Raw genomic sequence first — 57671 nt, 5'->3', positions numbered from 1 at the left:
GGAGATGCAAATACAGATGGTTATCAGGATATTGGATGGTTAGTAGAAATTGATCCGGTTACACGTAAAATCATGGATTATGACAATAATGGAACACCAGATAAAATATGGAAAGCCGGTAGAATGTCACATGAAAATGCTGTGGTAGCAGCAGATTTAAAAACTTTATATGAAGGAAATGATGAAAATCCTGGTTATGTTTTTAAATACATCGCAAGTACAGCAAGAAATCTTAGCGATGGAGAGTTGTTTGTTTTAAAACTAAATGGGGCTCTTGGAAGCTCAACTTCAGGCACCTGGATACAAGTTCCAAATAGTACACCTACAGAATGTAACAACGTAAAAGACTTTGCTGCATCTGTTGGTGCAACCAATTTTGACTCGGTAGAAGATGTAGAAATAGGTACCATTGATAGCATGATTTATTTTACTTCTAAAGCTAGCAGTAGAGTGTACAGATTTAGTGATGATGGTACAACCGTAAGTAATTTCAGTGTTTTTGTAGGTAACTCAAGCACACAGTATGCTATTACCCATAGTGGTGGTACTGTTAATGAAAGTTGGGGATCAGGAAACGATAATTTAACCTTTGACCAGGAAGGTAATTTATATGTGATTCAGGATGGTAGCAGAAATCATATCTGGATGGTTCGTCCTTGCCATACACAACAAAGTCCGAAAGTAGAGCTATTTGCGGTTACACCTGCGGGTTCTGAACCAACCGGGATGACTTTCTCTCCAGATAATAAGTTTATGTTTCTTTCTATACAGCACCCAAGCGGCTCAAATAGTACAATTATGAAAGACGCTGCCGGAAACAACGTAAGATTTAACAGAGAATCTGCTATTGTTATAGCAAGAAAAGAATTTTTAGGTATACCCGGTACTTTACCTATAACTTTTACATCCTTTGAAGTTTCCAAATCAGGACTAAGGGCTGCGCAGTTAAAATGGCAATTTACAACAGACCAAGAAAACGTAAATTTTGAAGTTGAAAGAATGACAGATGGTAACACTTTCAAAACTTTAAAATCAATCAACAATGAGAAAGCTACAAAAGGCTTAAACGATTATGTTTATGTAGATGAATTTCCTGCTTTGGGAAAAAACTATTACCGTATAAAATCTACAGATAATAACGGTAAAATAGAATATACTCCTGTTAAAGTTATTGATGTAGACTTAAATAATAAAGAACTTCTAGTTGTTTATCCAAATCCAGTTGCTGATGTTCTTCATTTAAAATTAAACAGTACAGAAGAAGAGAAAGTTGTATTAGAAATCATCAACCAAAATGGACAGGTTTTGCTTAAAAGCAACGAATCTGTTAAAAAAGGAGAAAACCAACTTGATGTTAATGTAAGCCAGCTTAGCAGTGGAGTTTATATCATCAATCTTTATGGTTCATCAGAAAGAAAAAGCAAAACATTTATTAAAAATTAATGCCAAACTTTAGTTTAATGCTAACAATTACCCTAATTATTTGGGGTAATTGTTTTTTTGCTTTAGGCCAATGCAAAAATGATAGCTTTTATGATATCGAGGAAGCTGTTAAGCAAGCCCAATGCGCTAAAACTTTATCTTATCGGTACAAAGCTTGTGAAAAGCTTATTCCAGAAATAGGTCAATTAACCCAACTAGAATTGCTTGATCTTAAACAAAATTATTTACGCACCTTACCAACAGAAATTTCTGCACTAAAAAATCTAAAAACATTAATATTAACAGAAAATAATTTTATACGATTTCAGGTAGACTTTAGCAATTTTAAGCAATTAAACACGCTGCATCTAAATAATAACCATTTAATTGCATTACCTAAAGGAGTAGAAGCTTTAAACGCTCTGGTTTTTTTAGATATTTCGTGGAATGATTTTAATGCTCTTTCAGAAAATTTTTGTAGCCTAGAAAAATTAAAAGTAGCAGATCTTAGCCATAATCACCTTTTAACACTACCAGACCATATTGGTGAACTTCAAACAATTGAAGAATTAGCTTTGGATTATAACAGATTAAGCTATTTGCCAGCTTCTTTTACAAAATTGAAAAAGCTAAAAACATTAAAAGTATCCCATAATCAATTAACAGCATTACCTAGGCAATTGAATCACATGAAGGCACTTACTTTGCTTTCATTATCTCATAATCAACTTAACCAATTACCCTCAGCTATTACAAAGCTAAAAAATCTCGAAATGCTTTTGTTAAGCCATAATCAGCTTGAAGCTTTACCCTCAGAAATAAGCAGATTAAAAAAATTAAAAACACTGGTACTTTTAAATAATCCGCTTACAGAAAGCTATGTGCAAAAACTTAGAACGCTAATGCCTCAAACTCAAATAATTTTTTAAACATGTTGAAATATTTTAAAATTTGGTGTTTTTTATCAATTTTATTAGGCTTTATGGTTATGGGCTTTAGACCTGAAAATAAAGCACTTGCGCTATCAGAAACCTATAAAGAAAATCTAACTAAATTTCAAAAAACCGCAAATCTCTTACAGCAGACAGCAAAAAAAGGTAGCAGCCACGAGATTAAAAATTTATTTATCAATCTAAGAACTGATTATAAAACGCTTGAATGTATAGTTGAATATTATTATCCTAAAACTGCAGCAAAATTAAACGGGCCACCTTTACCAGAAAGCGAGCCATCAGAGCCAGAAGTTATTATTTATCCAACAGGTTTGCAAGTTTTAGAAGCTTATGTTTATGATGATTTAACCGATGATAACAGAGAACTAATATTGACAGAAATAAGCAACATAAAAACAGCTATTGAATATTTGATATTAAATGCGGAAAGCTTAAAGTTTAAAGATGAGGAGGTTTTTGAAGCCCTAAAGCTTCAATTATTTAGAATAGCAACAAAAGGTTTAGCCGGTTTTGATAGTCCGTTAGCCAATACAGCAATTTCTGAAATTAGAACCAACCTTGAGGCTATTCATTCATTAATGTTAAATTATCCCTATAACGATGAAGTAACAGTAAAAATAAAAGCAGCCATCGGCTTTATAAACACCACCACATTAGATTTTAATGAGTTTAACAGAGCCGTTTTTTTAACAGTTTATCTTAATCCTTTAGCAGAAACTTTTGAAGCTTACCAAAAGCAAAATCATATAGCTGATGTTACAGAACAGCGCTTAACAGATTATCGTAAGTGGAACCTGTTTGCAAAAAATATTTTTCAGGCTGATTATCTTGCACCAGAGGACAATAAAAATGCAGATACTTTACAAATTGCTTTAGGTAAAATGTTATTTTATGAAACAGCTTTATCTTCCAATGGGAAAAGGAGTTGTGCATCCTGTCATCATCCTGATAAAGCTTTTACAGATGCTTTAGCGCTAAATCAATCTTTAGATGGTGAAACAGTTTTAGCCAGAAACACACCAACATTGCTTCATGCAGGTTTAAATCCTGTACAATTTTATGATAGCAGGGTTGCTTTCCTTGAAGACCAGATACATGATGTAGTTTCTAATCGTACCGAAATGGATGGAAATTTAGAAACCATTTCTTTAAGGCTTAAAGAAAAGAACCATTATTTAAGTGCTTTTAAAAAAGCTTATGGGGCAAAGCCATCTCCTTCTTTTATTAAAAAAGCATTAGCAAGTTATGTAAGGTCTTTGGTTTTTCTTAACAGCAGTTTTGACCATTATATGCAGGGAGAAAAAGAGGCATTAAACACCCAAGAATTAGCTGGTTTTAACCTTTTTATGGGGAAAGGTAAATGTGGCAGCTGTCATTTTCTTCCTTTATTTAGTGGCACTGTACCACCTTTATTTGAAAAAATGGAAAGCGAGGTTTTAGGTGTTCCGGCCAATACAGATACCATAAATGCCAAAATAGATGCAGATTTAGGCAAATACAATCTGTACAAAATTCCACATCAGAAACATGCTTTTAAAACGCCATCATTAAGAAATATTGCGCTTACCGCACCTTACATGCACAATGGAGTTTACCAAACATTAGATGAAGTGGTAGATTTTTATAATAAAGGTGGAGGAGCAGGCTTAGGGATTATTTTAGAAAATCAAACCCTATCACCAGATAAACTTCAACTCTCTGAAACAGAAAAAAAACAGCTCATAGCTTTTCTAAATGCTTTAACAGATAAAGCAGTTTATTAGCATACAAACTTATATAACACCTTCGTATTAAGATGATGTTAAAAATGAGCTTAAATACTGTTAATATTTTACATTATTCATAAAATTTATCTTAAAAATGGCGATATGTATGTTTTAAATTATATTTGGTGAAATGTGCCCATAAATTTTTAGGCTAAATATAAGAATGACGATTATTTCAGAAGCTATTTTAAATAAATACGAGGCAGTAATAGGCCTTGAGGTTCACGTTCAGTTATCTACAAAGTCTAAGGCTTTTTGTTCAGATTCAGCAAGTTTTGGAAACGAACCAAATACCAATATCAGTCCGGTTTCTTTAGGTTTGCCAGGTGCTTTACCTTATACCAATGAGGCCATGATAAAAAGTGCGGTAAAACTTGGCTTGGCCATACAGTCAGAAATTAATCGTTTTAACTATTTTGACAGAAAAAACTACTTCTATGCCGATTTACCAAAAGGCTTTCAAACAACTCAGGATAATCAGCCTATTTGTAAAGGCGGTAAGCTAAAGATTATCCTGTCAGATGGCAGCTCTAAAGATATTTTACTAAACCGTATCCACATGGAAGAAGATGCGGGTAAAAGTATTCATGATTTAGATCCAAAATATTCTTACATAGATTTAAACCGAGCCGGTGTACCGCTACTAGAAGTGGTAAGCGAGCCTATGATTTCTTCTGGTGAAGAAGCCGCCGCTTATTTAACAGAGCTAAGAAAACTAGTCCGTTACCTGGATATTTGCGATGGTAATATGGAAGAAGGCTCTATGCGTTGCGATGCCAATATTTCTGTACGTCTAAAAGGCGAAACAGCTTTAGGTAAACGTTGCGAAGTTAAAAATCTAAATTCTATCAAAAACGTTCAAAAAGCTATAGAATATGAAATCACACGTCAGATTGAACTGATAGAAGAAGGGATTGTTATAGAGCAAAATACCTTAAATTTTGATGCCAATACAGGTATCACAACACCTTTACGCTCTAAAGAAATGGCTAATGATTACCGCTATTTCCCCGAGCCAGATTTACTACCCATATCATTAAGCGAGGCTTATATTCAAGAAATAGAAGCGGCAATGCCAGCTTTACCAGAGCAATTGGTTGTTAAGTTTACCCAGGAGATGAATTTACCTGAGTATGATGCCCGTGTAATTACAGCAGAAAAAGCTATGGCCGATTATTATTTAGCCATAACAGATAGCTGCGAAAATTGTAAAGCCGCCTCTAATTGGGTAATGGGCCCAGTAAAATCATATTTAAATGATAAAGGCTTAAGCTTTTCTGATTTTAATGTTGCCGCTGATAAAATTGCAGCTATCATAAATCTGGTTGAAGCCGGTAAACTAAATAACAATCAAGCAAAAGATGTACTTTTCCCAGCGGTTATTCATCATGCTGATAAAGATGTAGAGGATTTAGCAGAAGAACTAAATTTAATCATCAATGATAATCAAGATGAATTAGAAGGCTTTATTGATGCCACATTAGCTAAATTTCCTGATAAAGTAAAAGAATACCATAACGGTAAAAAAGGCGTTCTAGGATTATTTATGGGCGAAATAATGAAAATTTCAAAAGGTAAAATAGACCCTAAGAAGGCAAATCAATTATTAATCAGTAAAATAGAAAGTTTAAGATAATGGGTAAAGGAATTATAGTTTTTTTGTGTTTGGCCATTGGTTTTATTTCATGTAAAAATAAAACCGAATTTGTGATAAACGGTGCAGTTAAAAATAAAGGAGAGGAACAAAAAATCTATCTATACGCAAGCAATAATATGGGTCAAATGAGCCCTGTAGATTCTACTTTTTTTGATGAAAACCAAGAGTTTAAATTGAAATATAAATCAGAAAATCCAGATTTTTTTCAGTTAGTGATAGGTAATAAATCTTACATGCTAATAGCTTCAAATGGTGATGAAATAGATTTTAAAACCGATTTAAGAGACAATTCTGGTGCATATCAGGTAGAAGGTTCTGAAGAAGCAGAAAAAATTACAGCTTACAATAAAATAACCACCACATTTACCAGTAAAACTGGTAAGATGGCAGAGCAGTACAGCAAGATGATTGCTAGTAACCCCAATAAAAAAGATTCTCTGATAGCAGAATATACAGTAAAATCTCAAGAAATAGCAAAACCTTTCCTTAAAGATTCACATAATTTTATTGAAACTCATAAAAAGTCTTTAACTGCTTTTTTTGCAGCCAATGTAATGATGGGAGTTAACCCAACAGCTTATGAATCACAATTAATAGCTTATAGTAAAGAAGCAAAAGCAAATTTTCCTAACCACCCAGCTGTACAAGCTTTTGCACAACAAATGGATATGGCTAGTAAAACTGCTATAGGACAGCAAGCACCAGAAGTTAGTGCAGAAACTCCAGATGGAAAAATTATCAAACTATCTGATTTTAAAGGCCAATATGTATTGCTGGATTTTTGGGCAAGTTGGTGTGGCCCTTGCAGGCAAGAGAATCCTAATATCGTAAAAGTTTACCAACAGTTTAAAAGTAAAAACTTTACAGTTCTTGGTTTTTCTTTAGATGATGATAAAAATAAATGGCAACAAGCCATTAAAGCTGATAAGCTCAATTGGACACATATCTCCGAAATGAAACAGTGGGATTCTGAAAATGCCCGTTTATATAATGTTAACGCAATACCAGCTTCTTTTCTAATCAATCCCGAAGGAAAAATTATTGCCAAAAATTTAAGAGGAGAAGAACTAGAGGCGTTTTTGCAGAAAACCTTATAATAAATATTTAGTTTTAAGTTTGATTTCTAACAAATTGTTGTTAAAATAGTATGAACTTTAACAATTTGTTAATATTGGCTTAACTAAAAAATTCACTTAAGCTCATAAATTAGCTACAAATAAAAAAGCATGAACGTTAACAAGCAAAAAATTTTAATTGTAGATGATGAACCGGATATTCTGGAGCTTATAGAATATAATTTACGTAAAGAAGGATACCATGTAATTACGGCTAGTAACGGACAAGAAGCAGTAGCAGAGGCTCGTAAACATTTGCCAGATTTAATCATTTTGGACATCATGATGCCTAAGATGGATGGTATAGAAGCTTGCAGAATTATGCGCTCTATGCCCGAGTTTAAGAATACTTTTATGGTTTTTTTAACCGCCAGAAGCGAGGAGTATTCTGAAATTGCAGGCTTTAATGTTGGTGCAGATGATTATATCGCCAAACCTATCAAGCCCAGAGCCCTTATCAGTAGAATCAATGCTATTTTAAGAAGAAATGTGCAAAACGATGAGGTTGTAGAAAATAAGGTAGAAATTGGAGATTTAGTAATCGATAGAGAGTCTTTTTTAGTTTACCAAAATGGAAATAAGGTAGTTCTGGCGAAAAAGGAATTTGAACTTTTATATCTTTTAGCGTCAAAGCCTGGGAAAGTATATACCCGTGAAGTAATATTAAAAAACATTTGGGAAGATTCTGTTGTAGTAACCAATAGAACTATTGATGTACACATCAGAAAGTTAAGAGAAAAATTAGGAGATAATTACGTGAGTACTGTTAAAGGCGTAGGATATAAATTTGAATCTTAAGTTTTTAATTAAAATATTAGTATTATAAAAAACTTCTTACAGTACAAAAATCTATAAAATAGATTCTAACACAAATAAAAAAGCCTCTATTGATAAACAATAGGGGCTTTCTCAAAATAGTGATTTTTAGCTTATTATGCTAATACCTCAGAAACTAAATCAGCAGCTTCTTTTAGTAATATAGCAGAGAAAACTTTTAATCCTGATTCATCAATAAGTTTTTTAGCTTCTTCTGCATTAGTACCTTGTAAACGTACAATAATTGGAACGCGGATATCGCCAATTTCTTTATAAGCATCAATTACACCTTGTGCAACTCTATCACAACGTACAATACCACCAAAAATATTAATTAATATAGCTTTAACGTTAGGGTCTTTCAAAATGATGTTAAAAGCAGCTTTAACTGTAGTAGCATTTGCGGTACCACCAACATCTAAGAAGTTTGCAGGCTCGCCACCAGCAATCTTAATGATATCCATAGTAGCCATAGCTAAACCCGCACCGTTAACCATACAACCTACGTTACCATCTAGTTTAACGTAGTTTAAGTTAGACTCAGAAGCTTCAACTTCAGTTGGATCTTCTTCTGTAGTATCACGCATAGCCGCATAATCTGGATGGCGGAATAAACCATTATCATCCAAGTTCACTTTAGCATCAACAGCTAAAATTTTATCATCAGATGTTTTTAAAACCGGGTTAATTTCAAACATAGAAGAATCTGTAGCTTCATAAGCTTTATACAAAGCAGCAATGAATTTTGTCATCTCTTTAAAAGCATTTCCAGATAAACCTAAGTTGAAAGCAATTTTTCTAGTTTGGAAACCTTGTAAGCCAACTTTAGGGTCTATTTCTTCTTTAAATATTAAATGAGGTGTGTGTTCTGCCACTTCCTCAATGTCCATACCACCTTCTGTAGAATACATAATGATATTACGACCTCTAGAACGATCTAATAATACAGAAACATAAAACTCTTTAGTTTCAGACTCTCCAGGGTAATAAACATCCTGAGCAATCAATACTTTATTAACTTTTTTTCCTTCTGCACCGGTTTGAGGAGTAATCAACTGCATTCCAATAATATCAGAAGCTCTTTGCTTAACCTCGTCTAAATTTTTAGCTAGTTTTACACCTCCGCCTTTACCACGTCCGCCTGCATGAATTTGTGCTTTTACCACAACCCAATCAGAACCAAAATCTTCTTTTAACTTTTTGGCTGCTTCAACAGCTTGTTCAGGTGTATCTGCTACTATACCTTCTTGGATACGTACGCCAAAACTTTTAAGTATTTGTTTGCCTTGATATTCGTGAATGTTCATCTCATAAAAATTTGCCGTGAAAATACAAATACAAAGCTATAAATGAAACCTAAATAGAAAAATAATTGGATAATTATGGTTTTTTTTAACTTATAAATGAGATTTAAGCTCTACACTTTTCTTTTTATTAAGTTATGATGATAATATTTGGCATAAAGCATGTCAGAATTTTTGATCACACTAGGCATCTGCCTAAAAAGTTATAGTTTTGTATATGCTTAAAGCGCAATCCATCAAAAGAAAATTTGGCGAATTATCAATCCTTAAAGGAGTAGATATACAAGTAGCTAAAGGAGAAATTGTAAGTATAGTAGGGGCTTCCGGAGCAGGAAAAAGTACTTTATTACACATCATAGGAACTTTAGATAAAGCCGATGAAGGTTCTGTAGAAATAGACGGTATAGCCATAAACCAATTAAATGCCAAAGCCTTAAGTAGCTTTAGGAATAAAAATATTGGATTTATTTTTCAGTTCCACCATCTTTTACCCGAGTTTACAGCTTTAGAAAATGTTTGTATACCTGCTTTTATTGCTAAAACCAGTAAAGCTGAGGCCGAGAAAAGAGCTTTAGAGCTGCTAGCTATTTTAGGATTGGAAGATAGGGCGAACCACAAACCAGCAGCACTTTCTGGAGGCGAGCAGCAAAGGGTAGCTGTTGCTAGAGCTTTAATTAATAAACCGGCTTTGATTTTAGCTGATGAACCTTCTGGAAATTTAGACTCGGCTAATGCTAAAGAATTGCATCAACTCTTTTTTAGTTTGAGAGACCAATTTAACCACACTTTTATTATTGTAACCCATAACGATGAATTAGCCGAAATGTCTGATAGAAAAATCACGATGAAAGATGGCTATATATTTTCTTAATTTTGAAAAAAACACTCATAACAGCAGCATCTGATGCTATAGCTTACCAGTTGGCTTACCATTTACCACATCATGAAATCTTATTTACTGATACTAAAGACCAAAATATCATTATTCCAGACGGAAATAAATCATCATTTGCGCATGAGCTATTAAGTTTATGTCTTGATTTAGATATAACTCTTGTTTTTCCTTTAAAATTAAGCGAGCAAAAAGCTTTAGCAGAGGCTAAAGTGTTATTTGAAGAATATGGGATAATCTTGGCTTTGCCAGATTTAATACAAGCTCAAAACATGAAGCAATTAGCGTATTTGTTTGCAGAAAAAGTAGTGGCTTACCAAACTGTAGCAGATTATGCTTCATTTTCTAAGGCTGTTTTAGGTTTAGGTTATCCTGAAAAGCAGATTGCAATTGGACATGTTGAAGAAGTAGGAGATTTAATCATCATCAATGATCATACAAAAAACAATATTTTTAGTGGTTTAAAATTCATGCCTTTTACTTTAGCTGCTAAAGTTTTAAACCAAAATCCTTTTACAAAAATTCATGTTTATCCGTTGCATGGAAATATGCAAGTGGTGCGGTTTATAAAATTAGCAGAAAACTTTGTTTGTTTAAATCTTATTTCTGATGAGATTAAAGAGCTTATACAAAGTTTAACAACTAATTTGTCACTTTTTGGTTTTTATGAGTTGTTTTACTGCGAGGATAAAATCATAAGATTAAATTTAGTAACTGTTTTATGATAAATTATAATGAGTTAGATGCCCATAAAAAGGCTTTTATATTTGAGTTAGATGATGTTTTAATTCCAGAAAAGGATTACGATTTACAGGTTTATTATCTCTTTGCCAATTTTGTAGAATACCTGGAAACTTTTCCGCCAGCACAAGACATGGTTGATTTTGCCAAAAAGCGTTACGAAATCCATGGTAAAGATGGAATGTTTAAGGCTATACAAGAAACTTTTGGCATTGCATTAAAGTACGAGGAAAATTTAAATTTACTTTTTACCAATGCCCGTTTACCTTTAAAATTATTGTTATACAAAGAGGCTTTAGAATTGTTACAAGAAATTGTTGTTAACAGGAAAGAACTTTACATTTTAACATCAGGAAACCCTGTTACACAACTAAATAAAATTACCCAAACCGAGTGGAACGGTTTAGAAAAATATCTGAAAGTTTATTTTGTAGATGAGTTTGAGATAAAACCCTCATCTGCAAGTCTTCATTTTTTATTGGAAGAAAACAAGTTAGCAAAAACAGACGTTATCTACTTTGGTAAAAATGCTTTAGACCAGCAGTTTGCTTCACATGCAGGCGTTGCTTATCAAGCTTTAGTACCATGAATTTTTTATGGCTAAAAGCCAATAATAAAAACTCTGTTTATGAGTTTTTTCGTAAGTTTATATAAATCTATTTGGTATGTTTAAAAGAGTTTATGCAATAGCATTTTTGATAGTAATAAGTTTTGCTTCTTGCAAAAAAGATAAAGCTACATCTGGTAATGATACACCTACGCCAACTACAAATAGGGCCGAGCTTACTAAAGACTCTATATTTTTATACGCCAAGCAAGTTTATTTATGGAATGATGCTATTCCTGAATATAGTGTAGTTAAGCCAAGAAATTTTAACTCATCAAGCAATCAATTAGATAATTTTAATACCTTACTTTTTAGATTAACACAATACAAAATTAACCCCACTACAGGTAGGGCTTATGAGTTTTATGACTTTAACGATGATGGAAGGGCAGACGAGCCAAAGTTTTCCTACATAGAAGATTTAGTTGCCAGTGGGCAAATTGCTATCGCAAATCCTAAAAAATCATCAGTTGACTTAAATGGTGAGGGTAATGATACTGGTTTAAATATTGGTTTTTACAGTAATCAAACAACTTCTATTAGTAGAGATTATTTCTTGATAATCAGATATGTAAACGAAAATTCATCTGCTGCATTAAATAAATTAAACAGAGGTGATACCATTTTAACTATTAATGGTAAAACTTATGGTGCTAACTTTGACCAAGAAGCAGAAGAAGTTGTAGGTTTATTAGATTTAAATACCATAACAGTTACCGGCAAAAAAAGAGGAACAGGTATTTCATTTAATTATACACTTAATAAGACTAATTATAATAGTTCTCCTATTTTAAAAGACACTGTTTTTACTGAAACAGGAGGTAAGAAAGTAGGATATGTAGCTTATGCTCGTTTCTCTTCTCAAAATAATTCTATACCAGCTTTAAATGGTATTTTTACTAAATTTAGTAATGATGGAGTAACAGATTTAATTGTTGATTTGCGTTACAATGGAGGTGGTTTCGTTTCTACTGCTGAACATTTGGTAAATTTAATTATACCTTCTCAACACAATGGAAAAAAAATGTTTTCAGAATTTTTTAATGCCACAATGCGAGAAGGAAAAGCAACAATTCTTAAAAATCAACCTATAAGAGACCAAGAAGGAAATTCAATCGGAAGAAATTATTTTCAGGAAAATTTTTCTGTTTCGCAAAATACTTACAATATTCAAAAAAATGGTGGTTTGACCAATGTAAATAGAGTAGTGTTTATAACGGGACCAGGTACTGCCTCTTCTAGTGAATTGGTTATTAATTCTTTAAAACCCTATTTAGGTGCAAATTTAAAAATTGTGGGTGAACCCACTTATGGCAAACCAGTTGGTTTTTTCCCTATCAGGATAGATAAATATGATGTTTACTTTTCTATGTTTGAAACTCAGAATTCATTAGAACAGGGGGCTTATTATGATGGTTTTGTGCCAGATTTTAACATTGGATTTGATGATATTAGATGGGCATTTGGTGATAAAGGGGATATTGCTGTTGCGCAATCTTTAAATTTTATTAAAAACGGAAGTTTTAGCTCTTCAAATATAGCTAGTACAAAAGGTGCATCTGTAAGTAGCAGCTCTTTAAATAGCATGAAATCTTTAGATACTAAAGACGTTTTCTCAAGAGAATTTAAAGGAATGATTGATTATCCCGGTAGGAGATAACTAACATTTTCAAATATATTTTTTACAAAGATTAGAACACATAGTTGCTATATTGAGCGTTGTAAGATTAATTATAAACTCTAAAAATTAAATTATGGTAACCGGACTAATTGCGAAAGAAGATATCTTAAATTACAAAATTGTTCATGCAGTAGATCATCATAATGAAGAACTACAAGAAAAGCTTGTGAATGCTGTGCGGTTAGGAAATACTTTTAAAACTAAAGTAACTATTACTTTTATGACTGCTGATGGTCCTAAAAAGGTAGAAACAACTGTTTGGAATGCTACAAAAGAATATATCGAATTAAAAGGAGGCATTTTGATAGCTACCAAAAGCTTGTTAGATATTACTTATTAAAGACTTACGAATTCTGTAGTATTAGGCAATACTTAAATCCTTAATTTTAGAAAACCACCAAAATCAAAAAAAGCTTCAGATAATCTCTGAAGCCTTTTTTTAGGGTGGTCGCATTTGGATTCGAACCAAAGACCTACTGCTTAGAAGGCAGGCTAAAGAGCGTGTATATGCTCATTTTAAAGCGCTATTCTTGATTTTAAAACATATTGCAGGCAATTAAACACCAGGTTAATATTTGATTGAACTCTTATAATTAAATTAAATCTTCTTCAGCAAAACTGTAGTATCCTTCACTCGATAAAATCAAATGATCTACAATATCAATATCCAGTAGCATTCCTGCATCTTTCATTCTTTTAGTTATTGCTATGTCAGCACCACTTGGTTTCAGATTACCTGATGGATGGTTATGAGAAAGAACTAAACTCGTTGTACCTCCTTTTAATGTTATAGCAAACACAACTTTCAAATCCATAACTGTACCCGATAATCCACGTTGATATGAGAGACACCCCTAAAACTTTATTAGCTCTGTTCAGAAGCATTATTTTAAACTGTTCGACAATATCTATGCTATCCATATCCCATGAATCTAAAAGCATCTTATAGACATCTGATGCTTGACCAACTTTGAGTCTTTGAGAAGGTCTGATCACTGGCTTATAAACCAATTGAATTTCACTTACCTGTAATAAGGCATTACTTTGTTCCATAATGTTTAATGATTAAAATGTTAGAATTAATTATGGAAGCGTAATCAGCTTTGGGCTGAATCTAAGTAAAGAAGCAACGGAATAAATGGATTGTGCGGTTGCTATAGGTGGGTTTATGCCGGAATTTCTTTAAACGTGTTCAGACCACAAGCTTAAATTAGATGGAGTGATTAATCTACTAACAATTATTATATTCGTTTACTAAAAAGTAAGTCATGGATCTAACATTATTAATTCTTAAAGTTCTTCTAATTCTCGTTGTAATGGTATTTGCTGGTTCAACAGCGATAGGTTTTGTAGTAAGATATATTACTTATAAGAGACCCGACATACCTAAATATCTTGAAGAAGATGTTGTGCAATCTGGTATGGTTTTAGCCAAATCCAAATTAAGATTTTTACAAATCGTACATATCATTGCACTAGGTTTGCTAGTTTTTATGTTTTATTACTTTTTAGGATGGCCCATAGCTTTGGCTTTGATTATACTAATGATTAATAGAATACCTGACTTGTTAAGAGAAATACGAGGTCAGCAAAGAGATGATAAAAATATATTGATAAGCCTAATTTCTATAGCGCCATATTTAATTGTTCTTTGGTTTTACTTTATCAAATAGGTTTTGCATCGCTGACGATAACTTGCACATCGTTAGTGTTAACAATGGAATGATTAGTGGTTTCTTTGTTTTGATATCCAGTACTTGTTCTTAGCTTTCCAATGCTGCCGATGTTGAAAGTTAAATATGACTATCTTTATGCGATGAATATCAAAACCAAACATATATAAGGAAACTGATTCTTATATATCATTAAAAGCATTGTTCGATCAGTTTAAAGATTGTTTTGATATTAGAAATGACGTTGTTCATAAATTTACAATAGGTACAGAACTATATTGGGAGAGAAATGGTGCATATGGAGATACGAAACGAGAAGGAGAGGTAATGGATAAAATGAAGTTATATCAAGATGCAATAACTGAAAGCTTACCAAGTTGCATTAAAGCTTTAAAGCTCACACTAAAGTTTATATCAGAGACAAACCACACTAGAGAAGTCTACAGTAGTCTAATGATGTCAAAGTAACCTTCCTCAAAAGTTCAGTTTTTGACAACACCTATATAATGACAATAATTAATAAAAATGAGGAAGTCTAATCACGTAAGTATTAGATGGTGTTACCTTATAAAAGAACTAACATCCTCATGCTTTAAACGGTAAAACCAGTGAAGGATTAGTTTACTCTTTATTTTACTTTCGCTTAGTGTCGTTTATTTTGATTGGGTCTTGACGAGTATCAAAGACATCGGTAATCAAAACTCCTTCTTCAACTCTTTTATAAACCACCTTGTAGTTCCCACTTACTACATACCTATGTCCTTCGTTTAGTTGTTCAAGAAAGGGCTCTACCTGACCAGAATCAGGGTGGTTCTTAAGTTGTTTTGTGGCTTTAAATAGCTCTGTCTTTATCTTAAATGCAATATTCTTTCCAGCTACTTTAGTGTAGTATTCAGAGATATGTTTAAGATTTTCAATTGCAAAGCTGGTCCAGATTACTTTCATTAACTTACCAGTTTTCTGATTCAATCTCTAGCTCTTCTTGTGTTTTAACGTTGCCAGCAAGATAATCGTCATTAGCTTGTTTAGCTCTGCTCAACAGCTCTTCCTGTGTAAAAGGCTTCATCTTTTTGTCACCAACCTTATCCTTAATGATTGTTTCAATCTTATTGAACAACTTCTCATCTTTAAGCTCAATCAGGTATTGGATGATGTTTAGTTTTCTGGTCTGTAGATCCATGTGCTTAACTTTATATTCAAAATTACAAAATAATTTCAGCAATATGAGCATATCAAGTACTCATAAAGCAATGCCAATCCTATATCAACCTCGGAGCAAACGACGAGACACATACGAGTTGAGAAAGGTCGTTGAAGTAAAACAGGTCTTAATTTGATTTAACAAGTGTTTTTATTAATAAATTAGCAAAAATTATCTTAAACGGCCTGTTTTATAAATATTCTCGCTTCACAGATAATGCAGTACAGAATAACCAGATTATGGTATCTGGTGGTAAAGTTTATGATAAATATATATCAGGCGTATGGCAAAATCCCTATCAAACAGAAACAGCCTTTGCTATAAGCCCTGCCGCTTATAATTTCAGGGGAACAAGTCAGCAAATTATGTTACCTGCTTTTTTATGGCAAACTAATGATGCTGTAAGTATCAGCAGTATACAGGTAGATGCAGGAGATGGGCAGGGTTATAGGAATATTAGCTTTGGACAGGCTTTCAATGTAAATTATCCTGATACTGGATTGAAGGTATTATCTTATAAATTAAATTTAGCAAATAATACGGTATTGTACAGCCATTCGCAAATTCATATTGCACCATCCATTAATAGTACTATACCCGGGGTGGTAACTTACCCTATTACAGCTACAGAAATTTTTGAAGGCAGGTATGCTAAAGGTTTTATATCTATAAAATATAGTAATGCCTCATTAGGTTTAAGAAAGCCACTAATAGTTGCAGAAGGGTTTGATGCTGGTAAAATATTATCTCCTGAATTATTATTAGGTTTAGATGATATAGAAAGCTTAAATATTGATATAAGCGATAATAATACTCTTCAAAATATTTTAACAGACAACCCCCAATACGATATCGTTTATGTAGACTGGGAAGATGGTACAGATAATATTAAAAGAAATGCAAAATTATTAAAGGAGGTAATACGGCAGGTTAATTTATTAAAAGCCCAGGCAGGCAGTGCTGAGAAAAATATAGTTTTGGGGCAAAGCATGGGTGGTTTGGTAGCCCGCTGGGCTTTAAAAGAAATGGAAAATAATCAGGAAGATCATCAGGTTAAATTGTATATCAGCCATGATAGCCCGCACCAAGGCGCAAATGTTCCCTTAGGTTTTCAATATCTTGGTAGACACATCAAGGGTTTATATTTAAAAACTGCGGCAGCACCTTATATAGAAGCATTCAATTTTCTTACGGGCGGGTCCAGTCCTTTAGATAAATTAGGTCTTTCAGATCGTCCTGCTTCCAGGCAAATGCTTATTAATTATGTAGATAAAAATTATAATATAGATAATTCTGTGCATAACCAATGGCAAACAGAACTGAAAAACATGGGCTATCCTCAGGGTTTTCCCGGTAGTCCTTTAAGGTTAATTTCTATTAGTAATGGCTCGCAATGTGCTAATGGGCAAGAGTTTGAAGCAGGTGCAGAATTGTTAAAATACGAGGGTTCTGGCAATACAAGATTTTTAGGCGATTTGGCAGGTGTACTGGCAGCTCCTTTAGCGAGTGGTCTAACAGGGCAACCTGCTTTACTTTTAGGTATATTACCGGGTAAGAATAAAATACTTTTTGATTTTAATATACATGCTACTGGCCAAGGCGGAGGAAATAATGTTTACCATGGTAATATTACCTATAAGAAAACCATTTTATGGCTTATACCTATTTCTATAACCATTACCAATAAAGATTTTAATGCCCCTGCTGGCATGCTTCCTTATGACTCTTACCCAGGTGGTTATTACAATGTTCCTGTAAATCTTTCAGATAATAGCAATAAAACTGCTTTTATAAAATATAATATAAATGCTTCAAACAGAAAAACATTTAATTTTATACCAGTTACAAGTGCATTAGACGTAGGTTTGGGTAATGCAACTTTAGTAGAAGGAGATTATTTAATGAAATATGTTGCCAACAACCCGCCTGCGGCACCTAAAAATATTCCTTTTCAGAACTTTACAACAGGCTATAATAATTCAACCCTGAACGAGATTCATATTTCATTTAATTCAAATAATGGTGATTGGTTGGCCCAAGAATTACAAAATAATAATGCACAACCCGTAGACTGCACATTTCAATGCAGCACACCAATAATTACAGGTTCAGCAAATGTTTGTAATAGCTCTGAAACTTATTATATAGATAATTTATCTATTGGGGCAACGGTAACTTGGTTTGCAACGGGTAATACTACTTTTGCTGGTGGTATAAATACAGGTAGTAATATAACTATAAACAATAGTGCTCATGAGTATATTACACTTACTGCTGTTATTAATACAGGATGTGGTGACTTTCTTGTTACCAAAGATATAACTGTAGGTATACCCGAGTTTTACTCTACCATTGATACTTTTTGGGATGGCCCCGGTAGTTATGTAGTAGGTATTAATACACCTGTAATTGCAACCATAACCACACCTTATCCTAACGCTATTTATTATAACTGGGAAATATTCCCTTATCCGGATGAGAACATTTATATACAAAATGGTTGGCCTATACCTTCGGGTACAGTATCTGCTGGGGGTAACAATGCAGTTTTTGACTTTGATGTACCTGGCGATTATATGATAACAGTGAAGGCACAAACAGCATGTGGAGAAACTAATCCAATTTATGTTTTTTATTTTGCTGTAGATACCAGCACCTATGAAGGATCCTATCGGGTATATCCTAACCCTGCAAATTCAGAATTAACAATTTCTTATGAAAATATGCAAAAACATCAAGAATCTGTATTGAAATCACCTAAATCAAAAACTTTTTATGTAAAATTATTTAATGATAAAGGCGCAGTTATAAGAACTTTGCAGAGCGAGACTGATAAAAAGAATCTTAAACTAGATACTAGAGATGTTCCTAGTGGGAATTATTATCTCCATATTTATCACGAGGATAGTAAAAAAGTTATAAAGAAGCAGATTATTATTAGACATTAAAAGAATATTATATGATAGTTTAAGCTGAATCTGAAAAGATTCGGCTTTTTTTATGTGTATTTAACAATATTTATAAATCACTAAGCTGATACCTACATACATAAATTTCATACCGCAGTACATAAGCTTAGTTTTTAAATAGGTTAACATTGGTATAACCAATTATGCCAGCTAAGGCTGGTTATTATTCATTATAAACCAAAATTCTCATGAAAAAACTAAAACAGGCAAGCTATTTAGCTGCTGCAATCCTATTCAGTTTATCGGCTTGCGAAAAAAGCGAAAGCGTAGCGGTAAAAGAAGAAAAACTACCTAAAACCAAACCGGGGAATAACAATCAAGTATTATGGACAGATTTTATGAACGATGGCTTTGATACTGGCTGGACACAAGATGTAGAAAACGGTGGAAGCTGGTGGTTACAAACTTCAACAGGTATCAATTGGGCAATTGTACATAATACCACGCCTAATGTTAAGGGTAGGGCAGAAGTTTCCAGAAGGCTTACTTATTATACTGGCGTAGACAAAACAGTAATTGTTAAAGGTAAATTTAAGCTAGAAACTACAGCAGATGGCTTTACTAATACAGGTGGCTGGATATTACAAACCATGGCTTGGAGTTTTACAGCGCCTTCCGGAAAAAAAGAATATAAACCATTAGTAGTTGCCCGTATGCTTCCCAATGCACTAGAGTATCTCGTGTATGATTATGTTTGGGATGCAGGCGGTAATCCAGTTGTGAAATCAGGTTTTCCAATCGTTAGAACTGTGAGTGCTGCAAATATGTTAGGACAAACTGTAGAACTGGCTTTGACCATTAAATTTAGTAATACTTCTACAGGTTCTGTAAGAGCAAATTTAAATGGCACTAATGTTACAGCGGCTAATTATGATGGCATAACTTATCCAACTATTTTCCCAACAGCCAATCAACAAATACAATGGAAGGGTGGTAATTATCCATCTTATCCGGGTACGGCACATTCTAAAATTGGTGTTTTTTATTTATACACGGATCAAGCTCAATAAATATACTTCAGTTCAATTATCTGTTTCAAAAAGAAAAGATAATTGAACTTGTTTTCCATCTCCGTACTAAATCTAAAGTAACACTATAATAATTTACATTTTCACCAAAATATGCATATAAGTAGCATTTTTAAGTATTTCTATACTGCTGTACAGAACAATGATACTACAGTGCATAAGGTTGGGGGCTTATTGCGTGTAATATTGTATCAAATAAACAAACCAAATCTCTTTCAATAAAAAGAGACAAACCTAAAAATGTAATCCTCGGTAATAAGTCGACTGCATTTTTATAAACCAATTTAAATATTTATATGAAGAGAAATTTTACCTTAAGGAGTGTTTCCTTTGAAAAGGAATGTTGTCCTAAATGGTTGCTGAAATTTTTGAAGAGCACTTCATTAGCTCTCATTATGCTCAATTTACTCACGTTCAATGCCTTTGCACAAACCAGGCAAATTACCGGAACTGTAATTGATGATAATGGTGAACCTCTGATTGGAGTAAGTGTACAAGTTAAAAATTCATCAGTAGCTACCCAAACTAATGTAGATGGTAAGTTTAGCATTAGGGTGACAGAACCTAATGCCGTTTTAGTTTTTAGTTATATTGGTTATAATAGGAAAGAAGTTGCAGCAACAAGTAATGTCATGAATGTTACTTTATTAACCGATGTAAAAACTTTAGACGATGTTGTTGTAATTGGTTATGGTACACAATCTAAACCTACCATTACTGGTGCTATTTCTTCTATCAGTGGTAAAGAAATTTTAAGAGCACCGGTCTCTAACATTGCCAATGCTTTGGCAGGTAGGGCAACAGGTATTACCGCTACACAAAGGAGCGGAGAGCCGGGCAGGGATGTAGCCAACATTTTTGTTAGAGGTGTGGCTACAATAAATGCTGTTAATGCCAGACCCTTAATTTTAGTAGATGGGGTAGAGCGAGAATTATCTACCATAGACCCTTATACCATAGAATCTTTAAATATTTTAAAAGATGCTTCTGCTACTGCGGTATTTGGGGTAAGGGGCGCTAATGGTGTTATTATTATCACTACCAAAACAGGTAGTGTAGGTAAGCCACAGTTTACTTTCTCTAGCAATCTGGCCATGCAAAACCCTATCAGATTACCAGAAATGTTAAACTCTTATGATTTTGCTACACTAAGAAATGAGGCGGGTGTTAATGAAGGTTTGCCACCAATTTTTAGTGATTATGATTTGGAGCGTTACCAAAAAGGAGATGACCCTTATTTTCATCCTGATGTAGACTGGATGGATTACATGCTAAAAGATTACTCGCCACAGCAACAATATAACCTAAATGTAAGTGGTGGCTTTCAGGATGCTAAATACTTTGTGTCTTTGGGTTATTTAAACCAGGATGGTGCTTATGAGCTAGGCGATATTTTTAAAGAATTTAGCGCTAATCCAAATTATAAGAGATATAATATCAGAACCAATTTTGATTTTAATGTAACCAAGAAATTTTCTATCTCTATTAAAGCTGGTACAGATTTAACCAACTCTAATTATTCAAATAGCTCTACAGAATTAATTTTCGGGACTATTCTTTCTGCCAGCCCTGTTATGTCGCCTGTTTTATATGATGGTAAAGTAATAAGAGATGTGGAAGGGATAGCCAAAGCTTTCCAAGTGTCTAATACACCACTATATCAGATGCTAACTCAAGGCTTTAACACCAATTTTAGTAGTAATTTAAATACCAATATTGCTTTAAAATATAATCTTGATGATATTACAAAGGGTTTAAGTGTCAGAGCTATGGGCGCTTATGATAACTTTTATGCCCAGGCTGCATCAAGAAATAAACAAATTCCTTTGTGGGATTTAAATGTAAACCCTAATGCACAAAGTTTCGAAGAGTCTATCATTCCTATTCCAGTAGTTAATCAGTTTGAAGGACCCGTAACTTTTGGTGGAGAAACCTTTACCAAGTTTAGAAAAATGTACGGAGAACTGGCATTAGATTATAGTAGAAGTTTTGAGGGTGGCCATAATGTTACCGCTTTAGCTCTAGGCACTATAGAGCGCTCTTATAACGGTCGCAGAAGAGATTTGCCACAAACCTATATACAATTACCATTTAACTATATGGGAGTTGTAGGAAGGTTAACCTATAACTATAAAACCAAATATCTGGCAGATTTTAGTATAGGATATAACGGCTCTGAAAACTTTGCCAGAGGCAAGCAATTTGGTTTCTTCCCGGCAGGCTCTTTAGGTTACGTTTTATCTGAAGAATCATTTATCCCTAAAAATAATTATCTAACTTATGTAAAGTTAAGAGGTTCATTAGGTAAAGTAGGTAATGATAAGTTTGGAGAGCCTTGGGATAACCGTTTCTTATTTATCCCATCAGCTTTTGTAACAGGACCAACCTATTATTTTGGTCAAAATAAAAATGCTACCACTGGTTATCGCGAGGGTACTTTAGGTAATTCGGATGTAACATGGGAGACAGCTATTAAACTTAATTTAGGTGCTGATTTAAAATTCTTTAAAGATAAATTATCCCTAACCGGAGAATATTTTACAGAATCTAGAAGTGAAATTCTCTTGAGATTAAATAATATCCCGGTAACCTTTGGACCAACCGGTTTAGTGGCCCCACTTAATGTAGGACAAGTAGAAAACAAAGGTTTTGAGTTTGAGTTGGGTTACGAAAATAAAATAGGTAAGGATTTTACTTATTCTATTAATGGAAATTATTCTTTTGCTCGTAACAAGGTTCTTTACCAGGATGAAATACCTCAGCAATTTCCGAACTTGGTTTATACCGGTAGCAGATTATTCCAACTAAAAGGTTTACAAGCCAATGGTATTTACAATACTGCTGAAGAAATACAAAATGATGGATTGACTTCTACCTATGTTAACCAGTCGTTTGGTATAAGACCAGGAGATATCCGTTATGTAGACCAACCTACAGTAGATAGTGATGGAGATGGTATTTTTGATGCTGGAGATGGTATCATTGATTTTAACGATTTTGTAAACATCGGTAATCCCAACATCCCGGAGGTTACTTATGGTCTTAATATTGGGCTAAAATATAAAAATTTTGAGTTAAACACTTTATTCCAAGGCGCTGCTAACGTATCCACTTATTTAGTAGGTGAAGCGGTATGGCCGTTTATAGCGGGTACTAAAACAGCATTTGAAAATGCTAAAGAGAGGTGGACACCAGAGCGCTATGCAAATGGAGAAAAAATTACGCATCCTCGTTTATCAAGCAATCCAGGAGGAAACCAACACAATTATATTACTTCTTCATTTTGGATGCAGGATGCCAGTTATTTAAGATTAAAGAACGTAGAGCTTGCCTACACTTTTAATCCTCAATTCATTAAAAAAATAGGTTTAAAATATGCCAGAGTATTTGTAAACGGACAAAACTTGTTAACCTTCTCTAAAATGAAATATTTCGATCCAGAGATAGCCAATTCTAATGGAGCTGTATATCCTATGGTAAGAGTATTTAATCTTGGAACCAATATTCAATTTTAAATAAAAGATTATGAAAATTATAAGAAATACAATCATTGGTTTTGCAGGTGCTTTATTAGCATTTAGTACCTCCTGTCAAAAATATTTAGAACAACCTAGTGATAGTTTTATTACCGTAGATTCGGTTTTTAATAATCCGGATAATGCCATGCGTAGCTTATTTAATGTTTATGCTACTTGTGTTGTAGACGGTTTTATTACCGGAGAAGGTGGAAACAATAGATCAGATGCTGGAACCAATGATGGTTTATTACTTGCCGCATCAGACGAAGGAGACCAAATTGGTAACGCCAGTGTAGCCAATACTTTTACTCAAGGATCATGGGGGCCAACCAATCAAAATGAATTTAACTTGGGTAGAGTTACTTTAGGCATTAGAAACGCTTGCATTTTTTTAGATAATGTAGATAAAGTACCTTTTGTAAATGGTGCCCAGTTTAATTGGACACCACAATTAAAAGCTCAAACCATAGGTGAGGCAAAAGTTTTAAGAGCCATGATGCATTATGAAATGATGATTAGATATGGTGGTATTCCTATTACAGACCGTACCCCTCAGATTGTAATTATAGAAGAAGGTGGTGTTAAAAAAGCTGTTGTTTCTCCTGATGCTCGTCGCCGTCCTTTACAAGAGGTTATAGATTTTATTGTGAGAAGTTGTGATGAAGCTATACCAGATTTACCTAATACATATCCATCAGCAGATTTAGGTCGTATCAATAAAGGTGCAGCTTTGTCTCTAAAAGCAGTTACCTTATTGCATGCAGCAAGTCCTTTATACAGTTCTAATACCCCTCCGGTAGATTTTGGTGCTAATAATAACCTTTTGGTATTAGGCGGTAATCCTAATGATATAGAAAACAGATGGAGAGCCGCTGCAGATGCTAATAAAGCAGTTATTGATTGGGCTGCTGCAAATGGTAAAGAATTGTTAGATGATGCTTCTTTAGGAAAAAGAGAAAGTTATAACTATGCTACTGGTAAAGTTTTAGATCCTATCAATAAAGAAATTATCCATTTTGATTTTTCTAGATCTACACTTCCAGCAGGAAATAATTTGATCAGATGGGGATGTCCAATTTACTACTCATGGGGTGGTACTGTTATGGCTTTGCCTATGAATTTTATTACCAAAACCTATCGTGATGTGAATGGTAATGATATTGTTTTACCAACAGAAGGAAGCTTTACACAGTTTAAGAACATTATGAGAAGGGTAGAACCAAGGTTTCATGCAACAGCATGGGCACCTGGTTTTCAGTATACTTACACAGGTTTAATGAATACTCAAGGAGGGAACGACACCGCTAAGTTTTTAATTAGAAGAGGTAGCCCAACAGGGGCTTTTGAAGCTATGGGGGCTGGTCCGCAATTATTAGTTAACGGAGTTCCTAATGGTATTCATCATAAAAAGTTTATTAACTTGGTTAGCGGTATAAATGGTACTATAGATGCTTACTGGCCAATATTTAGATTAGCGGAGTTTTACTTGAATTACGCTGAGGCTTTAAATGAATTCCAGCCAACCAATCCAGATATCATCACTTACTTAAACCTTATCAGAAGAAGAGGAGGTTTGCCTGATTTAGCACCGGGTAACGCTACTTACGACCAAAATTTTGGTAATAAAGAAAGAATGCGTGAGGTGATTAGAAGAGAAAGAGCTATAGAGCTTTACGGAGAAGAGCATCGGTTTTTTGATGTAAGAAGATGGAAAATTGCAGAACAAGATGGTGTGATGAAGGGTGACTTTTTCTCTTTCTTCTTGTTTGAAAGGAATGCAAATGATAGATATGTAAACCCTAGTCCAACGATGACTCAAGCTCAAAGAATCGCAAATGATAACAGGCTTAACTACAGGATTGTAAGATATGAGACAAGGATTTTTGAGCCTAAGCATTATTTCTATCCTTTCCCAGTTGCCGAAGTTAATAAAGGGTTTTTAGTACAAAATCCAGGTTGGTAATTAATTTTTCTATATCTAAGAATTATCATAAAATGATTATAAATAAATTAAATAGCATACTGCTGGGAGGTATTTTAACGCTTACCCTCCCTGCTATTGCTCAAGATAATAAAGTGGTAACAGCTGCACAGTCAGATACCACCACCCAAGAAAAGAAACAAACTTTTTTAGAGTATGATGTAAATGTTTTGTTCGGCCCTAGCGTTAAAAGGTCTGCATTGTCATCAGCCATATCAACTGTTAAGGCAGAAGATACGAGAAGCTTTAATACGCCAAAATTTGGTAACACTTTACTAGGCCAACTAAGCGGTTTATATGTTTCTGCTGCTGCCGGTGCGCCTGGTGATAATGATAATCCAGGTTTTTCTATCAGAGGTAGACAAACTTTTAGCGATAACGGTTTAGTTATTTTGGTGGATGGTTTTGAAACCGATTATAATAACCTACTTGCTGATGAGATTGAAAGTGTATCCGTTTTAAAAGATGCCGGTTCTTTATCCATTTATGGTTTAGACGGGGCTAATGGTATTGTTTTAATTACTACAAAAAGAGGTAAAGTAGCAGACAAAAACCAAATTACTTTTAATGCCAGAGCAGGCTTACAACAAGCAACTGTATTACCTAATTTTTTAGGTAATGGCGATTTTGCAGAGCTATATAATATTGGTATAGTAAGTGATGGTAAGGCAATTAGTTCTGGTTTATTTCCTAGTCAGGCTATTGTAGATTATTATAAATCAGGCGAATATCCTTTTCTTTATCCAGATGTAAATTGGTATAACGAAGTTTTAAAGCCAAATACCAATAGTCAGGATTATAGCTTAACTTTTAGAGGAGGCAAAACTAATGCTAAATATTTTGTGGCTTTAGGTTTGGCAGATTATAACGGGCTTTATGCCAATACAGATAAAGATCGCCTAATTAATAGCAATTATAAATTTAGAAGGTATAATGTAAGAGCCAATTTTGATGTAGATATTACTGATTTTTTAAGTTCAGAGTTTAGTTTAAGAGGTACTACATTAGATAAAAAATACCCTAATGTTGCCGAAGCTGATATTTGGAGAACACTAGGAACTTTTAATCCTTACCCGGTACGTACACCAAGCGGAAGATTTGGTGGCGCACAAGGTTACAGGGCCAACCCGGTTGCCTCTATTTTACAAGGTGGTTTTGGTTCTTTAAATGATAGAACCGTTGATGCTAATGTTAAAGTAATAGGTAAACTCAATTTTATTACACCGGGTTTAAAAGCCTTTGCACAGCTAAACTTTAATAATTTCTTCTATTCTTTTTACAATAAAACCAGAGGTTTTGCTTATGAAGAAATTATTCCATTACCTAATCAAGCAATTCCAGGAGAACCTATTCCTTTTAATACTATTCTTAGAGGAGATAATAATCCTAATTTTGCATTTAACCAACCGCCGGGTACACAAATTAACCGTACTACATTTCTATCTGGTGCAGAGTATGAGAAGGTATTTGGCAATCATCAAGTTTATGCTTCTGCCATGTACCTGCAAGAGAAATTTGAGTTTGCAGCATCACAGGTTCCCTTTGCAAAGCAGAACATCATGGGGCGTTTATCCTATAACTATAAAAGTAAATATTTTGGTGAGTTTACTTACGCTTTTAGTGGTTCAGAAAGTTTTCCTAAAGGAAACCGGTTTGGATTTTTCCCAAGTATTGCCGGTGGTTGGATGTTGAGTGAAGAGAACTTTTTAAAAGACAATAAAACTATAGATTTCTTAAAATTAAGAGGTTCTGTTGGTTTAACAGGTAATGATAGGGCTGGTAATGCAGGACGTTTTATTTACAATCAATTTTACTTAAGATCAGATACCTACATACTAGGTAATAACCTAGGTAACGATGCTATAACTTTTGAAGAAGGTAATTTAGCAAACCCTGATGTTACATGGGAGAAAGCCCTTAAATACAATATTGGTTTTGATGCTAGCTTATACAAACGTTTAAATGTAGCTTTTGACTATTTCTATGAGTATAGAAAAGACATTTTTATCAATCCTGCAAACATTATTCCGGCTGTAATTGGTACAGATTTTTATAACCTCAACCGTGGTGAAACAGAAAATCGTGGTTTTGATTTGACCCTATCTTACAACGGTAAAGTAAAAAATATAGAATACTATTTTGGTGGTAATGCTTCTTATGCTAAAAATAACATCATCAACATAGAAGAACCTTTAAGAGAAGATGCTTACCTGTATGCTAAAGGAAATCCTATCAACCAACCTTATATTTTAGAAGCTATAGGCTTTTTTCAAGATGCAGCAGATATAGCTAACAGTCCACAACAATTGTTTGGTAGGGTTTTACCAGGTGATGTTAAGTATAAAGACCAAAATAGTGATGGTTTTATTGATGAAAATGATCGTATCCCAGTGGGTAATACTAATTATCCAAGTTTTTGGTATGGCTTTAACGGAGGTGTTAAATTAAAAGGATTTGATTTAAATGCCCTTTTTCAAGGTGTTGCAGGCAGAGATGTTTCTATACAAAGCGCTATAACCCCGATTTTGGGCAATATTCAACCTACACAATGGGTAAAAGATAATTATTGGACACCAGAAAGAGGAAATAGTGCACAATTCCCAAGGTTAACTACAGAAATTAATGACAATAATTATAGAGCTTCAACCTTGTGGCAGCGTTCTGGTAGCTTTTTAAGATTAAGAACCTTAGAACTGGGTTATACTTTTCCAAAACAGTTAACACGTAAAATCAATGTTAATAATTTACGCTTATACATCAGTGGTAATAACCTATATACTTGGGATAATATTGATGAAATAGATGTAGACCCAGAAATTTTAAATCCTTTAACTCACCCAACGCTTAAAAGCTATAATGTTGGATTATCTCTGCAATTATAATAAGCAAACATAAGGTCATGAAAATGAAAAAATATATATCAATTATTCTCTTGGCAGCAAGCACTTTTGTAGGCTGTCAGAAAGATTTTCTGGACACAGAAATACAGCAAAACTTTGATGAGGAGTTATTTTTCAAATCAGGGTTTGATAATCTAAAAGGATTTGGTATGGAGGCTTACAATTACCTACCACAATTTAATAGGTTTGGTAATACTATGCTAGCGACCGCTTGTGATGAGGCTGATTCTCCTGTTGCCTCTGGTTTACAACGTTTCAATACAGGTGCTTGGGGGCCTTTTAATAATCCGGATGATGTTTATGCTAACTATTACAGAGGTATAAGACATGTGAACCTCTTTCTTGAAAAAACAACCGATTATAGAAATCAAATTGTAAAAGATACGGTTGGTCCTGAAAAGGTAACTTATATCGATAATCTAGATGATTTTACCAAACTAAGAGCAGAAGTAAGAGTGCTAAGGGCATTTTTTTATCTAGAATTAATTAAGCGTTACGGCGGAGTACCTCTAGTGACTACTGTTTTAAATGAAGAACAAGCTAAACAGGTTACCCGAGCTTCCTTTGATGAAATAGTAAATTATATTGTAAGCGAGTGTGATGCCGCATATCCAATTTTAACAAATCACTATGTAAATTATGGCATCCCAACCGGAGAAACTGTAGGTAGAGGCGATGCACCAAATAGTACAGACGTTAGTAGAATCGGACGTATAGAAAAGCCAGTTGCATTAGCTCTGAAATTAAGAGCTTTACTTTATGCAGCCAGTCCTTTACATAACCCTAATAATGACGTTACTAAATGGCAAAAAGCTGTTGAGGCTGGGATGCAACTATTCTCAGACCCAAATAGTGCTCATGTAAGACACATTTATAATAATTTTAAAGATTTATTTCAGTCTCAAAATACAGCTAATACACTAACACCCAGAAAAGGTGCTAATACAGGTATCATTTTAACAAGACCTTTTGCCAGAAGCTCTAACGCTTTTGAAAGAGCTAACTATCCTGTTGGGATGACAAATGCCGGTTTGGCAGTAACAGCGCCTTCTCAAAATTTGGTTGATGCTTTTGAAATGCGTAACGGATTACCTATAACAGACCCAGCATCAGGCTATAACCCTAATAATCCTTACAACAACAGAGACCCACGTTTGGCATTTACCGTTGTACTTAATGGTTCTACCATTGGGCTGGTAGGTACAACTGCCAGAACCGTACAATCTTTTATTGGCGGGGTAGATGGTATAGGCGCAAAGCTTGGTGCTACAACAACAGGGTATTATTTAAGAAAAATGTTAGTAGAGAATTTTGACCCTGGTAGAACAGATGGCAGACCAAAATCTTGGGTGTTAATGCGTTACGAAGAAGTTTTATTAAACTTTGCCGAAGCAGCTAACGAAGCTTATGGTCCAGATGTTGTTCCGCCAGCTTCTAACGGCTTTAGTACAACTTTAACCGCAAGAGCGGCAGTGAACCTTATCAGGGCAAGACCAGGGATTGCCATGCCAGCCATACCAGCCGGCTTAAGCAAAGACCAAATGAGAGAGCGTATACGTAACGAGAGAAGGGTTGAACTTGCTTTTGAAGAACACCGTTTCTTTGATGTAAGAAGATGGAAAATAGCAGACGTAACAGAAAATGCAGATTTAAGAGGAATGCGTGTTATTAGTGATGCTAGCGTTAGCGGTGGTTTTAGATATGAGCCATTTGTTGTTGAGCGTAGAAGTTTTGATGCAACCAACAATAAAATGTATTTATACCCTATTCCGTTTCAGGAAATAGCTAAAAGCAACGGAAACCTTCTGCAAAATATGGGATGGTAACCCATTATCAAAGCCTTATAAGCCCCCTTTTACAAGTATCAGGGGGCTTTTAGTTTTAAATATAATCGTTAATATGTATGGTTTCAGGTTTATTGGTTTAATGATACTGTTATACATAACTCTGATACTGTGGTACAATTGTACCAAAGGTTCATTAATTACTTTTGATTAACCAAAATATAATCTAAATGAAAAAGATATATTATTTTATAGTATGCCTGTTGATTTTAAACTCCTGCAAAGAAAAAGAAATGCCTTTGGCAGGTGAAAACGATTTAATTATAACAAGCTTTTCTCCTGTATCCGGAAAAGAAGCTACTATAGTAACCGTAAATGGAGAGAATTTTAGTGCTGCGCCCAATTTAAACCTCATCACCATTGGTGGTACTAATGCAATACCTACTTCAGCATCAAAAACACAATTGGTATTTTCCATTCCATCAGGCTTGGCAAAAGGTAGTTATGATATTTCTGTAAAAGTTAATGGTAAAACAGTTACTTCTACGCAAAAGTTCGAAATTACAGAAAGCAGCACTAGTACAGGTGGCATCATCAGCACTGCCAAAATACCTGTTACAGAAAGTATTGTAAATAAAAGTTTTATAGACTGGGGCATGTCTGGTATACACCCGCGTCTACTGTTTACTGCAACAGAGATAGAAAGCCTTAAAAGCAGGGTTTTAACAGATAACTTTGCAAAACCTATTTATGATAACATCATTACACAGGCTAATAGTATCCTTAGTACACAACTGCTAGGCTGGGGTTTAGACGGGGCAAACCTACGTATCAATAATATTCATACTTTTTCTAATGAACAGGCGCCTTATTTGATATTAGCCTATCAGTTTACCAAAGATCCAAAATATGCTTTAAGATGCTGGCAACAATTAGATGCGATGACTACCTGGTCTGACTGGGGTGGTAGCCGTCATTTTCTGGATGCTGGCATAGCCTCTAAAGCTGTTGCTATGGCTTATGATGGTTTATACGATTACCTAACTGTAGAGCAGAGGGCAAAGCTGGTAACAGCTATTAAGAACTTTGTTTTTAAACCTTACTTGGATCTGAGAGATAGAGGTATTGGTCCTTTTAGGTGGCAGCTATCCAATGATAATTGGAATGGAATATGCCATGGCGGGATGATTATGGCAGCTTTAGCCATGTATGAAACTGACCCGGCCTATATGAGTAACATCATCACTACCTGTGCTAATGGATTGGAAAAATACATAGATTCATTTGATCCTGCTGGCGCCAGTGAAGAAGGAATGTCTTATTGGAGTTATGGCTTAAGTAATACATTTTTAGCATTAGAATCTATGAAAAGGGTGTTGAGCTCTGATTATGGTTTGACAAATAAACCCGGATTTAGAAAAACCGGTAAATTCCCTTATGAAATGTCTGGTCCTGTGGGTACTGCTACCATAGGAGATGATTATCTGTATGTAGGTAAAGCCAATAAATTTCTATCCTATTTCTGGTTTGCCAAGAATTTTAACGATGCAGCTATGGCAAAAACACATTATGATGCATGTATGGCCAGAAATTCTGCTAATACAATAAAAATGAATGGCTGGACAGATTTATTATTTTACGACCCACAACTAGTTAGCCAGGGAAGTGCAGCATCTTTTGCCCTTAATGGCTACCTGGACGGTGTAGACTATATGTACATCCATGAAAATTTAACTAGCGACCAGGCTTTATATATTGGTATGCATGGTGGTAACAACAATGCCAGTCACGGGCATTTAGATGCAGGTTCCTACTTTATACAAGCGCTAGGAGAAACCTGGGCCCAAGGTAACTTAGGTACAGAAAATCCATATCCCGGAAATTTCTTTTCTACAGCATCACCCGCATATACCGCAGCACCAACCAATGCTGTAGGTACTATAGGAAGATTCTCTTATTATAAGGTGAGAACAGAATCTAAAAACTGTTTAGTCTTTAATCCAGATGCTCGCCCTGAGCAAAACCCTACTGGTGTAGCAACATTAAGCAAACAGGGAAATGACGGAGGAGGAGCTTATTATGTATTAGATATGACATCTTGTTATAACCGTGATGTGAGTTCTTACAAACGCGGTATCAAGTTAAACAGAACTAATAGTATCATCACTATTCAGGATGAATTTACCCCGGTTAAATCTTCTACAGTATATTGGTTAATGCATAGTCCTGCAACTGATGGATTACAAATCAGTAGCGACGGCAAAACAGCAACCATGGTTAAAAACGGAAAAACCTATTATGCTGTAATCAAATCTCCGTCAAATGCAGCATTTACCAAAGTAGACCGCTCTACAACGTCAGTTTTATATTTGCCAGAAACGCAGCCTATTTTTTCAACAATTTTAAATGGCATTAATAAACCTGTTAACTGGTATGGCAAATTACAGATTAAACTTTCTGGTGTAACAAGTGCTACAAAAATCAGGGTAGATTTTGTGAAGTCTGCATCAGCAAATACTCCTGCTTTAGTAGATTTAGATACATGGACAAGTACTAACTAATACAAAAAAAGAAAACTTGTGTCTGCCATTTATTTCATGATGAAATAAATGGCAGACCTTTTTATTTTTATAATATGCTAAAACATCCATTTAAAATTACAGCTGTTTGGTTATTACTTTGCTGCAGTAGTTTGGTATTTGCGCAAAATGCCATCGTTCAACAAAAAAATGCTTCTTTAAAGTTAGAAAGTATTAAGGGGCAACAGCCTAAGAATATTGTTTTTATCTTAACTGATGATCATCGGTTTGATGCACTAGGATTTTTGAAATCTCAAACCTTTATTAAAACTCCAAACCTTGATTTTTTAGCTAAAAACGGTGCTTATTTGCCTAATGCTTTTGTCACTACTTCTTTGTGCTCACCATCAAGAGCCTCTATTTTAACAGGTTTATATGCGCATAAACATAAAGTGGTAGATAACCAAAATCCAGTATCTAAAGATTTGGTGTTTTATTCACAGTATTTACAAGCTAAAGGTTACCAAACAGCTTTAATAGGTAAGTGGCACATGGGCGGTGATTTTGATGATCCTCAGCGTGGTTTTGATTATTGGGTATCTTTTAAAGGACAAGGTTCTTACTTACCAGATGTACATGGCTTAAACGTAAATGGTAAACAAGTAAAGCAAAAAGGCTACATTACAGATGAGTTAACAGATTATGCCGTAGATTTTATCCAATCCAGAAAAAAGGATAAACCTTTTATGCTTTACCTTTCACATAAAGGTGTTCATGCCGATTTTATTCCGGCTGATAGAGATAAAGGGATGTCTGCAAATCATCAATTTAATCCGCCTAAAACCATGCTAACAGGAACACATCAAGGTGCGCCTATGTGGTTGCAAAACCAAAGAAACTCTTGGCATGGGGTAGAATTTCCTTACCATAGCAATTTAGATATTGGCGAGTATTATAAAAGATATGCAGAAACATTATATAGCGTTGATGCATCAGTAGGTAAAGTGATAGAGACTTTAAAACAACAAGGTTTGTTAGAATCAACCCTTATTGTTTATATGGGCGATAATGGTTTTCAATTTGGTGAGCATGGCATTATAGATAAGCGTACAGCTTATGAGGCATCTATGCGAGTACCCATGTTAGCCTATCATCCTGCATTAATTAAACCAGGAACTGTGGTAAAAGAGGCTGTAGCTAATATTGATATAGCACCAACATTATTAGAAGTAGCAGGTTTAAAAGCACCGGCTTATATGGACGGACAAAGCTTTCTGCCATTATTGGCTGGTAAAAAAATTAGTTGGAGATCAGGATTGATGTATGAATACTATTGGGAAAGAAACTATCCTCAAACACCAACTATTCATGCTTTACGTGGCGATAGGTATAAATACATTCATTATCATGGAATTTGGGATACCGATGAATTGTATGACTTACAAGAAGACCCTGAAGAAGCAGTTAATTTAATTCATAGCCCCAAACATCAAGAAATTGCCAAACGAATGAATAAAGAATTGTTTTCGCAATTGATACAATCATCAGGAATGTATATTCCGCTTTATCCAGATAGTGGAGGGCAAAGTATATTAAGATACGAATACGGCTCGCCAGTGGCAGAATTTCCATCAAACCTCAAGAGAAAAGAAACCGTAAATAATACAGAACATAAATAAAAAGTAAGCCCCGACTTGATAAGTATCGGGGCTTATTTATGATTAATAGGTTTGATTTGCATATCTATATGCATACCCCAACGGGTTCCAATTTTAATAAAAAAGGGATAAAACTATCATCTATATACCAACCCCAACGGGGTTCAATATTAATAACATAAACTCATTTTACTAATAATAACCCCAACGGGGTTTAATTTTAATAACAAGGGGATAATACCATCATCTATATACCAACCCCAACGGGGTTTAATTTTAATAAAAAAAAGGTGCCTTATCAGTTGATAAGGGCACCTCTTAACATAAACCAACTATTATATAAACTACTTTACAATTTTTTGGGAGTCAAGTACTTTTCCATTTAAAGAAATGCTAACCAAATAGACTCCTTTATTTAAACTACTGGTGTTCATAACCGATTGATTATCGCCACTAGTAGCATTTACTTTAGTTTGACTGATGGTTCTTCCTTGTAAATCTTGAAGAGAGATGATAGCCTCGCCCACAGTATGAGCATTAAAACGGATGTTTAACTGATCAGTAACTGGGTTAGGATAGCATTGAATTTTAACATCAGCACCAGCTAAATCAAATTGAACAGCTTGTATATCAGAATATTCGAAAGTACCGTCTTGATCAACCATTTTTAATCTGTAATAGTTATTACCATTTGCAGGATTGTTATGGGTATAGCTATAAGTATTTTTACCACCACTGACAAATGCACCATTAATAGCTTTAAAATCAGCATTATCTGTTCTATGCTCAACCTCAAAACCATTGAATTTTTCTTCAGAAGCAGTTTTCCAATTTAATACAACACTATTAGAGAAAGCTTTAACCACAAAGTCTGTTAAGGCAACAGGTAAGGTGGTTGAGGCATGGAAATAAACATTATCAACGTAATAATCAAATAAACCAGTTCCTTCAATTAAAATTTTCCAAACGTTACTTTTATTTGCAACAGAAGTAATCAGAAAATCATAGCTATTCCATGCCCCCTGAGTAAAGCTGGTAGGTGTTAAAACTACCTCTGAATTAGGTGCTGTACTAACACCATCAGGTCCGTAGTCTATAATCTTGAACTTAGGCATTCCTCCATTTGGAGTATAAATATCAATATGTAAATACCTATCAGAAGAGGCATTAATTGTAGTAGCCAGTAAGATTGGCGTGTAGTATCCGGTAGAATTGGTAAAAGTATATTTTAAAATTTGATTTCCAGCTATATTTAAATTAGGGTTTCCTGCTCCAGGATTTGGAATAGCTAAACCATTTAATTGTGCCCTACCTGTACTCTCGTTAAATTGTGAAACTGTTACTGCATTGGTATAAGTATCGCTAAAGATAGATTGAACTAAAGAACTTGCATAAGGTGGCGTTGGAGCATTAACAGTAGGATCCTGCGCTTGTACACTTAAAACAGTTGTCATCAAGCCCAAAAAGGTTAAGTAATTTTTTTTCATGTTTTATTAATTAAGGTTTAAAAATTATGTTCGAATAAATTTTGATTTTTATTCGTTGGTTAATTCAAAAGTATCTCAATTACTTTTTTTACTTATGTATACAGGTATTAGAGTTATGTACAGGATTCTCTTTTTGTCTTTACTAGCAATTTTTTTCTTTTCAGAAATTATGCTCATAAAATCAATGTCATCTTATAAAACCTACTTTTCAATAGGGAAATGAAGGTTTTTTACCTTTTCTATACTGCTGTACAGAATATAGATACTGTGGTATATAAGCGCTGTGTCTTAATCTGTTACTATTGTACAATCAAAATACTTTAAAAAAGAAGCTTTCGTAATGTTACTTTTTTAGTTGGAAATTTCTGATAAAGTAGATTGCTAACCAAACCTTATAACCTAAATAAAATACATGAAAAAACAATTAAACAGGGGGAAATCTCTTCACGTAATTAGAGATTTTAAAACTTTACCGCGTATGGTAAAATGCTTTTTTACTGCTTCTCTTTTAATTCTGGTTTCTTTTGCTGCGCAATCACAGTCTAAAGTTACCGGAACAGTAAAAGATGAATTGGGCGAACCACTTATAGGCGTAAGTGTGCAAATCCAGAACACTACATCTGGTACAACAACCAATGTGAACGGGCAGTTTAGTATAGATGTAGCTGCTAACAACCAAACATTGGTATTTTCTTATCTGGGATACACTACCCAGGAAGTTGCGATAAATAATCGTACCGTAGTAGATATCATTTTAAAGCCCAATGATAAATCTTTAGACGAGGTAGTGGTAATTGGATACGGAACTATCAAAAAAAGAGATGTTTCTACCTCTACCGTAACTATTTCTGCTAATGATTTAAAAGACCAGCCAGTGGCAGGCTTTGACCAGGCTATTGCAGGGAAGGCTGCCGGGGTTAGGGTATCGGCAGGTAATGCAGCTCCCGGGGCAGGCCAAAGCGTTATTATCCGTGGTATGGGTTCTATCAGTGCCAGTTCTGCACCTCTTTATGTAATAGATGGAATGCCTTTGCCAGATTCTTATGATAAGAATGAAAATCCGTTAAATGCCATTAACCCAAGTGATATAGAATCTATCCAGATATTAAAAGATGCATCTTCTTCTGCTATATATGGGGCCAGGGCATCTAACGGGGTTGTATTAATTACTACAAAACGTGGAAAAAGCGGAAAGCCAACTATTTCATTTAACGCAAACCAGGGTATTCAGGGAATCATCAATAATATAGAAGTTTTAGACAGATCAGAATTTCTTCAGTTTATAAGTGATTCCAGGTCTCAGGCTTATGTTATACAAGATCCTTTTTTATGGGATGACAAAAAACGATCTTATACCTGGGATACTCCTGATGCGCAAAGACTTGCCAATTTAAAAGCGCTTAACAGAGAAGGAATTAACAGCGACCCCAGAATTGAGCGCTGGTTTGTTTTAAGTGATAATATTAAAAATAATATGAATGATGTTAACTGGATGGATGAGATTACCCAGTTAGGCCGCGTTCAGGATTATCAGTTATCTGCTTCCGGAGGAAACGAAGGTACTACCTATAGAATATCAGGGAATTATTTTGATCAAAAAGGTTTAGTTAAAGCATCTGGCTATAAACGATACGGAGCAAGAGGGGTAGTTGATATAAAGCTAAATGATAATATTAAAGTAGGGTTAAACCTGGCACCTTCTTATGAAATATTTGACAAACTAGATAAAATGGAAGGTAACGATGGGCCAAACGGATTTTTTGGTACCGCTTTGGCTATGCCTCCAATTTTTGCACCTTTTGATGCAGCGGGCAAACCAGCATATTTGGGTAGCGTGGTAAACGGACCTTATGATTTTGATTTAGGTGGGCAAATTAATCCTTACAGCTTATTAGCTATTACCACAAACGGATACAATTTCAGAAATATAGGGTCAGTATATGGCGATGTTAAATTCCTGAAAGATTTTAATTTTAGAAGCGAGCTGAATACAGAAATTAGAAATCGTACGGGTGAATATTTTTCTCCAACTACGGTACCTACAACAAGTACCCCAAATTCGAGGTCTGTTGGTGTTTCAGAAGCACAAAATAGGATTTATCTAAACACACAAAACATTCTTTCTTATGTAAAACAACTTAAACAGCATGCTATTACAGCGGTAGTAGGGTTTCAGGCAGAAAAAACTACCTATAAAGACACTTATCTTAAAAAGCTTGATTTCTTTGTGGATGATATTACAGCCTTAGCAAACTCAAGCACTATAGATAATCCTTTAAATGATGTAAGAACAAATCCCAGGACATCAACCATGCTAGGTGTATTTACAAGATTATTATACAATTTTAACAGCAGATATTATTTAACTGCAAGTTTTAGAAGAGATGGATCTTCTAAATTTGGGCCAGATAATAAATACGGTAACTTTCCTTCTTTTTCTGCAGCCTGGAGAATTTCTGATGAACCTTTTATGAAAGGGATAAAAAAGGTAGTATCAGATTGGAAGATCAGAAGCGGCTGGGGTAAAGTAGGTAATAGCAGTATAGCAGATTACCTGGCACTAAACCGCTTGGCAACATCAGACTATACTTTTGGCGGTACAACAGCATCCTATTATATCGGTACTAATGATGTAGGCATTCCATACACCCAGCTAGGTTGGGAATCAACAGAAGATTTCAACATCGCTACGGATGTTACTTTATTAAACGGAAGAGTTGATTTTACATACGAATATTTCAATCGTAAAACAACAGATATGCTTTACAACGTTGCCCTGGTAGGTGCTACAGGCTTTAGCAGCCAAACACGTAATATTTCTGCTATGAGGAATAGAGGGATGGAATTTACCGTTAACAGCAAAAACCTGATAGGAACATTCAAATGGAATACTAATTTTAATATCTCTTATGTAAGAAATAAAGTTCTGGATTTGGGGCCACAAAAAAATCCATTAATAGGAACTGATACCCGTTCAGAAGAAGGCAAGCCATTATCTAACATTTTCGGATTTAGTTACTTACATCCATATCGTGATTGGGAAGAGGTAAAAACAACACCTATCATATACGGTGCAACTGTTATCACAAGAAGTGTACCCGGCGATGGCAGGTATGCAGATGTTAATATGGATGGTATAATAGATGTAAATGATTATACCGTTATAGGTAACCCACAGCCAGATTTTGTGTTTGGGATGAATAATGCTTTTGCTTACAAAAGATTTGATATGAACGTACAATTAAGTGGCGTTGTAGGTGGCGATATCAATCTGCGTTCATTCAGAAGAAACGTTTTTGGTGGAAACAGCGGTACTAATAATGTACCGCAATTTTTCTTTGATAATTACTGGAGACCTGATCGTCCGGATGCCAAGTATGAAGCTCCTAACAGAAAATCATATACAAAACAATTTACCACATCATCTCAAAACATTGAGAAAGGAACATTTCTAAATATTAATAACGTAACCTTGGGTTATACCATACCAACAAAAGTATTATCCAGATACAAGATTAGTAATTGCCGGCTTTACTTAAGCGTTCAAAATGCCTTTATGTTTACAGGATATCATGGTTTTAACCCAGAAGCTAACGTTGCTGGTATTGACGCCCGTACACAAGGTACAGATGAGACAAGTTATCCTTTGGCCCGTACGGCCAGTTTTGGTTTAAATTTAAGTTTCTAACCATCAAATCAGAATAATCATGAAAATTTTTAAAAATATAATAACCTTATTAACAGTATTTCTGTTTACAGCCTGTTCAAAAGATTTTTTAAACCGAGTACCAGAAGATCAATTATCTTCCGAAGCATATTATCAAAACCTTCCACAACTAGAAAAAGGTATCATAGGGTGTTACGTTCCGCTACAAAATTTTTATAACGGAGGTAATGTTGCCTGGACATTGGGATTAATTTCAGATGAATTTTCGCCCTGGAAAAACCAGTCTAATGTTGCAGTAGCATTTAATATTGATGCATTTACAAAAAATCTTACTTTTTCCCAGGCTGGTATCTGGAGCAATGCTTACGTAAATATTCAGCGTTGTAACAGGATGATACAGGTAATTGAAGCCGGAGATTTTACCGTGATACACGGAGAAGAGGCATTATTAAAATCTTATCTTGGCGAAGCAAAATTTATAAGAGCTTTAAACTATTTTATATTGGTACAACTTTATGGTGATGTACCCATGGTAACAAAAGCTTATGAAGACCCTAATGAAGCTGTGGGGATAGGACGCACTCCTGTAAGCAAAATTTATTCTGATATCATCATCCCTGACTTTAAATTTGCAGGAGAAAATTGCAGGTTAAGAAATCAATTAGCAGCTAATCAGCTAGGACGCATAACTTCAGGTGCGGGTTATACCATGTTAGGGAAAGTTTATTTAACCCTAAAAAATTATCCGGAAGCAGAAAGCGCATTAAAAAAAGTAATAGATTCACAACAGTATATTCTTTTGCCTCAACTGGCCTCCATCTTCGATGTCAAAAATGAAAATAACCAGGAATCTATTTTTGAAATTCAATATGATGAAACTCTTGAAGACGGCAGTACCTACCAAAGATGGGTGGGGTATGAAGCAGCACCATTAGTAGGCACACAAGGCAGTAATGAATCTATTTGGGTTTCTGATAAATTAATAGCACAATATAAAGCTACTAATGACCTAGTACGTTTAAATACCTGGATAGTAGAAAGTGTTATTAACCCGGCCAACAATCTTCCAATAAAAGACCCGTTTCCAAAAAAGTTAATCACATTAAATACGGGCTTATTAAACCAGAATAATAATTTTATTGTTACCCGCTATGCAGATGTTGTATTAATGTATGCAGAAGCTTTGGTGATGCAGTCTCCTGCAAGAGCATCAGAAATTATTAATGAATTTAATAAGATCAGGACCAGAGCCTCTATGCCAATTTTAACAGCGGCTCAACTTACTCAAAGTGTAATTTTAAACGAAAGAAAAATGGAGCTTGCTTTTGAGGGGCACCGTTGGTTTGATTTATTACGTACCGGTACAGCAATTACGGTAATGGGTGCAGAACTAAATAAAATAATACCTGCTACACAGCTGCTTTTTCCTGTTCCAACTGGTGAAATCCAGAAAGACCCATCGTTAATACAAAATGTTGGTTATTAAATACATGGTTTTACTTTTTTAAAACATATTAAAATGAAAAAATTTAGAAATATATATTACCTGTTAACGCTGGTATTAGTAGTAGTGTTGGCATCTTGTCAAAAAGAAAATGTGGAGTCTGCAAATGTTAATGAAATAAGTTTCTTTCATCCTAACAAAATAAATGCAGATTCTTTGGTAACAGAAGCAGCTGTTAATAAAGTATTAACTGTAAAAGTAAATACCAATGCAGATATGTGCACCCTGTGGCCGGCCGGTAATAGACTAACAGTTAAAAGTACTGTTACACCAACTGCTGACTCTATAGATGTTTATGGTAATGTTGTACTGGTAAGAAGTGATGATTTTAAAGACTACGGACTTTTGTTTGCAAAAGGATTTTTAATGACAGGAACTAAAACAACCGGTTATTCATTTAAATATACGTACACAAAACCCGGAACTTATAAAATGGTAATTGTAGCAACAGTACATGGTAATTTTACCGATGGGTATAAGAATAACATTGTAGAAAAGACTATTGTGGTAAAATAAATGATTAAATAAAAGAGACTGTCTTAAAAAAAGTATGATTGTGCTATCACTAAAATTACTTTTAAGCAAAATAGTTTACTGATGGTAACAACTAGTTCAAAAAACTTTAGCTTATTTTTAGACAGTTTCCTTATTTTAATAAAGAAACAATTTTGAATTAAATTTTAGGAATTAAGGTCTTTATAATGCGTTTAGCTATATGAAGTTCTGATAAACCCGATTTCAACACTCTTGTATACTAAATTGATACTACAGTATACAAACAAGAAAACTAGATAAGGTATTATTGCACACAATTTATATCCTAAAGATTGTTTATAAACTTAACACCATATTTTTTATTTGTTGAAAAACCGGTATAAGTTATATTATATATTTTATGAATCATTACAGTAGAAAAAGGATGCTTTGGAGTGGTATTAAAAAAACCGCTTTAACAGGTTTGTTAATTTTGGGTGCTACACAATTAAACGCTCAGCAATACAAACTTAATTATGGTTTATCTCAACCTCAAGACCCTGCTACCTTGCCAAAATCTAAGGCTGCGGTAGTGATGCCTGTTAAGAAAGCTAAAGTAGAAGCTAAAACCATATTAAAGCCTTTGGCTAATGATGAATTACAAATAACTGGCGGTTGGGAGATGATTCAGGCTTCTGCTGTACAAGCCTCTGGCGAATATATTTCTACCCCAGCCCTAAATACCAAAAACTGGTACAATGCAACAGTACCGGGTACCGTATTAACCACTTTGGTAGATCAAGGTGTTTATCCAGATCCATATTTTGGTTTAAACAATATGGTTATTCCGGAAGATTTATGCCGACAAAACTGGTGGTATCGTACAACGTTTAAAACACCGGCTTTAAATGATAAAAAGCAGCTTTGGTTGGTATTTAACGGTATTAATTACCAAGCTGATATTTGGATGAACGGCCATTTACTAGGTAAAATGAGCGGTGCTTTTAAAGCAGCTACTTATGATGTAAGTAAACACTTAAACCCATCAGGAGAGAATGTGGTAGCTGTGCGTATTATTCCTCCACAAAATCCGGGTATACCGCATGAAGAATCTGCAACAGCAGGCAGAGGGCCAAATGGAGGATTACTGGCTGTAGATGGTCCTACTTTTATCTCTTCAGAAGGTTGGGATTGGGTACCTGGTATCCGCGATAGAAATATTGGTATTTGGCAAGATGTAAGGTTAAAACTAAGCGGCCCTGTGGTGATAGAATATCCACAAGTAATTACGGATTTACCTTTGCCAGATACCAGCAGAGCAGCTATAACTGTAAAAACAGAACTTCATAATACCAACAAAACAGCTCAAAAAGTTACCTTAACAGGTAAAATAGAAAATATCACTTTCTCCAAAACGGTTGATTTAGCAGCTGGTGAACGTAAAATAGTAAGCTTCTTGCCAGCAGAATTTGCCCAGTTAAACCTGAAAAATCCTCGTCTTTGGTGGCCAAACGGTTATGGTAAGCAAGCATTATATCAGTTAACGTTAAATGCTCAAGTTAATGGGTTGAGTACCGATGATAAAACAACACGCTTTGGTATCAGAGAGTTAACTTATGATATGACGGTTGATTTTCCTCAAGAAAAAAATAAACGGGTTGAACTAAACCCGATAACGGCTCTAAAAGATGGAAAAGCCCTTTTTGATAATGCCAATAGAAGAGAAGTAGCCAATGGCGTTACCATTCCAAGTTTACTACCTGGCATTAACCCGGCTGTATTCCAGAATAGTAAAGAAACTTCTACAGCACCATTTTTGGTGATTAAAGTAAACGGACAAAAAATATATTGCAAAGGCGGTAACTGGGGTATGGATGATGCCATGAAACGTGTATCCAGAACACAGCTTGAGCCTTATTTTAGATTGCATAAAGACGCTAATTTCACCATGATAAGAAACTGGACTGGCGAAAGCACAGAAGAGGTTTTTTATGAATTATGTGATGAATATGGCATGTTAGTTTGGAACGATTTCTGGCTTTCTACAGAAGGATATAATCTGGAAGTTAATGATGAACATCTTTTTGTAGAAAATGCCAGAGACGTAGTAAAACGTTTCAGAAACCATCCTTCTATTGCTATTTGGTGCCCTCGTAACGAAGGTTATGCCTTACCAAAGTTAGATGTTGAATTGGCTACCTTAATTGCTAAAGAAGATGGAACTCGCCATTATCATGGTAACTCCAGATTAATGAATTTAAGAGCCAGTGGTCCGTGGGATTACGAAAAAGATCCTACAGTATATTTTACCAAAATTGCTGACGGTTTTAGTACCGAGTTGGGTACACCATCTGTACCAACAGCAGCATCTATGCGTAAAATGATGGCTAAAGAAGATGTTTGGCCTATTAGTGATGCTTGGTATTACCATGATTTACACTTCGGGCAAAATGATTACCGCAGAGCGATAGATTCTTTATATGGCCCTGCAAAAGATCTTGAAGATTTCTGTAAAAAAGCTCAAATGATAAATTACGATAGCCACAGAGCTATGTTTGAGTCTTGGAATAGCAAATTATGGCAAAATACCAGTGGTTTATTATTGTGGATGACACATCCGGCTTGGCCAAGTACCGTTTGGCAAGTTTACTCTTGGGATTTTGAAACTTTTAGTTCTTACTTTGCTTCCCAAAAAGCTTGCGAGCCTGTTCACGTTCAAATGAATTTACATAACGATGAAGTGGTAGTAGTAAATACATCATTAAACGCTTACAAAGATGCCAAACTTCATTTAAATGTATATGATTTAGATGGTAAGCAAATCCATCAGCAAAAAGCTACTATACAAGTGCTTCAAAATCAATTAAATAAAGGTTTTAAAGCGCAACTACCAACAAATTTGCCAGCCAATTATCTGGTAAGGTTAAAGCTTACTGATAGAAATGGAAAAATCCTTTCTGATAACGATTACTGGAAAAATAACGGTAAAGAGGCTAATTTCTTAGCTTTTAATAAACTGGCAAACGTAAAGTTAGATGTTAAGATAAACGAAAAGAAAACTACCGAAACGGTTAAAACTTATTTTACAGTAAGCAATCCATCTGCTACTCCTGCTATTGCGGTAAAGCTTAATTTAAAATCATGCGCCAGTAAAGAGATTATTTTACCAGCCTATTTCTCTGACGGATATTTTAACCTTTTACCCGGCGAAAGCAGGAAAATAATGGTAGACTATCCAATACAAAACGGTGAGGTAGAAATTGCTGTGGATGGTTATAATATCGATTCATCTAAAAACATCAAAATAGCTGCTAAATGATTCATCATAAAATAAGGAAATTGGTAATTCTTACAATTGCCAGTTTCTTTTGTATCAGTGTAAACGCACAAGAAGCACCAAAAAAGCTTAAAGAAGAGCTTGCTATACTTAAAATCATAGATAAGCATAAAATAAGTAAAGGAGTTACTATCCCTCAAGATATAAAATCTCGTTTAGGTGCTACCCATGTGGGCGGTAAGTATTTCTTAACGCAAGAACCCTATTTAGTAGAAGGCGCAAAGCAATTGCATCAACTAGGTTTTGGAGTATGTAAACTGTGGTTTTATAAAAATCCATCGGGTTATCAGTATAATTCTAATTGGAATTTAGCGCCTAATATCAGTTTAAAGCAATTGGCACAACACCCTTATTATCAACAAGCTTTTGATGTTCCTTTTACTACGTTTATGCTGAGTACAGGTGGTTCTGGTATCAAAAGTATGGTAAATGTAAGTGATAGCGGTTTGGTGAAAGAGCAGCAAGAGTATTATGAGCTAACTAAATATTTACTGGAGAAATATCAGGATAGGGAGGTTACTTTTATCCTTAAAAATTGGGAAGGCGATTGGATTTTACGCGGCGGTGTTGGTCGTGATGCGCAATGGGGAAGAGTAGAACCTCCTGCTGATGTGGCAGAAAGATTTACCAGCATGATGAAGGCTTTTAAAGCCCGCCAAGATGGGGTAAGCCAAGCCAGAACCGAAGTGCAAAACACCAAATGTAAAGTTTACCATTCTATAGAGGTGAATAAAGTGATAGATGCTATGTATGGCGTTCCTACACTTACCAATAATGTTTTACCACATGTAGAGGTTGATATGGTTTCATGGTCTGCCTATGATGCTACAGATTTTGATAAAAAAGGAATTGATTTATACCGTGGCATTGCATACCTCAGAAGTAAAATAAAACCTACTGCTTATGTAAAAAAGCCAATTGTTTATATAGGTGAGATAGGCATCCCAGAAATGGCAACTAAAAACCTACCAACCGAGTTTGAAGAGCGTTGGGATAATTATTTAGCCGTTTGTTTAGCACAAGACATTCCTTATGTAGTGATATGGGAATTGTATTGTAACGAAACTGCCAAAGATGTGAAAATAGAGCAGCCAAACTTTACCAACAAAGAAACAGATTTAAATGGGTTTTGGCTATTGAAGCCCGATGGTAAACCAGGCTACGCCATGCAATATTTTGATAAGGTTTTAAAAACGCAGGTAAGCCATGGAAATAAAGTTAAATAAAACCTCATGGTTTAAAATAGGTGTCGCTTTATTAGCCTGCTATGTAGCTTTTTCATCTTATGATTATTTTATAGACCATAAAGGGACTTATTACGAGGGAATTACCAAAATAATGCTCTTGGTTTTGTTACTTACTTTTTTAATAAATATACCAAAGCTTATCAAACTATGTATTTATGGCTTTGTAGCATTTTTTTCTGTTGCAGGCTTTTTAATAAGAATTTTTAGCGGCTTAATGTAATGAACAACAAAAGAATATGGACCATCATCATCGGCATCGTTACGGTTCTTTTTTTATTGATATTGATAGAATACTTTATGGTACATAAAAATTTAAACCAAAATAAATCAGGCATTGAAAGAGGGGGAATAAAACCATGATGATGATCATCTGCTTATGTGTGATCTTTTTTCAAATAGCTGTTATAGTGGGTTTTTATAATGTGAATAGGGTAAAGAAAAATAGCTTTTATTTTTTTATATCCATATTCTTTTTAACAGGTGCTATAACGGGTTTGAATAACTTTTTTAAAAACGTATTGTATGATAAAATTGCCCTTGCTTCATGTTTAACTGTTTTATATCTGCTAAGTATTTATGTTCTTAAGCAAGTAACAAAGCATATTCATAATGTATAGATAACTCTTAAAATATATCAATATGAAAACATTACAATTTTTAACTTACCTATTTTTAATCAGCTTAAGTTTAATAGCTTGTAAAGGCGATGAAGAAACGCCTGTAAAGGTAACACCAACTCCACCAACAAGCAGCCAACCTACTGTAACTTGGATTGATAACATGAGCGATGGTTTTGCAAACGGTTGGAATCAGGATATATCTGGTGGTGGTAAATGGCAGTTTGATGCTGTAGAGAAACTCAATTGGTCTATCATCAATAATCCCAGCAACCAGGCTACAGGTAGGGCAGAAGTATCAAGAAGATTAACAACTTTTACCAATACTGATAAATTGGTAACCGTTAAAGGGAAATTTAAAATGGCGCTTACCGCCGAGGATAATAAGCCTAATGAAGGTGGTTGGGTTATCCAAACCATGGCTTGGGGCTATAGAGATCCTAATGATTCTATCGTGTATAAACCTTTAGTTGTTGCTCGTATTTTGGCAGATAAGGTAGATTACTTGGTTTATGATTATATCTGGGATGCGCCTAATAAAACATACCGACCAAAAACTGGTTTCCCGGTTTCAAGAATCGTGAGAAATGCTATCACTGCAGGTCAAACTTTCGAGTTAGCTTTAACCATCAACTTCAGTAAAAATAGTACAGGTTATGTAAAAGCAAATTTAAACGGTGTAGACATTCCCGCAGCTAATTATGTTGGGGCAACCTATCCTTCTATTTTTCCTCAAGCTAATATACAATGGAAAGGTGGTACTTATTCTTCTTACCAAGGCGAGCATTATTCTAAAATTGGCGTTTATTATTTAGCAACAGATCAACCGCAGTAAACTTACTTAAACACACTATATGAATCATCTACTAAATATTTTAATAGCTATTCACTGCATGATAGTGGCTTTTTTTGCTGTAAGAGCATCAGCTAAAGAAGCTATACATTATAGATTTTATTGGTTACTCATCGTCATATTCGTACCCTTTTTAGGGTATGGATATTACTATTATGTAAGCAGGCGTAGTCTAAAAGTTTAAAAGAAAAATCATTAAAAAACATTTACTTATGCCATTAAACTCCATAAAATTTAAAAGCCAAAAGAGTTATTTTATTACATTCTTAGTGTTCCTACCTCTAATAGGAATAGCATTTATACTTATTTTTACAACTTGGAAGCTTCCCTTGTATATTTTACCCATGCTGATGTTTACTAACATCATCCGTATAGTACGTCTTTGTAGGTGTCATTATATCATTTCAAACCAAAAAGATTTAATTATAAACTTTGGGCCTAACCGTAAAACTATTCCTATAAAGAGTATTACATCAATAACAGAAGTAAACAGGCTTAGCCTTTACAGTTGGTTTGTGAGTTGGAGTAATGATACATCTGGTTTATTAATTTTTTATCATAAAAGCTCTAAAGTGGTTATCTCCCCTGAAAATAGAGAAGAATTTAAAGCTTTGTTAGAAGGGTTAAGGAAGGATATAGCTTAAGCTAATAAATAGCAAATCATAATTGATACTCTGATATATAATATACAATAACAGTACATCATACATAGTTCTCTCTTAGCTTATTATTGTAAAATAAACCAATTGACCTAACCTATAAACTTATGAAAAAAACAGTTATACTATTACTTATTTGCTTAGCTTTTAAACCCTCTTTTGCCCAACTAGAAAAAGGAAATTGGCTGGTTGGGGGGAGTGGGAGTTTTTCTTCTTCGAAATATAAGGGCATTCCTGTAGATTTTACTCAAACTAATATCGATATTTCTACTACTCTAGGATATTTTGTACTAAACAAATTTGTAACAGGTCTATCAGGAGGTTATAGCTATGTTAAAGCAGATTATTATGGTCATCCCAATTACATAATTCATCATATAATACTTATAACATTGGACCTTTTTTAAGATATTATTTTCTGCCAATACAGCAAAGAGCAAATGTATTTGCACAAACAGAATATAATTTAGGCTTTTCTGATGATAAATTATATCGCAAAGCATTAAGTTTTAAAGCAGGACCTGTACTTTATATCAACAACAATATAGGTATAGAATTCAATTTAGGATACTCTATTATAAAGAATGAGGATTCTGTAAGAAAAATCTATGCTTTCCAAACAGGAATAGGTTTTCAAATACATCTTAAAAAATAAAACAGTATGAAATTATTTGTTTGTAGCATAATACTCTTTTTATTTTCTAATAATATCTCATTTAGCCAAATTAACAAAGGGAATTGGTTAATTGGAGGTAGTATAGATTTTACATCCCAAAATACCCATTTTGAAGTATTTAGTAGGACCTCAACAATAATTAATTCAAAAGCTGATATAGGATATTTTCTTATAGACCAGCTTGCACTTGGAGTAAAACCTGGTTTTTATCTTTATAAAGATTACTCACAATTAAATATAAAATATTTTGATTTAGGTGTTTTTTCAAGATATTATTTTTTAAAATCAAATTCTCTTTATAACATCATTATACAGCCTGAATATTTCATGTCATTCGGTGACGGAGGGGCAACAAAAAATACTTACTCTTTATTGGCAGGTCCTGTAATTTATTTCAATGAGCGCATTGGATTAGAATTTAATATAGGTTACTCAATTCAGAATGTAAAAGGTATTAGTACAAAAATTCACGCTTTACAGTCAGGAATAGGCCTGCAAATACACTTAAACTAAATTCCACTTAAATTATATTATAAAAAAATTATGCTATTTAAATTATGGCTAGTTATCCGCTCTATAAATACGCTAATTACCCCTTCTATTAACTTTTTGAGACTCATGTACACCCTATAGAAACTACAGTACATAATAGGTAAGTGTTTAATCGCTTATTATTGTAAAATAAACCAATTGACTAAAATTATGGGGCTGTCTTAAATCATCATTTTATGTCAGGCTGTGCGGAGTTGAAGCCACTTTTTTTGAGTATATCAAAAAACATTTCGATTCCTCTCCATTTGACAGATGCAATTTTTTTAAGACAGTTTCATAACCGAGAAATAACAAATGAGCAATATAGTATTAGGTGCAGATATAGGCGGTTCACACATTACAACAGCCTTAATTAATTTAGAAACGCAAGAGCTAGTAGCCCAAACCTTATGCAGAGAAAGGGTTAACCCTCATGGCAGTCCAGAAGAAATTGTTGATGCTTGGGTGGCCTGTATACAAGATACCATAGCTAAACATACCACAGCCATCCATTATTGCGGTCTTGCTATGCCTGGCCCTTTTGATTATGAAGCAGGTATCAGTAAAATTAAAGGCCTATCTAAATTTGATGCCCTTTATGGTTTAAACATCAAGGAAATGTTGGCAGAAAGGCTTCATTGTAACAGTGCTAACATTCGGATGATGAATGATGCAGGTTGCTTTCTACAAGGCGAAGTTTTCTCTGGTGCTGCAAAAGGTTATCAGCATGTTATAGGCTTAACCTTAGGTACAGGTTTAGGTACCGCCCGTTATCACGAAGGTGCGGCTGATGATGCCAACCTATGGTGTTTCCCTTTTAAAGATAGCATCGCCGAAGAGCATATTTCTACCCGTTTTTGTGTTAACCGTTATCAGCAGCTAACAGGCAATGCTATTAAAGATGTAAAAGCATTAGCAGAAATTTATGAGCAAGACCCTGCTGCACAGCAAGTTTTTAAAGAATTTGGTTCAAATCTAGGGCAGTTTTTGGTCGAGTGTATTAAAATAGACCACCCACAAGTTGTTATTATAGGAGGAAACATAGCCAACGCTTTCCCTTATTTTAAAAGTGAAGTAGAGCAAGCTCTTATCCATCATGATATGCTTTTACCTATTTATTTATCACAGCTAAAAGAAGAAGCAGCTCTAATTGGTGCAGCAAGTTTGTGGGCGGCACAAGAAATTATTCAGGATAATTAAAGCATGAAAAAGTTTTTATTAAGCTTCATCAATTGTTTTTTCTTTTTTTTGGCTTTCGCCGATGTTAAACTACCCGCTTTAGTAAGCAAGGGCATGGTTTTACAAAGAGATAAACCTATCCATATTTGGGGATGGGCCAATGCAGGCGAAAAAATTACCCTCACCTTTAAGGGTAAAACCTACCAAACAGAAGGCCAAGCAGATGGAAGGTTTTCCTTAACATTACCTGCTATGGAGGCTGGCGGACCTTATCAAATGCAGCTAAAAGCTAAAAATACCATCCTTATTGATGATATTTTAATAGGTGATGTTTGGATATGCTCTGGACAATCTAACATGGAGTTTGAAATGTTTAAAGCCCAAACGCTTTATGCTAAAGAAATTGCAGCGGCCAATTATCCGCAAATAAGACAGTTTGAAGTGGTAAAAAAGTTTTCTTTCACTACAGCTCTTCAAGATGTTACAGCAACCGAAGGCTGGCAAGAAGCCAATCCGCAAAATGTGCTCAATTTTACAGCTGCCGGATATTTCTTTGCCTTAGAATTGTATCAAAAATATAAAGTACCCATAGGTTTAATCAATGCTACTTGGGGCGGTACACCTGCAGAGGCTTGGCTAAGCGAGGAAGGTTTACAAAACTTCCCTCATTTTACAACAACGGTAAATCAGTTTAAATCAGCCCAATACCTGCAAGAAGTAAAAAATAAAGACCAAGAAGCAACCGCCCAATGGTTTAAAAACATCAAAGAACAAGATAAAGGGCAATTAGCCAATGGCTTAAACTGGGCAAGTGCACAAACCCATACTCAAGATTGGCCTAGCACCAAATTACCTGCTTTTTGGACGGAAGAGATCTTTAAAAATGTAAATGCAGGTGTGGTTTGGTATCAAAGAGATATTGAAATTCCAGCTGCTTTAGCAGGTAAAAAAGCTTTACTTTATTTAGGTAATATCTATAACCAAGATTCTACCTGGATAAACGGCATTTTAGTAGGAAATACGCAAGACAAACATAAGCCTCGTGTTTATGAGCTGGCAGAAAATATCCTTAAACCGGGTAAAAACAGCATTTTTGTAAGGGCTTTGGCTGTAGCAGCGCCACCAGGTTTTGTAAAAGATAAGCCTTATAAAATAGAAATAGAAGGCGAAACTATTGATTTAACTGGCACATGGAAATACCAATTAGGTGTTGCCGCAAAGCCAGCACCAGCAACTACCAATTTGGCTTATATGCCTGCGGTTTTATATAAAGGAATGATTGCACCACTAACGCCATACCCTATAAAAGGTGCAATTTGGTATCAAGGGGAGGCTAATAGTGCCCGAGGGAAAGAATATCAGCAACTTTTTCCTGCTTTAATTAATGATTGGCGTAAGCAATGGAAACAAGCAGATTTTCCTTTTTTATACGTTCAGTTACCCAATTATTTAGCGGTTAAGCCTCAGCCTTCGGCTAGCAACTGGGCAGAGCTTAGAGAGGCACAGCTCTTTACCTTATCATTACCTAAAACCGGGATGGCGGTAACTTATGATATTGGCGAGTGGAATGATATCCATCCTCAAAATAAAAAAGATGTAGGTCTAAGATTAGCCCTAGCAGCACAAAAAATAGCTTATCAAGAGAAAATTGTCCACTCGGGCCCCATCTATCAAAAGATGAAGAAAAAAGGCGATAAGCTTATTTTATATTTCACCCATACAGGCAGCGGCTTAATCTCTAAAGATGGTAAAGCTTTAAGATATTTCGCTATCAGTGCTGATGCTCAAAATTTTGTATGGGCAAATGCTGTCATTAAAAATAACAGGGTAGAAGTTTCTCATCCAAATATTAAAAATCCTGTTGCTGTACGTTACGCTTGGGCTGATAATCCTGAAGGAGCAAATCTTTATAATAAAGAAGGTTTGCCAGCCTCGCCATTTAGAACCGATAAACCTCTTAATTAAGCCAGCATGTTTACAAAATTTAGAATCTTTTGCATAGCATTCATCCTTTGCGTTACCCAAACATGGGCGCAAAAAAATAGCATTCCCTATTGGAATAAAAACACACAATTATTGCCTTGGCGCTTTGTGCCTAGCATCACCAATATTACTTATGAAGATTTAGATAAAGACGGTGATCCTGATATTTTAAGAGCTTTATTAAATGGCGAAATCCCAATCCTATGGATTGATGATAACGACAACATGAAATATGGCGATAAAGAAGGCGATACCGTAGACGATTGCTTACTGATAGATAAAAACAAAGATGGCAAATTTGCTGGTCCGCATGATTTTAGCCTAGATTGGGCCGATGAAGACAAAAACGGCAAAGCCGATATTCAATTGATTGTAAGTAATGCTGGCACCAAAGTGCGTAACTATTTTGATTGGGGGGCAGATTTTATGTATGTCTTAGATGATGATCAAGACAATATTATGCACTATGTAGATTGGAACAAAATAGCTATGCAAGCTTGGGAGCATAACGGCCACGCCAATTTCTTTTACGATTATAGCGGCAATTCTACCTTTCTTAAAATGCATGGTTCTAGCTTTAGGATAGATGATTTACGCTACAACTGGGAAAATCCGTTTATTTTTTATGATGAGGATGGAGATAAACTTACCGAAATGGCTATACGCTTGGTAGATACGCCTCATTTTAGAGATACCTCAGCAACAAAAAATACCCAAAACGGCTTTGATAAAGTCCCTCAAGATATTGATATCATCTTTACTAAAAGGATAGATTATGCTGCCATCACCTGGGATTTGGACAATGATAACGGCCCCGGTAACGAGTTTGATTTTGATATGAGTATGCTTTTTAAAGGAAAAGGTTTCAGCTATCAAGATCAAGGGCATCATTTCAAAAGTTTAAAAGCTTTGCCAGAGGCTAACAAGTTTTTTGACGATAGCAGATGGAGAAGTATCGATACTTTATTTTACCCAGATAGAGATACAGCCTACGCCATGACTTATAAACAAGGCGATTGGCAAGAATGTCGTATAGTTTTTGATGAAGATGATGATTGTAACCGTTGGGAGCGGGTAGAGTTTTATGACCCTAAAGATATTTTTACCATAGGGGTAGAAAAAGGTGGTTTAGACCATAATAAACAAGCTGATGCTTTAGGCGACCGTGGCGAGTTTGATATGGATAATTCTGGTAAAGGTAAATTATATATAGGTGCTTTTGATGGTAGAATACATTTGTACGGTGCCGAGTGGGGCGCTTGGCGTATAGACCAAACCGCATACTCTTTCCAAGGTTTTGGTGGCCAGTATGATAGATGGGGGAGAGATCGTTTGCAAAGACCGCAAGATAAATTTGCAACCGTAAAGTACACAGATACCGATAAAAATGGTTTTATAGACCAGCTAGAATATGATTTAGATGGCGATAAAGTTTTTGAAGATAAAATATCCCTTCTTGCTTTAGGTATTGATGATAAACAAGCCCTCATCAACACAGCAGAAACTTCTTACCAAGATTTTAAAGCTATTTTTAATACTGTTGCGGAGAATATGTGGTTAAAAGCCCAAAAAGCTGTAGAAAAAGCTAAGAAATTTAATATCAATACTTTCCACTATGCTTTTTATTTACAGCCCCATTCTTTACATGAAAAGTATGATTTTGGTTATTGGCTAAATTTCTATCTGTATCAAGATATGCGCTATGAGGCAAAAGTTAAGAAGGATAAAAAATTACTCCAAAGCATAGATAAAGCTTATTATGCTGGCAATTGGGATTTATTAAACTAAATTTAATTTATCAAGGAACCATGTTAACTCGAAATATAAAAATCTTATTTGCCTGCTTTGTTATAGCTTTTACAAGTTTTGCTACAACACTTAGTGCACAAATAACGGCTTTACAAGTACAAGAAAGTTTTCAAAAAACTGGTTTAAATAATCAGCATAATCGTTTATTTTTTAATAAGCAAGATATAGAAATGGTAAAAGCTTTATATCAACAACAAGACCCCATTGTGAAAATTGCTTATGCCGCTCTAGAAGAAAAAGCACTGGAAGTATTAAAAGAACCTGTTCAAACTTATGCTTTAGATGCCGCTAAACTAAGAATACCATCTATCCATAATTTTGCAACGCAATTGCCAAGTTTAGTGATGATGTACCAATTTACAGGTAATAAAGCTTACGCTGATAGAGCTTGGGCACAGCTAGAAAAATTTATTGATTACCCAGAATGGGGCGCTAATCGTCATTTTTTAGATGCCGGAATAGGTGGTTTTAACTTCGCTTTAGCTTATGATGGCTTACACGATTATTTATCGGCCGAGCAAAAATCAAAATTAAAAGCAGCAGTTATGAAGCATGTATTGATGCCTGCCAAAATTCAAATGGAGAAAAGAATTTGGTGGCATACTGCACATCATAATTGGAATGGGATCTGTAACGGAGGCATCATCATGGCAGCTTTAGCCATGTTTGAGGATGATCCTCAGCTCATGAGTTATATTACCGCTTTGGCTGCCAATGCTTTACCTTATTATATCAATTCCTTTGAACCCGATGGACAAAGCGAAGAGGGTTTAATGTATTGGAGCTATGGTTTAATGTACACCACCATAGCGCTTGAAAGTATGCAAAGGGTGTTGGGTACTACTTATGCTTTAGATGAAGCTCCCGGTTTTAAAAAAACCGGATGGTTTCCACTTTATGTATCAGGGCCGGTAACCAGTTTAAGCATCGGCGATGACCCTTTGAAAAATAAAAGAAGTACCACGTTTTTTTGGTTCGCAAAGCGCTATCAGGATAAGGCTTTAGCCAAACTACAGTATGATTTATGTTTAGAGAATAAACAAGTTACCTGGATGGATATGATTTATTACCAACCAGATATGGTTAACGGTCCATCGCCTTTAGCTGTCTTACCAACAGATAATTATATCCGCGGAATAGAGTTGATGTCTTTAAGGGAAAACTGGGAAGCTAAGGGTTTATATGTAGCTATGCATGGCGGTAAAAATGACGCTAATCATGGGCATTTAGATGCTGGAACTTTTGATATTCAAGGCTTGGGTGAAGTTTGGGCTTATGGAGATTTAGGTAGAGATAATTATACTTTTCCGGGATATTTTAGCAAAACTACCCTGCCAGATTATCTAGACATGCCTAGCCAACCCAAAGAAGCCGGAAGATGGCATTTTTATCGCTTAAGAGCAGAAGGGAAAAACTGCTTGGTTTTTAATCCTGATCATCGTCCAGATCAAAATCCTAAAGGTGAAGCTACTTTATTGAAACATCAAACCAATGCAGAAAGAGGTTTTTATACTTTAAATTTAAGTGATTGTTATAGCAGAGATGTAGAAAGCTATCACCGTGGAATCAAATTAGACAGACATCAGCAGGTCATCACCATTAGAGATGAATTTAAAGCTCGCTCATCATCAAACCTATGGTGGAGCATGCATACCAAAGCTAAAATAAAGCTATCAAAAGATGGTAAAACAGCTATTTTAAGTATCGGGGAAAAGAAAATGTATGCTCACATTAATGGGCCATCAAATGCTAAATTTGAGGTTTTGCCAGCTACTTACTTACCTGTTCATAGTTTTCCATTAACACAAAATTCTGTAAATGAGGGTTTCCAAAAGCTAGCTATCCGTATCGCAGGTATTCAGGAAGGGGCTATTCAGGTAGATTTTTCTCCTCGCAAAGCTCATAGCCAAACTCAAAGTCAATCTCTAAACCAATGGTAAATATGAAATTTAAAATGCTTTATAGCCTTCTGTTTTTTGTACTGCAAACACAGGTTTATTCTCAAGAACAAACTTTTAAGCTAGCAACTGCTATACAAAGTAATATGGTGGTGCAACAAAATAAAGGTTTTAAAATTTGGGGATTAGCAAAAGCAAATGAGCCAATTAGTGCACAAGCGAGTTGGGATGGTAAAACAGTGAGTACAACAGCAAGTTCTTCGGGCGAATGGTTACTACAATTAGCAGTTCCAAAAGCTAAACCAGGAGATTTTAAAGCTCATCATATCATCATTAAACATGCAAAAGGAGAAATCAAATTAGACAATATTTTGATAGGGGAAGTATGGCTTTGCAGTGGGCAATCTAATATGGAAATGACGATGCTACCTGCACCACCTTGGCATAAAGGCGTGATGGATTACGAGACAGAAATTCCTGAAGCTCATTATTCAAAAATTAGGCTTTTTAAAGTTAAAAGAGATACCAGTAGCACTAAAACTATTTTTGTTGATGCGAAATGGCAGGTGTGTGGTCCAGAAACGGTAGGCGCTTTTAGTGGTGTAGCTTATTATTTTGGTGTTGATGTTTTTGAGAAACTAAATATTCCGGTGGGTTTAGTGCTTTCTGCTTACGGAGGTGCTTCTTGTCAGGCTTTTACAGCCAGAGAAGTTTTAGAAGCTGATGCTCAACTGAAAAAGAAATATTTAGACAAATACCTAACACAGCCAGATAGTGTTATCCTGACAAATAAGCCATCTTTGATGTATAATAAAATGATTTATCCTTTGATAAACTTATCTATAAAAGGTATTTTGTGGTATCAGGGCGAATCTAATTCTTGGGATAGAGCAATGTATACAAAATTATGTACGGCTATGCTTCAAGGTTGGCGTTCTGATTTTAAACAGGGCGATTTACCCTTCTATTTTGTACAGATGACACCTTTTAATTGGAATAAAAAGAGCTATCCTTTAAATGAATATGCTTTTTTTAGAGAAGCACAAGAAGCTATGTTAAAAGTAAAAAATACAGGTATGGCCATTACCATGGATGTAGGTGAACCAGATGATATTCATCCGAGAAGAAAAAAAGAAGTTGGGCAACGTTTGGCTAAAATAGCACTTCATAAAACCTATGGTTTTAAGGATGTGCAATATCAAGGACCTCAATATCAAAGCCACAAAATTAAAGACAATAAAATTGTCGTTTCTTTTACTAAAGAAAGTATTTCTAAAGGTTTAATAACTAAAAATGGCTTTAGTCCGAATCATTTTTCAATAGCCGGCGAAGATAAACAGTTTTACCCGGCAGAAGCTCGTATACAAGGAGATAAAGTTGTTGTTTTTGCAACCGAGGTTAAACATCCAGTAGCATTACGTTATGCTTTTCACAATTATCCGGTAACTAATTTTCAAAATAAAAGTAATTTACCTGCTGTACCTTTTCGTACAGATAACTGGGATAAATAATAGTAAGTTATTTCAAATTAAACTACATACATGACATCACCAACATCAAAAAGT

At 34.8% G+C, this 57671-nt stretch carries 40 protein-coding genes (1 of these 40 running past the window's edge); 35 read left to right on the top strand and 5 right to left on the bottom strand.

Annotated elements, in window-relative coordinates; translation table 11 throughout:
* The 6 genes from B2745_RS05330 to B2745_RS05305 form a co-directional block, all read left to right on the top strand.
* On the top strand, positions 1-1443 hold the final stretch of the coding sequence (locus B2745_RS05330) for an alkaline phosphatase PhoX (protein WP_304064238.1). 1623 nt of this gene lie to the left of the window's left edge; only the last 1443 of its 3066 coding nucleotides appear in the window; its start codon lies off the left edge, out of view; it ends in the stop codon at positions 1441-1443.
* Positions 1444-1460: 17 nt separating this feature from the next.
* Complete coding sequence (locus B2745_RS05325; protein ID WP_304064237.1) at positions 1461-2351, top strand: leucine-rich repeat domain-containing protein; 891 nt, start codon at positions 1461-1463, stop codon at positions 2349-2351.
* Positions 2352-2353: 2 nt separating this feature from the next.
* Positions 2354-4138 (top strand): cytochrome-c peroxidase, encoded by a 1785-nt coding sequence (locus B2745_RS05320; RefSeq protein ID WP_304064236.1) that lies wholly within the window; start codon positions 2354-2356, stop codon positions 4136-4138.
* 166 nt (positions 4139-4304) lie between these two features.
* A complete protein-coding gene (gene gatB / locus B2745_RS05315; protein WP_304064235.1) occupies positions 4305-5777 on the top strand; it encodes an Asp-tRNA(Asn)/Glu-tRNA(Gln) amidotransferase subunit GatB in 1473 nt (490 codons plus the stop codon).
* Entirely contained in the window at positions 5777-6895 is a 1119-nt protein-coding gene (locus B2745_RS05310) for a TlpA disulfide reductase family protein (RefSeq protein WP_304064234.1), read from the top strand. The genes gatB and B2745_RS05310 overlap by 1 nt, the downstream gene beginning before the upstream one ends.
* A gap of 129 nt (positions 6896-7024) precedes the next feature.
* On the top strand, positions 7025-7711 hold the full coding sequence (locus B2745_RS05305) for a response regulator transcription factor (protein WP_026903175.1): 687 nt from the start codon (positions 7025-7027) through the stop codon (positions 7709-7711).
* 134 nt (positions 7712-7845) lie between these two features.
* On the opposite strand, the gene sucC is transcribed toward B2745_RS05305, so the two are convergent.
* Positions 7846-9036 (bottom strand): ADP-forming succinate--CoA ligase subunit beta, encoded by a 1191-nt coding sequence (gene sucC / locus B2745_RS05300; protein WP_026903174.1) that lies wholly within the window; start codon positions 9034-9036, stop codon positions 7846-7848.
* 214 nt (positions 9037-9250) lie between these two features.
* Here sucC and B2745_RS05295 point away from each other — a divergent pair, with 214 nt between their 5' ends.
* The 5 genes from B2745_RS05295 (at position 9251) to B2745_RS05275 (ending at position 13294) form a co-directional block, all read left to right on the top strand.
* Positions 9251-9904, top strand: coding sequence for an ABC transporter ATP-binding protein (locus tag B2745_RS05295; protein ID WP_026903173.1), 654 nt, complete (start codon positions 9251-9253; stop codon positions 9902-9904).
* 2 nt (positions 9905-9906) lie between these two features.
* On the top strand, positions 9907-10650 hold the full coding sequence (locus tag B2745_RS05290; protein ID WP_304064233.1) for a hypothetical protein: 744 nt from the start codon (positions 9907-9909) through the stop codon (positions 10648-10650).
* Positions 10647-11255, top strand: a complete 609-nt coding sequence (locus tag B2745_RS05285; RefSeq protein WP_304064232.1) for an HAD hydrolase-like protein — start codon at positions 10647-10649, stop codon at positions 11253-11255. The genes B2745_RS05290 and B2745_RS05285 overlap by 4 nt, the downstream gene beginning before the upstream one ends.
* A gap of 76 nt (positions 11256-11331) precedes the next feature.
* Positions 11332-12933, top strand: a complete 1602-nt coding sequence (locus tag B2745_RS05280; RefSeq protein WP_304064231.1) for a S41 family peptidase — start codon at positions 11332-11334, stop codon at positions 12931-12933.
* 94 nt (positions 12934-13027) lie between these two features.
* Positions 13028-13294: a hypothetical protein gene (locus tag B2745_RS05275; protein WP_304064230.1), complete on the top strand. Its 267-nt coding sequence runs from the start codon at positions 13028-13030 to the stop codon at positions 13292-13294.
* Between the two features lie 253 nt (positions 13295-13547).
* On the opposite strand, the gene B2745_RS05270 is transcribed toward B2745_RS05275, so the two are convergent.
* Positions 13548-13769 carry a JAB domain-containing protein gene (locus B2745_RS05270; RefSeq protein ID WP_304064229.1) on the bottom strand — a complete coding sequence of 74 codons (222 nt, stop codon included), beginning with the start codon at positions 13767-13769 and terminating at the stop codon, positions 13548-13550.
* A 453-nt stretch (positions 13770-14222) separates the two neighbouring features.
* Here B2745_RS05270 and B2745_RS05265 point away from each other — a divergent pair, with 453 nt between their 5' ends.
* Positions 14223-14627: a hypothetical protein gene (locus B2745_RS05265; RefSeq protein WP_304064228.1), complete on the top strand. Its 405-nt coding sequence runs from the start codon at positions 14223-14225 to the stop codon at positions 14625-14627.
* A gap of 633 nt (positions 14628-15260) precedes the next feature.
* On the opposite strand, the gene B2745_RS05260 is transcribed toward B2745_RS05265, so the two are convergent.
* Together B2745_RS05260 and B2745_RS05255 are read right to left on the bottom strand one after the other, a co-directional pair.
* Entirely contained in the window at positions 15261-15572 is a 312-nt protein-coding gene (locus B2745_RS05260) for a type II toxin-antitoxin system RelE/ParE family toxin (protein ID WP_304064227.1), read from the bottom strand.
* A 4-nt stretch (positions 15573-15576) separates the two neighbouring features.
* Positions 15577-15807: a hypothetical protein gene (locus tag B2745_RS05255; protein WP_304064226.1), complete on the bottom strand. Its 231-nt coding sequence runs from the start codon at positions 15805-15807 to the stop codon at positions 15577-15579.
* A 260-nt stretch (positions 15808-16067) separates the two neighbouring features.
* Between B2745_RS05255 and B2745_RS05250 the strand changes: the two genes are divergently transcribed.
* From B2745_RS05250 to B2745_RS05215, 8 genes are all read left to right on the top strand, one after another.
* A complete protein-coding gene (locus B2745_RS05250) occupies positions 16068-18776 on the top strand; it encodes a T9SS type A sorting domain-containing protein (protein ID WP_304064225.1) in 2709 nt (902 codons plus the stop codon).
* Between the two features lie 209 nt (positions 18777-18985).
* Entirely contained in the window at positions 18986-19807 is an 822-nt protein-coding gene (locus B2745_RS05245; RefSeq protein ID WP_304064224.1) for a hypothetical protein, read from the top strand.
* Positions 19808-20220: 413 nt separating this feature from the next.
* Positions 20221-23340: a SusC/RagA family TonB-linked outer membrane protein gene (locus B2745_RS05240; protein WP_304064223.1), complete on the top strand. Its 3120-nt coding sequence runs from the start codon at positions 20221-20223 to the stop codon at positions 23338-23340.
* Positions 23341-23350: 10 nt separating this feature from the next.
* Positions 23351-25306: a RagB/SusD family nutrient uptake outer membrane protein gene (locus B2745_RS05235; RefSeq protein ID WP_304064222.1), complete on the top strand. Its 1956-nt coding sequence runs from the start codon at positions 23351-23353 to the stop codon at positions 25304-25306.
* A 32-nt stretch (positions 25307-25338) separates the two neighbouring features.
* Positions 25339-28206, top strand: coding sequence for a SusC/RagA family TonB-linked outer membrane protein (locus tag B2745_RS05230; RefSeq protein ID WP_304064221.1), 2868 nt, complete (start codon positions 25339-25341; stop codon positions 28204-28206).
* Positions 28207-28229: 23 nt separating this feature from the next.
* Positions 28230-30050 carry a RagB/SusD family nutrient uptake outer membrane protein gene (locus tag B2745_RS05225; RefSeq protein ID WP_304064220.1) on the top strand — a complete coding sequence of 607 codons (1821 nt, stop codon included), beginning with the start codon at positions 28230-28232 and terminating at the stop codon, positions 30048-30050.
* A gap of 188 nt (positions 30051-30238) precedes the next feature.
* Positions 30239-32569: an IPT/TIG domain-containing protein gene (locus B2745_RS05220; RefSeq protein WP_304064219.1), complete on the top strand. Its 2331-nt coding sequence runs from the start codon at positions 30239-30241 to the stop codon at positions 32567-32569.
* A gap of 74 nt (positions 32570-32643) precedes the next feature.
* A complete protein-coding gene (locus B2745_RS05215) occupies positions 32644-34206 on the top strand; it encodes a sulfatase family protein (RefSeq protein WP_304064218.1) in 1563 nt (520 codons plus the stop codon).
* 323 nt (positions 34207-34529) lie between these two features.
* Here B2745_RS05215 and B2745_RS05210 read toward each other — a convergent pair whose 3' ends face one another.
* On the bottom strand, positions 34530-35672 hold the full coding sequence (locus B2745_RS05210; RefSeq protein ID WP_304064217.1) for a T9SS type A sorting domain-containing protein: 1143 nt from the start codon (positions 35670-35672) through the stop codon (positions 34530-34532).
* A gap of 412 nt (positions 35673-36084) precedes the next feature.
* Here B2745_RS05210 and B2745_RS05205 point away from each other — a divergent pair, with 412 nt between their 5' ends.
* The 15 genes from B2745_RS05205 to B2745_RS05135 all read left to right on the top strand — a co-directional run bounded on the left by B2745_RS05205 (position 36085) and on the right by B2745_RS05135 (position 57617).
* Positions 36085-39360, top strand: coding sequence for a SusC/RagA family TonB-linked outer membrane protein (locus B2745_RS05205; RefSeq protein WP_304064216.1), 3276 nt, complete (start codon positions 36085-36087; stop codon positions 39358-39360).
* A 19-nt stretch (positions 39361-39379) separates the two neighbouring features.
* A complete protein-coding gene (locus B2745_RS05200) occupies positions 39380-40825 on the top strand; it encodes a RagB/SusD family nutrient uptake outer membrane protein (RefSeq protein ID WP_304064215.1) in 1446 nt (481 codons plus the stop codon).
* A 33-nt stretch (positions 40826-40858) separates the two neighbouring features.
* On the top strand, positions 40859-41359 hold the full coding sequence (locus tag B2745_RS05195) for a hypothetical protein (RefSeq protein WP_304064214.1): 501 nt from the start codon (positions 40859-40861) through the stop codon (positions 41357-41359).
* 379 nt (positions 41360-41738) lie between these two features.
* Positions 41739-44636 carry a glycoside hydrolase family 2 protein gene (locus tag B2745_RS05190; protein WP_304064213.1) on the top strand — a complete coding sequence of 966 codons (2898 nt, stop codon included), beginning with the start codon at positions 41739-41741 and terminating at the stop codon, positions 44634-44636.
* On the top strand, positions 44633-45880 hold the full coding sequence (locus B2745_RS05185) for a hypothetical protein (protein ID WP_304064212.1): 1248 nt from the start codon (positions 44633-44635) through the stop codon (positions 45878-45880). The genes B2745_RS05190 and B2745_RS05185 overlap by 4 nt, the downstream gene beginning before the upstream one ends.
* A complete protein-coding gene (locus B2745_RS05180) occupies positions 45861-46121 on the top strand; it encodes a hypothetical protein (protein WP_304064211.1) in 261 nt (86 codons plus the stop codon). Before B2745_RS05185 ends, B2745_RS05180 begins: the two co-directional genes overlap by 20 nt.
* A gap of 419 nt (positions 46122-46540) precedes the next feature.
* A complete protein-coding gene (locus B2745_RS05175) occupies positions 46541-47353 on the top strand; it encodes a hypothetical protein (protein WP_304064210.1) in 813 nt (270 codons plus the stop codon).
* A gap of 368 nt (positions 47354-47721) precedes the next feature.
* Positions 47722-48015 carry a PH domain-containing protein gene (locus tag B2745_RS05170; protein WP_304064209.1) on the top strand — a complete coding sequence of 98 codons (294 nt, stop codon included), beginning with the start codon at positions 47722-47724 and terminating at the stop codon, positions 48013-48015.
* A 122-nt stretch (positions 48016-48137) separates the two neighbouring features.
* A complete protein-coding gene (locus tag B2745_RS05165) occupies positions 48138-48437 on the top strand; it encodes a hypothetical protein (protein WP_304064208.1) in 300 nt (99 codons plus the stop codon).
* Between the two features lie 254 nt (positions 48438-48691).
* Positions 48692-49219, top strand: coding sequence for a hypothetical protein (locus B2745_RS05160; RefSeq protein ID WP_304064207.1), 528 nt, complete (start codon positions 48692-48694; stop codon positions 49217-49219).
* Positions 49220-49552: 333 nt separating this feature from the next.
* Positions 49553-50437: an ROK family protein gene (locus tag B2745_RS05155; RefSeq protein WP_304064206.1), complete on the top strand. Its 885-nt coding sequence runs from the start codon at positions 49553-49555 to the stop codon at positions 50435-50437.
* A 3-nt stretch (positions 50438-50440) separates the two neighbouring features.
* The gene (locus B2745_RS05150) at positions 50441-52381 is read left to right on the top strand and encodes a sialate O-acetylesterase (protein ID WP_304064205.1); all 1941 of its coding nucleotides are present in this window, start codon (positions 50441-50443) and stop codon (positions 52379-52381) included.
* A 6-nt stretch (positions 52382-52387) separates the two neighbouring features.
* Positions 52388-54187 carry a hypothetical protein gene (locus B2745_RS05145; protein ID WP_304064204.1) on the top strand — a complete coding sequence of 600 codons (1800 nt, stop codon included), beginning with the start codon at positions 52388-52390 and terminating at the stop codon, positions 54185-54187.
* A 20-nt stretch (positions 54188-54207) separates the two neighbouring features.
* Positions 54208-56148 carry a hypothetical protein gene (locus B2745_RS05140; protein WP_304064203.1) on the top strand — a complete coding sequence of 647 codons (1941 nt, stop codon included), beginning with the start codon at positions 54208-54210 and terminating at the stop codon, positions 56146-56148.
* Between the two features lie 2 nt (positions 56149-56150).
* Positions 56151-57617, top strand: a complete 1467-nt coding sequence (locus B2745_RS05135; protein ID WP_304064202.1) for a sialate O-acetylesterase — start codon at positions 56151-56153, stop codon at positions 57615-57617.
* Positions 57618-57671: the final 54 nt, after the last annotated feature.

This window comes from Pedobacter glucosidilyticus (assembly GCF_002483235.1).
GTDB classification, from domain to species: domain Bacteria; phylum Bacteroidota; class Bacteroidia; order Sphingobacteriales; family Sphingobacteriaceae; genus Pseudopedobacter; species Pseudopedobacter glucosidilyticum_B.
Note: the sequence above shows the minus strand (reverse complement) of the source record. Positions and strands in the feature narration are given on the sequence as shown.

Coding starts and splice junctions, on each gene's coding strand:
- B2745_RS05255 (WP_304064226.1), bottom strand. CDS start 15,807: ATGGATCTACAGACCAGAAAACTAAACATCATCCAATACCTGATTGAG.
- B2745_RS05245 (WP_304064224.1), top strand. CDS start 18,986: ATGAAAAAACTAAAACAGGCAAGCTATTTAGCTGCTGCAATCCTATTC.
- gatB (WP_304064235.1), top strand. CDS start 4,305: ATGACGATTATTTCAGAAGCTATTTTAAATAAATACGAGGCAGTAATA.
- B2745_RS05265 (WP_304064228.1), top strand. CDS start 14,223: ATGGATCTAACATTATTAATTCTTAAAGTTCTTCTAATTCTCGTTGTA.
- B2745_RS05200 (WP_304064215.1), top strand. CDS start 39,380: ATGAAAATTTTTAAAAATATAATAACCTTATTAACAGTATTTCTGTTT.
- B2745_RS05285 (WP_304064232.1), top strand. CDS start 10,647: ATGATAAATTATAATGAGTTAGATGCCCATAAAAAGGCTTTTATATTT.
- B2745_RS05235 (WP_304064222.1), top strand. CDS start 23,351: ATGAAAATTATAAGAAATACAATCATTGGTTTTGCAGGTGCTTTATTA.
- B2745_RS05170 (WP_304064209.1), top strand. CDS start 47,722: ATGTTTACTAACATCATCCGTATAGTACGTCTTTGTAGGTGTCATTAT.
- B2745_RS05280 (WP_304064231.1), top strand. CDS start 11,332: ATGTTTAAAAGAGTTTATGCAATAGCATTTTTGATAGTAATAAGTTTT.
- B2745_RS05295 (WP_026903173.1), top strand. CDS start 9,251: ATGCTTAAAGCGCAATCCATCAAAAGAAAATTTGGCGAATTATCAATC.
- B2745_RS05230 (WP_304064221.1), top strand. CDS start 25,339: ATGATTATAAATAAATTAAATAGCATACTGCTGGGAGGTATTTTAACG.
- B2745_RS05275 (WP_304064230.1), top strand. CDS start 13,028: ATGGTAACCGGACTAATTGCGAAAGAAGATATCTTAAATTACAAAATT.
- B2745_RS05195 (WP_304064214.1), top strand. CDS start 40,859: ATGAAAAAATTTAGAAATATATATTACCTGTTAACGCTGGTATTAGTA.
- B2745_RS05145 (WP_304064204.1), top strand. CDS start 52,388: ATGTTTACAAAATTTAGAATCTTTTGCATAGCATTCATCCTTTGCGTT.
- B2745_RS05190 (WP_304064213.1), top strand. CDS start 41,739: ATGAATCATTACAGTAGAAAAAGGATGCTTTGGAGTGGTATTAAAAAA.
- B2745_RS05180 (WP_304064211.1), top strand. CDS start 45,861: ATGGAAATAAAGTTAAATAAAACCTCATGGTTTAAAATAGGTGTCGCT.
- B2745_RS05305 (WP_026903175.1), top strand. CDS start 7,025: ATGAACGTTAACAAGCAAAAAATTTTAATTGTAGATGATGAACCGGAT.
- B2745_RS05270 (WP_304064229.1), bottom strand. CDS start 13,769: ATGGATTTGAAAGTTGTGTTTGCTATAACATTAAAAGGAGGTACAACG.
- B2745_RS05205 (WP_304064216.1), top strand. CDS start 36,085: ATGAAAAAACAATTAAACAGGGGGAAATCTCTTCACGTAATTAGAGAT.
- B2745_RS05160 (WP_304064207.1), top strand. CDS start 48,692: ATGAAATTATTTGTTTGTAGCATAATACTCTTTTTATTTTCTAATAAT.
- B2745_RS05140 (WP_304064203.1), top strand. CDS start 54,208: ATGTTAACTCGAAATATAAAAATCTTATTTGCCTGCTTTGTTATAGCT.
- B2745_RS05210 (WP_304064217.1), bottom strand. CDS start 35,672: ATGAAAAAAAATTACTTAACCTTTTTGGGCTTGATGACAACTGTTTTA.
- B2745_RS05185 (WP_304064212.1), top strand. CDS start 44,633: ATGATTCATCATAAAATAAGGAAATTGGTAATTCTTACAATTGCCAGT.
- B2745_RS05310 (WP_304064234.1), top strand. CDS start 5,777: ATGGGTAAAGGAATTATAGTTTTTTTGTGTTTGGCCATTGGTTTTATT.
- B2745_RS05135 (WP_304064202.1), top strand. CDS start 56,151: ATGAAATTTAAAATGCTTTATAGCCTTCTGTTTTTTGTACTGCAAACA.
- B2745_RS05165 (WP_304064208.1), top strand. CDS start 48,138: ATGAAAAAAACAGTTATACTATTACTTATTTGCTTAGCTTTTAAACCC.
- B2745_RS05155 (WP_304064206.1), top strand. CDS start 49,553: ATGAGCAATATAGTATTAGGTGCAGATATAGGCGGTTCACACATTACA.
- B2745_RS05260 (WP_304064227.1), bottom strand. CDS start 15,572: ATGAAAGTAATCTGGACCAGCTTTGCAATTGAAAATCTTAAACATATC.
- B2745_RS05150 (WP_304064205.1), top strand. CDS start 50,441: ATGAAAAAGTTTTTATTAAGCTTCATCAATTGTTTTTTCTTTTTTTTG.
- B2745_RS05320 (WP_304064236.1), top strand. CDS start 2,354: ATGTTGAAATATTTTAAAATTTGGTGTTTTTTATCAATTTTATTAGGC.
- B2745_RS05250 (WP_304064225.1), top strand. CDS start 16,068: ATGGTATCTGGTGGTAAAGTTTATGATAAATATATATCAGGCGTATGG.
- B2745_RS05220 (WP_304064219.1), top strand. CDS start 30,239: ATGAAAAAGATATATTATTTTATAGTATGCCTGTTGATTTTAAACTCC.
- B2745_RS05215 (WP_304064218.1), top strand. CDS start 32,644: ATGCTAAAACATCCATTTAAAATTACAGCTGTTTGGTTATTACTTTGC.
- B2745_RS05325 (WP_304064237.1), top strand. CDS start 1,461: ATGCTAACAATTACCCTAATTATTTGGGGTAATTGTTTTTTTGCTTTA.
- B2745_RS05240 (WP_304064223.1), top strand. CDS start 20,221: ATGCTCAATTTACTCACGTTCAATGCCTTTGCACAAACCAGGCAAATT.
- sucC (WP_026903174.1), bottom strand. CDS start 9,036: ATGAACATTCACGAATATCAAGGCAAACAAATACTTAAAAGTTTTGGC.
- B2745_RS05225 (WP_304064220.1), top strand. CDS start 28,230: ATGAAAAAATATATATCAATTATTCTCTTGGCAGCAAGCACTTTTGTA.
- B2745_RS05175 (WP_304064210.1), top strand. CDS start 46,541: ATGAAAACATTACAATTTTTAACTTACCTATTTTTAATCAGCTTAAGT.